Source organism: Paraburkholderia sediminicola (genome assembly GCF_046027825.1).
Taxonomy (GTDB): Bacteria; Pseudomonadota; Gammaproteobacteria; order Burkholderiales; family Burkholderiaceae; genus Paraburkholderia; species Paraburkholderia sediminicola_D.
In genome coordinates this window covers 1-57,671 of sequence record NZ_JAQQDU010000051.1, presented here as the reverse complement: position 1 = coordinate 57,671, position 57,671 = coordinate 1, and the positions used below count along the sequence as shown (strand labels likewise).

The 57,671-nt window shown below is 62.0% G+C and carries 50 protein-coding genes and 2 pseudogenes (1 of these 52 running past the window's edge); 16 read left to right on the top strand and 36 right to left on the bottom strand.

Features of this window, described 5'->3' with window-relative positions:
* From PQQ96_RS25450 to PQQ96_RS25435, 4 genes and pseudogenes are all read right to left on the bottom strand, one after another.
* Positions 1 to 203: pseudogene (locus tag PQQ96_RS25450) on the bottom strand (IS21 family transposase) (its annotated part extends 247 nt beyond the left edge of the window); the annotation flags it as partial.
* Between the two features lie 473 nt (positions 204 to 676).
* Positions 677 to 828 (bottom strand): annotated as a pseudogene (locus PQQ96_RS25445) (IS6 family transposase); the annotation flags it as partial.
* 59 nt (positions 829 to 887) lie between these two features.
* Positions 888 to 1,859 carry a magnesium and cobalt transport protein CorA gene (locus PQQ96_RS25440; protein WP_408297808.1) on the bottom strand — a complete coding sequence of 324 codons (972 nt, stop codon included), beginning with the start codon at positions 1,857 to 1,859 and terminating at the stop codon, positions 888 to 890.
* Between the two features lie 1,701 nt (positions 1,860 to 3,560).
* Positions 3,561 to 3,911 carry an LPD7 domain-containing protein gene (locus PQQ96_RS25435; RefSeq protein ID WP_408297806.1) on the bottom strand — a complete coding sequence of 117 codons (351 nt, stop codon included), beginning with the start codon at positions 3,909 to 3,911 and terminating at the stop codon, positions 3,561 to 3,563.
* 279 nt (positions 3,912 to 4,190) lie between these two features.
* Between PQQ96_RS25435 and PQQ96_RS25430 the strand changes: the two genes are divergently transcribed.
* The 3 genes from PQQ96_RS25430 (at position 4,191) to PQQ96_RS25420 (ending at position 6,199) form a co-directional block, all read left to right on the top strand.
* Positions 4,191 to 4,454, top strand: coding sequence for a hypothetical protein (locus PQQ96_RS25430; RefSeq protein WP_408297805.1), 264 nt, complete (start codon positions 4,191 to 4,193; stop codon positions 4,452 to 4,454).
* A gap of 1,195 nt (positions 4,455 to 5,649) precedes the next feature.
* Positions 5,650 to 5,895: a hypothetical protein gene (locus tag PQQ96_RS25425; RefSeq protein ID WP_408297803.1), complete on the top strand. Its 246-nt coding sequence runs from the start codon at positions 5,650 to 5,652 to the stop codon at positions 5,893 to 5,895.
* 73 nt (positions 5,896 to 5,968) lie between these two features.
* The gene (locus PQQ96_RS25420) at positions 5,969 to 6,199 is read left to right on the top strand and encodes a hypothetical protein (RefSeq protein ID WP_408297801.1); all 231 of its coding nucleotides are present in this window, start codon (positions 5,969 to 5,971) and stop codon (positions 6,197 to 6,199) included.
* Between the two features lie 732 nt (positions 6,200 to 6,931).
* Here the strand turns inward: PQQ96_RS25420 and PQQ96_RS25415 are convergent.
* The 11 genes from PQQ96_RS25415 to PQQ96_RS25365 all read right to left on the bottom strand — a co-directional run bounded on the left by PQQ96_RS25415 (position 6,932) and on the right by PQQ96_RS25365 (position 20,294).
* Positions 6,932 to 9,157, bottom strand: coding sequence for a SulP family inorganic anion transporter (locus PQQ96_RS25415; RefSeq protein ID WP_408297799.1), 2,226 nt, complete (start codon positions 9,155 to 9,157; stop codon positions 6,932 to 6,934).
* Between the two features lie 385 nt (positions 9,158 to 9,542).
* Positions 9,543 to 10,850, bottom strand: coding sequence for an MFS transporter (locus PQQ96_RS25410; protein ID WP_408297797.1), 1,308 nt, complete (start codon positions 10,848 to 10,850; stop codon positions 9,543 to 9,545).
* A 76-nt stretch (positions 10,851 to 10,926) separates the two neighbouring features.
* Positions 10,927 to 11,883, bottom strand: a complete 957-nt coding sequence (locus PQQ96_RS25405; RefSeq protein WP_408297795.1) for a fumarylacetoacetate hydrolase family protein — start codon at positions 11,881 to 11,883, stop codon at positions 10,927 to 10,929.
* A gap of 122 nt (positions 11,884 to 12,005) precedes the next feature.
* Positions 12,006 to 12,833, bottom strand: a complete 828-nt coding sequence (locus PQQ96_RS25400) for an enoyl-CoA hydratase-related protein (protein WP_408297793.1) — start codon at positions 12,831 to 12,833, stop codon at positions 12,006 to 12,008.
* Positions 12,826 to 13,641 (bottom strand): crotonase/enoyl-CoA hydratase family protein, encoded by an 816-nt coding sequence (locus PQQ96_RS25395; RefSeq protein WP_408297792.1) that lies wholly within the window; start codon positions 13,639 to 13,641, stop codon positions 12,826 to 12,828. The genes PQQ96_RS25400 and PQQ96_RS25395 overlap by 8 nt, the downstream gene beginning before the upstream one ends.
* 11 nt (positions 13,642 to 13,652) lie before the next feature.
* A complete protein-coding gene (pcaF, locus tag PQQ96_RS25390) occupies positions 13,653 to 14,861 on the bottom strand; it encodes a 3-oxoadipyl-CoA thiolase (RefSeq protein ID WP_408297790.1) in 1,209 nt (402 codons plus the stop codon).
* Positions 14,858 to 15,703, bottom strand: a complete 846-nt coding sequence (locus PQQ96_RS25385) for an amidohydrolase family protein (RefSeq protein WP_408297788.1) — start codon at positions 15,701 to 15,703, stop codon at positions 14,858 to 14,860. The genes pcaF and PQQ96_RS25385 overlap by 4 nt, the downstream gene beginning before the upstream one ends.
* Before the next feature lie 23 nt (positions 15,704 to 15,726).
* Positions 15,727 to 17,376, bottom strand: a complete 1,650-nt coding sequence (locus PQQ96_RS25380; protein WP_408297786.1) for a (2,3-dihydroxybenzoyl)adenylate synthase — start codon at positions 17,374 to 17,376, stop codon at positions 15,727 to 15,729.
* Positions 17,377 to 17,388: 12 nt separating this feature from the next.
* Positions 17,389 to 18,150: an SDR family NAD(P)-dependent oxidoreductase gene (locus PQQ96_RS25375; protein WP_408297784.1), complete on the bottom strand. Its 762-nt coding sequence runs from the start codon at positions 18,148 to 18,150 to the stop codon at positions 17,389 to 17,391.
* A 250-nt stretch (positions 18,151 to 18,400) separates the two neighbouring features.
* On the bottom strand, positions 18,401 to 19,336 hold the full coding sequence (locus PQQ96_RS25370) for a LysR family transcriptional regulator (RefSeq protein ID WP_408297782.1): 936 nt from the start codon (positions 19,334 to 19,336) through the stop codon (positions 18,401 to 18,403).
* A 46-nt stretch (positions 19,337 to 19,382) separates the two neighbouring features.
* Entirely contained in the window at positions 19,383 to 20,294 is a 912-nt protein-coding gene (locus PQQ96_RS25365) for a LysR family transcriptional regulator (RefSeq protein WP_408297780.1), read from the bottom strand.
* Positions 20,295 to 20,609: 315 nt separating this feature from the next.
* On the opposite strand from PQQ96_RS25365, the gene PQQ96_RS25360 reads away from it, so the two are divergent.
* The 4 genes from PQQ96_RS25360 to PQQ96_RS25345 all read left to right on the top strand — a co-directional run bounded on the left by PQQ96_RS25360 (position 20,610) and on the right by PQQ96_RS25345 (position 24,491).
* Positions 20,610 to 21,656 carry a CDP-6-deoxy-delta-3,4-glucoseen reductase gene (locus PQQ96_RS25360; RefSeq protein WP_408297812.1) on the top strand — a complete coding sequence of 349 codons (1,047 nt, stop codon included), beginning with the start codon at positions 20,610 to 20,612 and terminating at the stop codon, positions 21,654 to 21,656.
* A 17-nt stretch (positions 21,657 to 21,673) separates the two neighbouring features.
* Positions 21,674 to 22,177: a VOC family protein gene (locus PQQ96_RS25355; protein WP_408297778.1), complete on the top strand. Its 504-nt coding sequence runs from the start codon at positions 21,674 to 21,676 to the stop codon at positions 22,175 to 22,177.
* Positions 22,178 to 22,227: 50 nt separating this feature from the next.
* Complete coding sequence (locus PQQ96_RS25350; RefSeq protein WP_408297776.1) at positions 22,228 to 23,286, top strand: quinone oxidoreductase family protein; 1,059 nt, start codon at positions 22,228 to 22,230, stop codon at positions 23,284 to 23,286.
* A gap of 146 nt (positions 23,287 to 23,432) precedes the next feature.
* Positions 23,433 to 24,491 carry an NAD-dependent epimerase/dehydratase family protein gene (locus tag PQQ96_RS25345; RefSeq protein WP_408297774.1) on the top strand — a complete coding sequence of 353 codons (1,059 nt, stop codon included), beginning with the start codon at positions 23,433 to 23,435 and terminating at the stop codon, positions 24,489 to 24,491.
* A gap of 27 nt (positions 24,492 to 24,518) precedes the next feature.
* On the opposite strand, the gene PQQ96_RS25340 is transcribed toward PQQ96_RS25345, so the two are convergent.
* Entirely contained in the window at positions 24,519 to 25,640 is a 1,122-nt protein-coding gene (locus tag PQQ96_RS25340) for a LacI family DNA-binding transcriptional regulator (RefSeq protein ID WP_408297772.1), read from the bottom strand.
* Between the two features lie 129 nt (positions 25,641 to 25,769).
* On the opposite strand from PQQ96_RS25340, the gene PQQ96_RS25335 reads away from it, so the two are divergent.
* The 4 genes from PQQ96_RS25335 (at position 25,770) to PQQ96_RS25320 (ending at position 30,782) form a co-directional block, all read left to right on the top strand.
* On the top strand, positions 25,770 to 27,119 hold the full coding sequence (locus PQQ96_RS25335) for an LLM class flavin-dependent oxidoreductase (RefSeq protein ID WP_408297770.1): 1,350 nt from the start codon (positions 25,770 to 25,772) through the stop codon (positions 27,117 to 27,119).
* Positions 27,116 to 27,313: a hypothetical protein gene (locus tag PQQ96_RS25330; RefSeq protein ID WP_408297768.1), complete on the top strand. Its 198-nt coding sequence runs from the start codon at positions 27,116 to 27,118 to the stop codon at positions 27,311 to 27,313. Before PQQ96_RS25335 ends, PQQ96_RS25330 begins: the two co-directional genes overlap by 4 nt.
* Before the next feature lie 105 nt (positions 27,314 to 27,418).
* Entirely contained in the window at positions 27,419 to 29,722 is a 2,304-nt protein-coding gene (locus tag PQQ96_RS25325; protein WP_408297766.1) for a TonB-dependent receptor, read from the top strand.
* A gap of 79 nt (positions 29,723 to 29,801) precedes the next feature.
* Entirely contained in the window at positions 29,802 to 30,782 is a 981-nt protein-coding gene (locus tag PQQ96_RS25320) for an aliphatic sulfonate ABC transporter substrate-binding protein (protein ID WP_408297765.1), read from the top strand.
* Positions 30,783 to 30,847: 65 nt separating this feature from the next.
* Here the strand turns inward: PQQ96_RS25320 and PQQ96_RS25315 are convergent, their stop codons facing one another.
* The 13 genes from PQQ96_RS25315 to PQQ96_RS25255 form a co-directional block, all read right to left on the bottom strand.
* A complete protein-coding gene (locus PQQ96_RS25315; RefSeq protein WP_408297763.1) occupies positions 30,848 to 31,513 on the bottom strand; it encodes a TetR/AcrR family transcriptional regulator in 666 nt (221 codons plus the stop codon).
* A gap of 234 nt (positions 31,514 to 31,747) precedes the next feature.
* The gene (locus tag PQQ96_RS25310; protein ID WP_408297761.1) at positions 31,748 to 33,406 is read right to left on the bottom strand and encodes a CocE/NonD family hydrolase; all 1,659 of its coding nucleotides are present in this window, start codon (positions 33,404 to 33,406) and stop codon (positions 31,748 to 31,750) included.
* 107 nt (positions 33,407 to 33,513) lie between these two features.
* Positions 33,514 to 34,839: an MFS transporter gene (locus PQQ96_RS25305; RefSeq protein ID WP_408297759.1), complete on the bottom strand. Its 1,326-nt coding sequence runs from the start codon at positions 34,837 to 34,839 to the stop codon at positions 33,514 to 33,516.
* An 83-nt stretch (positions 34,840 to 34,922) separates the two neighbouring features.
* On the bottom strand, positions 34,923 to 35,918 hold the full coding sequence (locus tag PQQ96_RS25300; RefSeq protein WP_408297757.1) for a quinone oxidoreductase family protein: 996 nt from the start codon (positions 35,916 to 35,918) through the stop codon (positions 34,923 to 34,925).
* Positions 35,915 to 37,495, bottom strand: a complete 1,581-nt coding sequence (locus tag PQQ96_RS25295; RefSeq protein ID WP_408297755.1) for a phytoene desaturase family protein — start codon at positions 37,493 to 37,495, stop codon at positions 35,915 to 35,917. Before PQQ96_RS25295 ends, PQQ96_RS25300 begins: the two co-directional genes overlap by 4 nt.
* 170 nt (positions 37,496 to 37,665) lie before the next feature.
* Complete coding sequence (locus tag PQQ96_RS25290) at positions 37,666 to 38,817, bottom strand: porin (RefSeq protein WP_408297754.1); 1,152 nt, start codon at positions 38,815 to 38,817, stop codon at positions 37,666 to 37,668.
* Between the two features lie 89 nt (positions 38,818 to 38,906).
* Complete coding sequence (kce, locus tag PQQ96_RS25285) at positions 38,907 to 39,836, bottom strand: 3,5-dioxohexanoate:acetyl-CoA acetone transferase (protein ID WP_408297752.1); 930 nt, start codon at positions 39,834 to 39,836, stop codon at positions 38,907 to 38,909.
* A 106-nt stretch (positions 39,837 to 39,942) separates the two neighbouring features.
* On the bottom strand, positions 39,943 to 40,599 hold the full coding sequence (locus PQQ96_RS25280; RefSeq protein ID WP_408297750.1) for a TetR/AcrR family transcriptional regulator: 657 nt from the start codon (positions 40,597 to 40,599) through the stop codon (positions 39,943 to 39,945).
* Between the two features lie 61 nt (positions 40,600 to 40,660).
* Positions 40,661 to 41,662 (bottom strand): fumarylacetoacetate hydrolase family protein, encoded by a 1,002-nt coding sequence (locus PQQ96_RS25275; protein WP_408297749.1) that lies wholly within the window; start codon positions 41,660 to 41,662, stop codon positions 40,661 to 40,663.
* Between the two features lie 11 nt (positions 41,663 to 41,673).
* Positions 41,674 to 42,675 (bottom strand): VOC family protein, encoded by a 1,002-nt coding sequence (locus PQQ96_RS25270; protein ID WP_408297747.1) that lies wholly within the window; start codon positions 42,673 to 42,675, stop codon positions 41,674 to 41,676.
* A gap of 1 nt (position 42,676) precedes the next feature.
* Positions 42,677 to 43,189, bottom strand: a complete 513-nt coding sequence (locus PQQ96_RS25265; protein WP_408297745.1) for a cupin domain-containing protein — start codon at positions 43,187 to 43,189, stop codon at positions 42,677 to 42,679.
* Positions 43,179 to 43,802 (bottom strand): nuclear transport factor 2 family protein, encoded by a 624-nt coding sequence (locus tag PQQ96_RS25260; protein WP_408297744.1) that lies wholly within the window; start codon positions 43,800 to 43,802, stop codon positions 43,179 to 43,181. Before PQQ96_RS25260 ends, PQQ96_RS25265 begins: the two co-directional genes overlap by 11 nt.
* Complete coding sequence (locus tag PQQ96_RS25255; RefSeq protein WP_408297742.1) at positions 43,799 to 44,731, bottom strand: VOC family protein; 933 nt, start codon at positions 44,729 to 44,731, stop codon at positions 43,799 to 43,801. Before PQQ96_RS25255 ends, PQQ96_RS25260 begins: the two co-directional genes overlap by 4 nt.
* Positions 44,732 to 45,607: 876 nt before the next feature.
* On the opposite strand from PQQ96_RS25255, the gene PQQ96_RS25250 reads away from it, so the two are divergent.
* Both PQQ96_RS25250 and PQQ96_RS25245 read left to right on the top strand, forming a co-directional pair.
* Positions 45,608 to 46,915: an MFS transporter gene (locus PQQ96_RS25250; protein ID WP_408297740.1), complete on the top strand. Its 1,308-nt coding sequence runs from the start codon at positions 45,608 to 45,610 to the stop codon at positions 46,913 to 46,915.
* Positions 46,916 to 47,012: 97 nt separating this feature from the next.
* Positions 47,013 to 47,741 (top strand): transporter substrate-binding domain-containing protein, encoded by a 729-nt coding sequence (locus tag PQQ96_RS25245; protein ID WP_408297739.1) that lies wholly within the window; start codon positions 47,013 to 47,015, stop codon positions 47,739 to 47,741.
* An 87-nt stretch (positions 47,742 to 47,828) separates the two neighbouring features.
* On the opposite strand, the gene PQQ96_RS25240 is transcribed toward PQQ96_RS25245, so the two are convergent.
* Positions 47,829 to 48,326 carry a hypothetical protein gene (locus PQQ96_RS25240; RefSeq protein WP_408297737.1) on the bottom strand — a complete coding sequence of 166 codons (498 nt, stop codon included), beginning with the start codon at positions 48,324 to 48,326 and terminating at the stop codon, positions 47,829 to 47,831.
* A 185-nt stretch (positions 48,327 to 48,511) separates the two neighbouring features.
* Between PQQ96_RS25240 and PQQ96_RS25235 the strand changes: the two genes are divergently transcribed.
* Positions 48,512 to 49,393 carry a LysR substrate-binding domain-containing protein gene (locus tag PQQ96_RS25235; protein WP_408297735.1) on the top strand — a complete coding sequence of 294 codons (882 nt, stop codon included), beginning with the start codon at positions 48,512 to 48,514 and terminating at the stop codon, positions 49,391 to 49,393.
* A 17-nt stretch (positions 49,394 to 49,410) separates the two neighbouring features.
* On the opposite strand, the gene PQQ96_RS25230 is transcribed toward PQQ96_RS25235, so the two are convergent.
* From PQQ96_RS25230 to PQQ96_RS25205, 6 genes are all read right to left on the bottom strand, one after another.
* The gene (locus PQQ96_RS25230; RefSeq protein WP_408297733.1) at positions 49,411 to 50,793 is read right to left on the bottom strand and encodes an amidohydrolase family protein; all 1,383 of its coding nucleotides are present in this window, start codon (positions 50,791 to 50,793) and stop codon (positions 49,411 to 49,413) included.
* An 80-nt stretch (positions 50,794 to 50,873) separates the two neighbouring features.
* Positions 50,874 to 52,013, bottom strand: coding sequence for a WD40/YVTN/BNR-like repeat-containing protein (locus tag PQQ96_RS25225; protein WP_408297731.1), 1,140 nt, complete (start codon positions 52,011 to 52,013; stop codon positions 50,874 to 50,876).
* 22 nt (positions 52,014 to 52,035) lie between these two features.
* Entirely contained in the window at positions 52,036 to 53,010 is a 975-nt protein-coding gene (locus tag PQQ96_RS25220) for a fumarylacetoacetate hydrolase family protein (protein WP_408297729.1), read from the bottom strand.
* Between the two features lie 17 nt (positions 53,011 to 53,027).
* On the bottom strand, positions 53,028 to 53,501 hold the full coding sequence (locus tag PQQ96_RS25215; RefSeq protein ID WP_408297727.1) for a VOC family protein: 474 nt from the start codon (positions 53,499 to 53,501) through the stop codon (positions 53,028 to 53,030).
* 38 nt (positions 53,502 to 53,539) lie between these two features.
* Positions 53,540 to 54,589 (bottom strand): CDP-6-deoxy-delta-3,4-glucoseen reductase, encoded by a 1,050-nt coding sequence (locus PQQ96_RS25210; RefSeq protein WP_408297725.1) that lies wholly within the window; start codon positions 54,587 to 54,589, stop codon positions 53,540 to 53,542.
* 107 nt (positions 54,590 to 54,696) lie between these two features.
* Entirely contained in the window at positions 54,697 to 55,488 is a 792-nt protein-coding gene (locus PQQ96_RS25205; RefSeq protein WP_408297723.1) for a citryl-CoA lyase, read from the bottom strand.
* Between the two features lie 423 nt (positions 55,489 to 55,911).
* Between PQQ96_RS25205 and PQQ96_RS25200 the strand changes: the two genes are divergently transcribed.
* Positions 55,912 to 56,844: a dihydrodipicolinate synthase family protein gene (locus PQQ96_RS25200; protein ID WP_408297721.1), complete on the top strand. Its 933-nt coding sequence runs from the start codon at positions 55,912 to 55,914 to the stop codon at positions 56,842 to 56,844.
* 79 nt (positions 56,845 to 56,923) lie between these two features.
* On the top strand, positions 56,924 to 57,671 hold a 748-nt coding region (locus PQQ96_RS25195; protein WP_408297719.1), incomplete at its 3' end, for an aldehyde dehydrogenase family protein.

Here is a 57,671-nt window from a genome sequence, read left to right as displayed (position 1 = left end):
AGCCAGCCGGCGAATTTCGTCGCGAACCCGTCGAGCTTGCTGGGGCTGTGGCGCTCGGGATAGGGCGGCAGCACAGTATCGGCCTGTATGTAAAGCCTGACCGTGTTTCTGGACACGCCCAGCCGTTTGGCAATCTCGCGCAACGAGACATGATCGCGAAAGTGCCAGCGTCGGATGACGCTCAATATAGCCACGTCGATCACTCCGTCCCCCTGCCCGTTGCCGAGCAGGTCAGTGTTCTGCGTGGGACAATTTCGATGCAAATTACTGCGTAGGGCGGGGGTCAGGATTCCGTGCAAATCAACAAGCGATGTATCTCTGCTTAAGTTTCCATCAACGGATGAGACTAAAATCAACCGCGTTACATGGGGTGGATTCTGAAAATGAAACCATTTCCGCGTTGCGGAAGGAAAATCCCCAGGCATTTCATACGAACGAGACTCTTTCAAGCAGAGTCTTCTATCAGAAACCGTGTCAGGGCGAGCCGTGTACGATGGGGTACGTCGAGATGAGTCTGCCAAACTTCAGGAAGTAGGGCCGCGCCTTGTCAAGGCGGGAGTGATTTAATTTTGGGCGTTTCATCGGTCTGGCGTCGATGGTTTTTCGAAATATCTGGGGGCAGCAGCCTGTCGAGGCGTGCACTTAGCAGGAAATCGACCATTGCGCCGGCATCGTCCGCATGGTCGACTTTGAAATCCCGTTCAGCCCTCAATTCTTCGAGATTGCACAAGCTCAGCGAGTGGGCCGCATACTGCCGTACGAAACTGAAGGTTACGTCGCCAGATAGTGAAACCGTTTTATAACGCTTCGACGCCCGAAGATATCAATCTTTCGATCCGACGGCGGTAGTCAATATATTTATTTTATCCAGTAAACCGGGCCGCGCTTCACACCCAGCCCGAGCGCTTAAGCTTTCGATACAAGATCAGACAACCGGTGATGGTGATCAGCAAGGTCGCGGGGTAGCCCCATGTACTTTTGAGTTCTGGCATCCACTCGAAATTCATCCCATACATGCTAAAGATGACGGTCGGCACGGCGAGAATGGCCCCCCAACCAGCCAGCCGTTTTACGACTTCATTCTGTCTTACCGAAACAAGCGCCAGATTTACATGCATTGCGTTAGTCAGCATCTCGCGCATGTCATCGGTCGCGATGACCACTTGTCTGGCATGATCCTGGACGTCACGGAGATATGCACGTAGTTCTTTCGACACCACTTCTTCATGAAAACGAATCAGCTGTTTGCAAATATCGTCCACGGGTACTGCCGCATTCCTCAACGTCAATAAGTGCCGTCGGAGTTCATATAACGTGGCGATTGCTGTCTGGTCAAATTCCGACCGGAACATATCGGACTCAATGCGATCGAATCCGGCCTCAAAGTGACTGACAATCGAGCGGTAGTTGTCGACAATCGAGTCGAGGATGCAGTAGAGAGCGAAACCGGGTCCTTTTGCCAACAACTCGGGGGTTTGTTCAGCGCGTAAGCGGATAGGCGCGTAGCTCGATGAAGCACCATGCCGGACTGTAACAAGAAAATTTCTTCCAGCAAATATATGTGTCTCCCCGTACTGCACCGTGTCGGCTACTAACTGCGTGGTCTTTGCTACTATAAAGAGCGACTCGCCATATGTTTCGATCTTGGGGTGCTGATGTGCAGCGAGTGCGTCCTCGATGGCGAGATCGTGTAAGCTGAATTCTTCCTGTATTTTCCTTAGAAATGCGCTATCGGGTTGACGCAGCCCTACCCAGACGAAGGTGCCCGGCTCTTTTATCATCTCGCTGATGTCATCGACGGTAACGTCACACACACGACGTCCGGCCCGGTACGCAACGCTGTTGACAACCATGTCCATGCATTCTTCCCTAAACGTCGTCTATCCCATTTCGTTAAATTCTGCCGCATTTAGCCAGTGCAATGGCACCTGTCCCGCGTTGAATCTTGATAGTACAGGAGTTCACGTATCCGCTCTTTATATTCGCAGGAGTTGCGTGCACGCGTGTTTTCTTCCTCGCGTGTTGCGCCCTCGCAAGCTCAATCTCGAACTTGTAGTAACGCAGACCCAGGCTAGTCACGTGTCTATTCTCGAGCAAAGTGGAAGGCGAATCTTGCGGTGCCTGTGTTCCCCGTGAATGCATGGAAGTCTCTTCGTGGCGGGAATCACCGGTCACGCTTCCACGCTTCGACAGAGAGATCGTTGCAGTATTGCTCAGACGATGTCAGGTGGATTGCAAGCACGAAAGCCTCGCAAGATGAGAGTTGAAGGTGGGGCGGAGGATGTGTACATTGTTGGGCTTGTTGCGCTGATAAAACGCCGAGTTCAATCACAATCAACGTCACCTGCGTGAGTTTCGGTCGAAACGAACTCGTCGGGTTGCCGGCACAAAAAACGGGGCGGATCTCGAACCCTAACATTGCAAGGATGCGGCGTCTTGACGAAGCAGAGTGACACTTGAAAGAAGCGGCCATTCGTCTGCGGGACGATTGGACTCGTGAGTTAGCGCAAGACGACGCTCAAAGGCGGATGGCTTCTGCTGAACGGGGGTGGCTACGAGTCACCTCTGGCGCTTTATCAAAACTAGTTGCAGGCTGTATTTCTGTTGGTAATGAGGCCCATCACTACTTTTTGCTGGTAGCGGCCTCGACAGCTTTGTAGTCTTCGAACTAGACAACAGACGTTCGTCAACAACGGTCCGTTTCGAGTCATGTATGTCAGGTGCCTCCACTCGTCGTTCCGTCGCGATCCCTGGAGCATCGTAGGAGACGGTCGGCATGACATCAACTTGAGGAGCACGGCTCGCTGCAATCGGTGCCAGGTCTGCGCGCCTCGCTCACATATATGCAAGCGCTATTCCCCTTTTTTCGTCGTATGGTTGGCATCGCTAACGCTTTGCGGTCGAGATTTTGGCTCGATGAAGGGGCGAGAGCAAAGTCGTGTCGTTGGAATAGGAAATAGTAGGAGAGTCAGATGTTCGCTGGAGAAAGATCCCTGCGTTTGCTGGTGGAAAATGGCTTGCGCCAACGTTTGCGACGCCGGTTCGTGTCACCAGATTCAGCCGCACACCTTTCAATCAGAACCGCTACGTGCGCGTAGAGGTACTTCGAAGAGAAGATTCGGTTGCAATATTTTTCTTTCGACATGACGACGGCACATGGTGTGTGTTCCCGCCTGAAAATGCGCGTCTAACAATGCAAGCCTACAGGACTGCTGCGTGAGTGGTCTGCCGTCTACAGTGACTAGTAGTAAGCGCCTTTTTATCTGAGGATAGTTATGGTGGATGAGTCGGAATGCGTTGTCTCACTCGAGAATCTGCAGGAACTGGAAGTTTGGGCGCGCGCCTGGTACGACGAGGCGCTTGCGGCCGAATTCATCCGCCAACACTATCACCCGGACGATGCAACCTTGGAGCGTCTACGGAGATATTTCCACGCAGGCCTGTCACCGACAGACGCCGCCAATGCCTGTTTCGGTCAAAAACATTAGACACTTCCTTTGCCATTCCTGGATAGCGTCAAGCAGGTAGTCCGGTTTACCGACAAACACGACCGGACGAAATCATTGTCGCCCCCCACGCATGCGAGTGTCGGCTGCTTGGAACGGCTCGGGTCCGGACAGCGAGAGCGTAGAGCCGAACTTCTGCTGCGCGAAATGCAGCGCAATCTCGATCGCCTCGCGCTCACTATCCCACAGACGCAAAGTGCGGCCCTCGTCGACGAGGAACGCCATGCCGTCCTTCCGGTAGTCGACCTCGCCGCTGGCCCGCTCCTCGTAAGTGATCGCCGGGCCCGCGTAGATGTTCCCGTTGCGATCGTGGGCCGCCGGTCGCTTCACCGCATGAGGCGGCGCACTGAAAATGACCGCGCGTTCGTCGTCTACACGTTTCGTCCGCAGGCGGATCAGTTGCATCCGGCGCAACTCACGCAGCGCCCGTTCGTCGCCTGCCTGAACGCGCTCCTGCAGGAAGTCACGATACTGCTCCCAACTGGTTGCGGATTTCGAGCCTGATCGGCCGTAGGATGGTTGTGAGAGCCTGCCAGCAATGATGAATGGCGATGATCAGACGTGAGGTGCGAAGAGATGAGTCGTTTTGCAAATTCGTCGGCATGCCGCAAACTAGCGCAACCACGGTACGATGCGCCGCGAGAAAACACGGGCGTCTGGTGCGCGAGCTTTACTGCGGCAGTAGTGCCGCAGATTGACCAGTGTGTAGGCAAGCGTCTTGAACGCATAGTGAACCTGACTAATCCGCTCAAAGCGAAGCAGCAGACGCCGAAACTTGTCTTCCGAGGCGAACACGCGCTCGATCGTGCGAAAGCGCTCCTCGAAGATCGCTGCGTCGAAGTGCCGCTTGCGGCCTCGCTTGGCTGTTTTACGGCCACGCAGGTTCTCTGGAATATTGGGATGTATGTTCCAGTTGAAGATGGCCCGACGATTGGCCCGCAGTCGTAGACGCCGTCCAGGCTCACCGTTGAACCGCGTAGGTCGATGCCGATGGCGCGTGCCATCTTACTGAGTTTGGGCAACACCTCACGCAGCAAGGGCGATTCGTTGCGGTTGCCCGAAGCGGCAATGAATGGCGAGATGATGTTGCAGTCCCGATCGCAAAAGGGCACGACCCTGTCGCCCTTGAGATGTTTGTGTCCGCTGTATCCCAGGTTGTCGCCGCCTTTCTTCGCCGCCGTGGTGGTGCCGTCGCCGTGAATGACACTCAGGTCAAGCCGTCCGTCCACATGGAGCTTGCGCACTGAGCCGGCAAATATTCAGTCAATGCAACCATCGGCCTGCCAGCGTCGCAGTGCCTGATAGATGCGCGTGTAATGAATCTCGGGACGGCCTCGGGCGTTCATCTTGATCGTCAGGGCTTCCCACTGACATCCGGTGTAAAGCAGCTGCAGGATGTAACTGAAAGTCGTGTGCAACGCGAGCGTCGGAGCGGGTCCGCGCCTGCCTCGGCTCCGATGCGGCACGACAAACTGTTCAATCTGCTCAAGGCTTAATTTCGTTGGAATCGCTTGCCGACGTTGACTTCCGATCATTCGTTACAACCGCAAATCTGGACTATAACCGGTTCGATTACGCAAAGCGTCCAGCCAGTCCCAACGAGACTCGCAGACAAATTACGCCCTATCGGAAAACCCGCAACCAATTGCTGATGAAAATTGACGGGCATCGAGGGCTCCGCGCATTCTCGGGGGCGCGTCGCGGCAGGCGACGATGGAGCAATTTCGGGCAGCCTCAATCCTTAACCGTCCAGGTTCGTCAGCCGGCCGTCCGATCCCAGGTCTTTTTCCGCTGCATCAATCAATGTGAAGCGGTTTCGCGGGAATCCGCATTACCGCATATAGGAAATTTAAAATATTGCGAATCAAGTCCCACAGATAGCGCTTTGCCCTGCATTGCCCGGCACCGGTTATTGATTCTCATTGACAGCAACGCGATAAGTTCTGCGCCGAGAAATCAAGATAATCAATCAGCAAGGATGGTCGATAGCGTTGATGTCGCGACAGAAAAATCCCCTGCTTTTTCCCGCCACAATATCGACAGTTCAGGCCGATTCAAAAATCCTTGATGCCGAATCCATGTAATCATTCTGTAAAACGTGCCAAACGCAAAAACACCAATAAGGACTGGAGGCAAACGGACCATGGCGGATATTCACGACCAGGAAGAATTTTTTCATATCCGGAAAATGGTGATTGAACTCGACCGATTAATCGAGAATGGTGATATTCAGGATCGGAAGAATCCAATAGCGCAACCCGACTACTGGCGAAAACGGATCGATGCATTGATGGCTACGCCGGCGCTTTCCGAATCCATCGCCGCGCGGGCTGCGGCGTTACTGGTGCAACTAGACCGGATTGCGGATACGCTGAAGAAAAGCGGGTGATTTATACGTTGCAGGATAGTCAGCGCCTACATTGAAATTCCAATAGGCAGTCGAAGCCGGCAGGGAGGTTGCCATGATCGAATCCTGGACCGGCGTGATCATTGGGTTGTTCGCGCTTGTAATCGCGGCTACGCTGGTCGTGGGGCACTATCGGCGCGAACATCTGCGGGAACGCCTGCTCAGGCCGATGGAACATCCGTCACCGGTGGGACGTGACGCGGCATCGGCATTGACACCTCTATTCGTCTCGCGCCCGTTCGTGTCCGGCAGCCACGTTGAGCTGCGTTTTCCACAGGCACGTTGACGGTTCCCGTCGAGCCAGTAACGATTGCAATGACCTCTCAAGACCAGGCTCCAATCAGGACCGCCCCGTCGAACCTCACGGTGCGGGCCGCGACAGGTCAGCTAATAACCATTCCGATCTGGCAGGCTCTGGGGCTGCAAGCCGCGCACGCGAAACGGATCCGGGTTCATTGCAGCAGGAAGCACGATTTCGACGAAATGACGGTCACGCTCGAGCCCGCGTCGCCGGCCACCGTCGGCTTGCATAAAACTGTTCCCGCTTCTTGCAGAAATTTGTTCCTAGCCTCTAGACGTGAAACAGGCGCCGCGTGATACCGCGAGCCCAGCCTTCCCGTTACCGCACGGGGCACCCTCAAACGAGAGCGCTTTCATCGGTATTCAGCCTGCCGGAAAGGCCACATAATCGCCTCAAGCGTTGGTCTGGGGAACAACTTTCTGCAAAGCCTCTTGAAGCAAACTTGTTCCAGACATGTCTGCCAGCCGCAATTCGACTGACAACGCCCGGGAACAAAACTAGGTAAACCGACGATAACGCTCGGGGCGATTGGAGAGATCGGGGGTAAGGCTATTTGCAACTTGCTCTTGGCGGAACCGAAGCGGTGCGGACGACAAGCCCTAGCGGGCTGCCACTGCCTCATCGCAGCAAACCAGCCTAGGGAGTGGCGCGATGTCTAGGCGTTCGAAAGGCGTTGTCACGGTAACGGGTCGAGGCACAGTAGCGAAAGTCCGCCGCTCAATCGCTCTCCATGTCTCTTACCGTTTCGAGCAGGTCACAGAGGCGATCGCTGATTTCGATACTCAAATTCCGCATCAGTTTCGCGTCCAGGCCCGGCATCGTGGTGCGCAGATGTTCGAGCGTGTCCTGCGATAGCTCCAGCAAGACAGCGGGCGTATCTGCGACAAGGTTTAACAGGCGCTGCCGCTCCAACATCAACGGTATTTCGCCGAGCGTCATGCCCGCCCGGTAACTGGCCATGCGCAACGCCTTCCCTTCTTTCTCCCATAGAACGCTGAGCCGCCCTCGCATCAGCAGTAACAGGCCGCCACGCGGGTCCTCGCGTCCGAGCACGACACCGCCGGCAGCAAATGATCTGCGCGTCGCCAGGCTCGTCAGCAGCGCTCGCTCGTCATCGCTCATGTCCTGAGTCAACGGAAAGGCGGAAAAGTCGATTTCCTCATCGCTTTCCTGCGCGACCAACTTGCCGAGCAGTTCGTCTTCGGCTTGCGACAGCGCGGCATCAGTGCTGTCGAATACGCGCAACTCCGCTTCCGGCTTCGTCAGTCCCCATTCCATCAGAAACCTCCGGCGGCGCCCCCCGGCGAGAAGCGGTGCAAGAAACAGACGTCGCCCGGACCTGAGCAGCAATTCATCGAGGCGCTTTAACATCAATACGCCGCTGCTGTCGAAATGGCTGATGCGCTTCAGGTCGAGCAACACCCAGTCGCTACCGGATAATTCATCTCCGACCACTCGCTCCACCCGCTCCGCCGAGCCGAAAAAGAGCGGGCCATCAAGTTCGACGATAGCAATCCGGCGGCCATGCTGGCCAAGCGCCTCAAGCGCGGCGTCCGATCTTTCCGTTCTGGAGCGAAGCTGCGGTGCATGTTGTATGCGGCGAATCATTTGCGCATTCGAGCGATAGATGAACGCGATTAACGCGGCGGCGAAACCCACACCGAGCGCAATCAGTACACTCGTGAAGACGACTAACGCGGTCACGACGAACACCAGCGCAAGGTTAAGGAAAATCTCCCAGCGGGTCGAAGAATGGGAGTGGGCGCCATAACCAACACCGAGCAGCAGCTGATGCGTCCACTTGTCCATCGCCTCCGCGCTGGTCACGATCACGACACCGGCCATGACCGAGAGCGGAATCTGGCCGACTAGCCGGTTCAACCCATATGACAGCGCCAGTAGCGTGCATGCGTACACAAAGTTGGCAAGCCCGGTACGCCCGCCGCTCGCATGGACGATTCGTGTGATGTTTGGCGATCCGCCGCTGGGCGCACCGCCAAACAACGCCGACACGATATTGGAGGCGCCCTGCACGACCAGTTCGCGATTACTGTTGTGGCGAGCCCCGAAGAGTTGTTCGGTGCTCGAGATGCTCAGCAGGGATTGTATTGACGACACCAGTGCGATCGTGACGCCGGTCGCCAGTATCACAGCGGCGTGATTGCGAAAACCCGCGGAGGTAACGAAGTTCAGGATGTCGGTGAAACGCAGGATCAGCGGTATGCCCGGCGGCAGCGCTCCTATCGTGGCACCCAGATGCTCTTGCGGAACAAGCCGCAAGCACAGCATCTGGAGTGCCGTTCCGCCAAAGAGACCGATCAATGCCGCGGGAACAGGCCCGCTTCGCTTCTTCGCCAGGATCACCAGTCCGCCCGACCCAAGGGCAAATCCCAAAGCCCACCAGTTGACCGGCACCGTGCCGTTCAAGGCCCGTAGTAGCTCCTCTGGCCCATCGATCGCCAAGGCTCGGGGTAGTTGATTCAGGATGATCTGGATCGCGAACCCATTGATGAAGCCCGCGAGAACCGGATACGGAACGAACTTGACGAGCAAACCGAGGCGCGACGCACCCAGAATCGACTGAACAATGCCAGAAACGAGTAGTGCGGTGGACGCTACAACCATGAGCGCGGCGCCCCCGCTGCTGCTTCCAGAGCCGAATGACGGATCCGTCGCCATGCTCGCAATCAGGCCAGACAAAATGGCGGCATGCGTCGTTTTCGGTGAATTCATGTGCAACGGCTTCCCGCCCACCAGCGCCGTAACGATGGCAGCCGCCACCGCCGCGACAAAGGCAGCGGATATGCCTGCCGTCACCCATGCAGCACCCATGCTTTCATACAGCACGGCGCCGCAACTGAGGATGATGGGAACGACGGTCAATGCACCGGCAAGGGCGCCGGTAGTGTCGCGGGCTATCGATCGGAGACGAGCTGATTTCATATTCGCCGACCCTCCTAGCCCATTGAAGTCGTTTTCCGCCTTTTTGAGACGCGACCGAGACGCAATTTTTGTCATCAAGCGCATTCTGCGCTCTCGATGTCTCTACAGCGCCATCATGCAGGTTCATGCTCTCAATTGTCGGCGATTCAGGCTGCAATGCGAAGAAACAAACTGGCCGCCCGCAGCCTGTCTGTCGTCGGCATCGAGCGCCCCGGAAACGGAGCATCTGAAGCAAGAGATCGAACGACCGATACGGGCACAGGTGCAGCGGTAGCCCGCGTGAATACGGTCCACGGTACGTAGGGACGCAGCACCTTCACGAAGTCGTTGGCCGCCCGACCCGGTTGGGTGCGGCCTCGCCCTGTCATTCCTGCGTAACGCATGGCTAAAGCCGAACAGGAAGGCCTTCCGGCGTGGCACGATCGTCGCGTGCAGTCCTCGGTAGCGGCCCGAGCGATGCCAGTAAGCCGATCACGATTGCCACGAAACCGGCCATCAACGCGAGCATCGGTGCATAGCCGCCGAAATAGGCGGTGCCCGCGGCGACCGCCGCCGAGCCGACGCCGGAACCAAACTGGAAGCTCGCGAATATGCTGCCGTAAAGTTTGCCGTAGGCGAGCGTGCCGAAATAGCGACGCACATAGAAGCCCAGCAGGTCGAACTCAGCGCCGATGCCGACGCCGATCAGAAACGCAAACACATACATCGAATGCGAGCCGACACCGAAGACGGCGTATCCGCCGCAGCCAAACAGCGGACCCAGCAGCGATCCCGTAGAGACACGCACAGCAGGAAAACGGTCAAGACAATAGCCCGCCGTTAGCCGTCCGAGAATCAGCCCGACGCCCAGCAGCGATTGCCCGAGCGCCGCGTGTTGGCCGTCAATGCCCGCGTTCATCAGCATCGGGACGAGATGCGTGGCAACGCCCGTCGTCACGAAGCCGAGCAGCGCGAAGCCGGCTATGAGAAACCAGAAAGTGCGCGACCCGAACGCCTGCGACAACCGGTACGCCGGTTGTCGCGCGCCCGTCTTTACGGCAGCCGACACGTCGGCAAGTCCGCGCGAAGCCGGCGCGTCGTACAGATTGAAATACACGACCGGCAACGCAATGCCAACGCTCAGGGCGCCGATCCAGACGTAAGTCAGACGCCAGCCGTAAAGCGACAGCAAAGTATGTGTCAAAGGCGGCATCAGCGCGGACCCGAGTCCGACGCCGATCGAGGCGATGCCGAGGGCGACGCCTAGTCTGCGGTCGAACCACGCCGCGATGACTTTCGCATATGAACCGGTCCAGGTGCCCACGCCCAGTAGCGGGATCAGCATCCACGCGAGATAAAACAGCCGAAGATCGTTTGGCAGGAAATACATCGAGGCGAAGCAGAGTCCCAGCAACGGCACGGATATCAGGACGATCCGACGCGGCCCGAAGCGATCGATCAGGATGCCTTGCGCGATCGACGACACGACGCAACTGAGCGACACGATCGTGTTCGCGAGCGATATCTGCGTCAGGGACCAACCGAACTCCGTTTGCAGAGGCTTCACGAACATGCCGAGGCCAAAAATCGTCAGCGTGCTCGCGCCACACAACAGCGCGATCATCGAAGCGAAAACGATCCGCCATTGCATGAGCACCGCCCGGCGGGAGCGCGGCGCCGGGTCTGTAGCTGGCGCGTCTACATCGTTATACATGGTGTCTCCGTGGCGCGATGGCCTTTCTATTATTTGTCGGGCGAGCCGTTTTTCGCCGCGTTCAAGCGCCGCTCTACTACCGGCGAATCGTGTTACTCAGCGTGCCGATGCCGCTAACCGTGATATCGACTACGTCGCCGGCGCGCATAAAAACAGGCGGCTTCCGGCCAACGCCGACGCCGGCCGGGGTGCCCGTCAGTAGAACGTCACCCGGCTCGAATGTGTACCAGCGCGAAAAGTGTGCAATGGTGGTGCCGAGATCGAAAATCAGGTCGCTCAGCGGCGCCGACTGCATGACTTCACCATTGAGCCGCGTCGTCAAGTGCAGCGCCGCCGGATCGGGGACTTCGTCGGCCGTCAGCAGCGCCGGTCCGAGCGGTGTGAAACTGCTGAACTGCTTGCCCATGATGTTGACTTCCCACGAAAGCCGCGCCTCCCACGGCGCCTTCGCTTCCCACACCGCGCGCACCCAGTCGCGCGCGGAGATATCGTTCGCGATCGTGTAGCCGGCAACGTGATCGAGCGCGCGCTCGCGCGGCACCGCGTGACAGGTGCTGCCGAACACCACGGCGAGTTCGCCTTCGTAATCGACATGACCGTCTGCGTCCAGCGGCAAATGGATATCGGCATCGGGCGCCGCGATCGAGTTCGGGCTTTTCATGAAGCCGGTCGGGTGAGAAGGCGCGGGCGTGCCGGCCATTTCGGCCAGATGCGAGCGATAGGCAAGCCCCGCGGCGACCACCAGACGCGGCCGCGGAACCGGCGCGAGCAAACGCGTGCCCTCGCCGGTCAGCGTGCCGGCGGCGCGCAACCGCTGTCGCGACGCCTCGCTCATCCCCTCGACCCGCTCGACGATTTGCCGGACGACCGTCAATCCCGCCTTGCCCGCTGAGAGAATGCCGACCGTCGAATCCGGCAGCCACGCTTCCACGGTGCCGGCCTGCGCGGCCCGCGGCAAATGCAGCACCTCGCCGGAGCGAAGGATGGCGCCGGGCATTCCACCCGCGCAGACATCAATTGTCACTAGCTTCATTGGACCCCTTCGGCAATTACCGTCTCTTCACGTGCTGGTCGAAGACTACAAAGCTGGGCGCTTGCGCACCAACAAAAACGTATGATGTTCGTCATCACGAACGGAAATGCTGCGACGCCGCGTCAAGGCGGAACGATCGTGTGCCCGGCATCGGCCACATCCGTACGCGCGACCGGGTCCATCGAAAAGCGGGCGGCCCGCTTTTCCAGGCGCGCCTTGATCCCTTCACGCTTATCCTCAGTCGCAAACAGCAACTGGAAGGATTTGCGCTCGAACTGCAGCCCCTGATCGAGCGTGCCGTTCATGCTTTGCAACACGGCTTCCTTGATGAACCGCACTGCCAGCACCGGCATGGCCGCGAGCCGCTGCGCCAGCGCCAGGGCGCGGCGCTCGACTTGCGCATCGTCGACCACTTCGCTGACCAGACCGATGCGCAGCCCTTCAGCTGCGTCGATCGGGTCGCCGGTCAGCAACAGCTTCATCGCCGCGAATTTGCCGACTGCGCGCGTCAAACGCTGCGTCGCGCCGCCGCCCGGCATCAGCCCGATCAGCACTTCCGGCTGCCCGAAACGCGCCGACGCACCCGCGACGATCAGATCCGCGTGCATCGCCAGCTCACAGCCGCCCCCGAGCGCATGACCGCGCACCGCCGCGATAACCGGCTTGCGGCACGCGCCGATGGCGCCCCACAGCCGATCCATGTCGCGCCCGATGATCTCGAGCGGGTCGGCGTCGACGTATTCGGTCAGATCGGCGCCGGCGCAGAATGCACGCTCGCTGCCGGCCAGCACGATCACGCGCACGGCCGTATCGCGGTCGAGTTGCTCGAACGCTGCGGCGATGCGTTGCCGCAAGGCAAGGTTCAAGGCGTTCAGAACGGCCGGACGGTTCAGCCGCAACCACGCGACGCCGGGTTCAGGCGAGGACAACTCGATGAGCTCGTCATTCATGACGCGGCTCCGCTGCCACGAAACGTGGCGCCCGTTTGTCGAAGAAGGCCTGCACCGCCTCGGCGTGCTCCGCCGTGTGATGGGCCTGCCCTTGCAAGACGCCGGCCGCGTCGAGCGATTCGTCGAGCGTGCTGTGCCGCGCGTGACGCAACAGGCGCTTGGTCCAGCGCAATGCCTGTGGCGAATTGACGGCAATCCGCTGCGCCAGTAGAAGCGCCTCGGGCAGCAAGTCATCGGCTTGCGTGACGCGTGAAACGAGGCCGATGCGCAGCGCCTCGTCGGCGGATAGCGTCTCGCCGGTGAAGGCCATTTCGGCGGCACGCGACTCGCCGACGATGCGGGGTAGCAGCCAGCACCCACCGTCGCCCGGCACGATGCCGACCTTGACGAAACTCTCCGCGAAGCGCGCCTCGCGCGAGGCGATCCGGATATCGCACATGCAGGCCAGATCGCATCCCGCCCCCATCGCCGCGCCGTTGACGGCAGCGATGATCGGCACCTCGAGACGCAGGAACGCGCGCGGAATGCGCTGAATGCCGAGCCGGTAGTGTTCGGTGATCTGCTCGGGCGAACCGGCGAACATGCCCGAACGCTCGCGCATCTCCGCAACATTGCCGCCTGAGCAAAACGCGCTGCCGGCGCCGGTGAGAATCGCCGCGTGAATCGCGTTATTGCGATTCAAGGCGTCGAAGAGGGTCTCGAACGCGTTGAACATGTCCGCGCCGGACAGCGCGTTGCGCGTGTCCGGCCGGTTCAGTGTCAACACGGCAACAGGCCCGTCGATACTCAGGAGAATAGGATCGCTCATGCCGTGTCCCCTCAGACGCACTCGAGCGCGACAGCGATGCCTTGCCCGACGCCGATGCACATCGTACAAAGCGCGCGCCGCCCGCCCGTGCGATGCAATTGACGCACCGCCGCGATCACCAGCCGGATGCCGGACATCCCCAATGGATGCCCTAGCGCGATCGCGCCGCCATTTGGGTTGATGTGTTCGCCGTCATCAGGTAGCTTGAGGCCGCGCAGCACGGCCAGCGCCTGGGCGGCGAACGCCTCGTTGAGTTCGATCACGTCGAAATCGCCGATCCGCAAGCCGGTTTGCGCGAGCAGTTTGCCGACCGCCGGCAGCGGACCGATTCCCATGACCCGAGGCGCCACGCCTGCGGTCGCGATACCGATCACACGCGCGAGCGGTTGCAGGCCCGCTGCCGCGGCCCCAGCCTCGCTTGCCAACAGCAGCGCGGCGGCGCCGTCATTCACGCCGGATGCATTGCCCGCTGTGACCGTGCCGTCGCGCCGGAACGCGGGCTTGAGCGCGGCGAGACTCGCGGCGCTCGTCGAAGCGCGCGGGTGCTCGTCCTGGGTGATGTGCCGGATCTCACCGCGCGCACCGCCGCTCACCGGCACCGCGACGATTTCTTCGGCCAGCAGGCCCTCTTGCATGGCGCGCGCGGCGCGTTGCTGACTACGCAACGCAAACGCATCCTGATCGGCCCGCGTGATGCCGTGCTCGGTCGCGACGTTCTCCGCGGTCTCGCCCATCGAGTCGAGCCCATACAACGCGTCCATGCGCGGATTGCAAAAGCGCCAGCCGATCGTGGAATCGTAGATCTCGGCGTGCCGCGAAAATCCGCTGGACGCTTTCGGCATCACGAACGGCGCGCGGCTCATGCTTTCTACGCCGCCGGCAATCGCCAGATCCAGTTGCCCGGCAGCAATCCCGCGCGCGGCGCTAGCGAGCGCTTCCAGCCCCGACCCGCAGAGCCGGTTGACGGTGGCCGAGGGAACGCTCGCCGGCAACCCGGCGAGCAGCGCGGACATGCGGGCGACATTGCGATTATCCTCGCCGGCCTGATTGACGCAGCCGTAATAGACCTCGTCGAGCCGTGCCCAGTCGAGTTCGCGATGACGCGCCATCAACGCGGCGAGCGGCACTGCGCCGAGATCGTCGGTGCGCACCGACGACAACGCGCCGCCATAGCGGCCAATCGGTGTGCGCACGCCGTCGCATACGAAGGCCGTGGTCATGCCAGCCCCAGTACGCGCTCGGCGTTCTGATGAAAGATCTTCTCGAGGATCGGCTCGCTGTAGCCAAGCTCGCGCCATTCACGCAGGATCCGCTCGTACGGCAGGCTGGGATAATCACTGCCGAACATGATCTTGTCCTGCAGACGGCCGCGAATGTCCACTTTCAGATTGCCCGGAAAGTACTTCGGCGCCCACCCCGACATTTCCCAGTACACGTTGCCTTTGTGCAAGGCCACCGCGGTGGTCTCGTCGACCCACGGCCAGCCCGGATGCGCCATCACGATCTTTAGATTCGGGAAATCGGCAGCCAGGTCGTCGATCGCGCCCGGATGGGCATGCCGGATCCGGGCGCCCATGCCGCCCGCCATGCCCGCGCCCATGCCGGTGGTGCCGACGTCGATCATGACCGCGGCGCCCAGATGGGCGATCTCTTCGAACAGCGGGTAGTAGCGCCGGTCGTTGACGGCGAAATGCTGCATGATCGGATGGAAGTGAAAACCCATGAAACCGAGTTCCGTCACCGCCTTTTTTACCTGGCGGATCGCCACTTCGCCTTTGGCCGGCTCGACCGCCCCCCAGCACTGGATGATGCGATCGGGATGGCGCTGCCACATGCCGTGCACATATTCGTTGGTGCACGGCGGCGTCGCCACCGTCGTTTCGAGATCCAGCGCGACCAGACAGGCATCGACCCCCGCCTCGGTGAACTCGGCGACGACGTCGTCCTCGCTTTTCGCGACCCAGTTACGCTTCCAGTAAGTAGCCAGCGCTTCCACATACGGGCCTTGGGCGTCGATCCAGGTCTGCGTGCCTGGATAGCAGTGCAAATCGATAATACGCATTGCGGTTTTCTCTTTTCAATGAGTCAGACGGCAGGGCCGGCAAGCCTGGTCGCGACGTGTTCGCCGAGGGCTTTCTTCGACACTTTCCCGAAGGTCGATACCGGAAACTCCGGCAGCACTTCGAGCCGCTCGGGCAGCTTGAACCTGGCGATTTCGTGACCGGTCAGAAACGCCACCAGTTCGGCCAACTCCAACGTATGCCCCGGCTTAAGCACGACGCATGCACACATTTTTTCGCCAAGGCCCGGATCGAGCATCGGCACACAGGCAACGTTCTGTATCGCCGGATGCATCAGGATCAGGTTCTCGACTTCCTCCGCGCTGATCTTTTCGCCGCCCCGATTGATCAGATCCTTCTTGCGCCCCTCGACGACGTAGTTGCCCGATGGATGCAATCGCATCAGATCGCCTGAGCGATAGAAACCGTCCGGCGTAAACTGCCGCGCGTTGTACTCGGGCACGCCGTAGTAGCCGCGCAGCGTGTAAGGGCCGCGACAGGCCAGTTCGCCGACTTCGCCCGGCGGCACTTCACGGCCTTCGTCGTCGAGCAGAAGCACTTCGTCGTCAGGGCACACTGGGCGGCCGCAGGTTTCCAGCAGTACTTCGTCGGGGTCGCCGGCGCGCACGAACATCAGCAACCCTTCGGACATGCCGAAGTTCTCCTGGACGAACGCCGAAGGAATCAGCTCACGTGTGCGCAGACGGACCTCCGGCTGCATGCGCTGCCCGCCGCTCTGGATCTGGCGCAGCGACGACAGGTCGTAATCGCCGATCGCCGGATCGTTGATCAACCGGATCAACAGCGCGGGCACGACCTTCAGGTGGGTGACGCGATGTTTTTCGATCAGCGCGAACATCTCCGCGGGGCGGGTGTTCTGATGCACGATGACCTTTGCACCGTTGAACAGAAACCCCTGGATGCCCGGACACGCCAGCGGCAGATTGTGTGCAATCGGCAATACCAGCAACAGGACCGATTCCGCATCGACCCCAGCGACTTGCGCCGCGACGCGCGAGTTATAGGCATAGTCGTTGCCCGTGCGCGGAATGAGTTTCGGCACGCCCGTCGTTCCCCCCGACAACTGGAAAATGCAGGGATCCAACGGATCGATGGGAAGCGTTTGCAGCAGGCTGGCGTCGAGCGTCGCCGGCCGCTCGATCAGTTCGGTCAGCGAGTGTTCGCCGGGACGATTGACCTGACCCAGCACGAGGCGCCATTTCAGACAGGGATGTTCCTGCTGGATGCGCGTCACCACCTGCGCGAATTCGAATTCCCCCTGGCGATCCGGATACACACAGCAACGCGCCTGCGCGAGGCCGACGAACTGGTTCAGTTCGAGATAGCGATGCGTGACGAGCGCCGCGATCGGAATGCAACCCAGCTTCTGCAGTGCGAAATAGAGCAGGACGAACTCGGCCACATTAGGCAGCGCCGGAACGACCCGATCGAGCGGCCGCAAGCCGAGCGCATACAGATTGAGCGCGAGATTGGTGGAGAGCCGGTCGATGTCGGCGTACGTATAAACTCGCACCCCGTCGACAACTGCCACGCGCTGCGCGAATCGCTCGAACACCTCGCCGAACTCCGCTGCGAGCGAACGATCGCGCCAATAGCCCCGCTCACGATAGCGTTCGGCCAGTTCAGCAGGAAACGGCACAAAACCTTCTAGCATGGCGTTCTCCTGTCAGGTCGAGCTGGCAAAGCCGCCGTCGATCACTACCACCTCGCCGGTCACGAAGCGGTTGCCCTGCAACAGGGAGAGCATGGTCTCGGCAACGTCGTCGGCCGTGACGCACCGGCGCAGCGGCGTCGAGCGCGCGCGCTTACCCATCAGGTCGTCGTATTTGTCGCCGAGCATGCGTTCCATCCAGTCGCCCTCCATCCAGCCAGGCGCCACGGCGTTCACGCGGATGTCCGGGCCGAGATTCCACGCCAGCGTCTTCGTCAGATTGACCACGGCAGCCTTGCTCGCGGCATACGGCAGCGGCTGCGGGCCCGGGCGCAAGCCGACGATGCTGGCCGTGTTGACGATCGCTGGGAGAGTGCCCTTGCGCAACAGCGGCACCGCGGCGCGCGTCACCTGAAACGTGCCGCGTACGTTCACTGCGAAGGTGCGATCCCATTCGGCGAGATCGAGGCTTTCCAGGTCTTTCACCTTCCAGTTCGCCGTGGTACCGGCGTTGTTGACGAGCGCGTCGAGGCCACCGAACGCTTCGTCGACGGTGCGCGTCATCGCGCGTACCGCCGTATCGTCGCTGACATCGCATTGCAGTACCAAGGCTCGCGCGCCGAGTGCTTCTGCTTCGGCCGCTGTCGCTTGCGCGCCGGCCGCGCTCGATGCGTAAATCAGTGCAACGTCATAGCCGGCGCCGGCAAGCGCAAGCACCGCGCTTCGGCCGATGCCTGTGGCGGCGCCCGTGACGAGCGCCCTCTTACGGTGGGTCATGTTGGTGTCTCCAGACAAAAATGGTTGTTTGTCGGAGCTCACTATAAAAGGCGGCCGGGATTCGCATAAGATATCGAAACACATTGCCCGATACGGTTCTGGCATCCCCACCGGCGAGCGTTATCGGCTGTTTCGATCCGCCTGCCGATGGCAGGTCGGCCCGGACAGATCAGCCTTGGCGAGCGCGAATTGTGGGAACGGGGTGAAGCAGAAAGGCGCAATGAAGCATGGCTGTCACGCTGCGCGACAGCTAGTTCAGGTCTGGCGTCGACAACCCCTCGAAAACGGTCCGAATCAGTTGCCGCAGCCAGCGATTACCACTCTCCGAATCGAATCGCTGATGCCACTGCATCCACACCTGAAAGGGGCCGACCTGAAACGGCAGTTCGACCACGCGCACGTCGGCGCGCGCCTGCGCCATGACTCGAGCGAGACGGGCAGGCACCGTCAGCAACAGACGCGAACTCGCCACGACATGTTCGAGACCCAGTGAATGCGCCGCGGTGAGCACTACTTTGCGTTGAGCCAGCACACCGTGTTTGAACAATGTAGCCTGCAACGCCGCGTCGCTCGCGCCGCTAGGGCGGTACGCGAGATGAGCCGCCTCGAGATATTGCTCGAGCGTCAAACGCGCCGACTGGATAGGATGCTCGCGGCTGAGCAGCGCAACAAAAGTTTCGTCGCACAGTTTTTCATGGTGAAAGCCTCGCCCCATCGGCGGCCAACTACCGATGGCGACATCGATCTTGCCCTCCAGCAAGAGGTTTCTCGCCTCTTCCCCAGACGAGGCGCCGATGGTTTCGAAGCGGATCAAAGGCGCTGCGTCATGTGCCGCGCTCAGCACGCCGGGCATCAGCACCAGTTGACCAATATCATTGATCGCGATGCGAAAGCGCCGGTCCGAATGCGAGGGTTCGAAGCGTTGCACCTGATCGATCGCCTGAGTGAATTTCGCCAGCCCCTCTTCGACCAGGCCGATCAGTTCATCGCCCATCGGCGTCGGTTCCATGCCCGACGGAGTGCGCACAAAAAGCTGATCGTCGAAGCGTTCGCGCAGGCGTTTAAGCGCATTGCTAACGGCCGACTGCGTCATATTTAGCGAATCGCCTGCCTGGGTCACACTGCGTGTCACGTAGATCGCGCGGAACACCAGAAACAGATTGAGATCGACGGTGTTGATGTTCATGTTGAACGACGACGGCACAAAAAAAGGGGGAGCATGCGCGACCGGGTCATGTACTCCGCGCGGCGCGCGGCTGCGGTGCGCAGCGGCGCATCAGGTCGCAGAAGAATTCGGCGGCGGGCGTAAGCGGTAGATCAGGACGCTGGATCAATACGATCGGCGGTCCCGGCAGCGTTTCCTTGATCGGAATAAGTGTGAGCGTATCGCGTGTCAGCGGAAATTCGCCCCATTGGATCGGCAGCAAGGCCAGCAGATCGCTGTGAGCAAGAGCGACCATGAGCGACAACGCGGAACGGGTCTTCAGCATGATGCGGGGTTCGCCCATCCGGTAACGCGCGAACAGGTTCTGCAAATCCTCTTCCGCGTTGTAATCGATCGAGGTGGTCGCCCATTCGGCGGCGGCGAGATCCTTGATGCGCCCCGCCGCCGCCAGCGGATGCCCGCGCCGGGCGACCACCGCCCGGGTGTTCTCGAACAGCAGTTCCGAAATCAGGCCCGGTGCGGGCGGCACGCGTGGCGCGGCGCCCAGGTAGAAATCAATCTGGCCGTTGCGCAGCGGCATTTCCAGATCGGGGAACAGACCCTCGATCAGTTGCAAACGGATCGACGGATAGCGCTGCCTGAAACGCGACAGCGCATACGGCAGCATGCCGACGTGCGGCATGATCGACAGGCCGGCCACCAGCGTGCCGGAATCGTCGCCCTGATGCTGCGCCAGCTCGTCGCGCGCGCGCTGAACTTCGTTGACCACCGCGCTGGCGCGTTGATAGAACAGCTTGCCTAGCGCGGTCAGCGTCATGCCGCGCGCCTCGCGCTCGAACAGCACCACGCCGAGATCGCGCTCAAGCGTGCGGATGCTGCGGGTCAGCACCGGTTGCGCCATGCCCAGATGCCGCGCCGCCGCACGCAGACTGCCGTGTTCGACGATTGCCACCATGTCGCGGAAATGATTCAGTTTCATTGTCAGCCGATGTCGAATTGCGATCACGTCGGCGACCTTGCAACAGATCGGGTATCAGCACAATCCGGAAATTTCCCTGGGACCCTGCTATCCGCCTGTCGAACCCGCGCCAGACATCGCGTATTCGCTTCAGTGATCCACCTCATCATGCGTTTTTGTTGGCCTGCGCCCGCGTCGCTTTGTACATTGCACTCCAACGACCCATCAGGCTCAGCCGGCCGCGCAACTTCGCAACTTCGCAACTTCATCAAGCAGCGGCGTCGAAAAAACGGCTAGCGGATGAGCCTCCCGCTCACAGCAAAGGTCTGGCGCACGATGAACTTCAGCATTACCTTGCAGCCCAGCGGCACGCGTTTTACCTGCGACGCGAATACCCCGATCCTGCGCGCCGGTCTCGATGCCGGCAGCCGCCTGCCGTTCAGTTGCCGCTCCGGCGTGTGTCGGACCTGCCGCGGCAAAATCGTCGAAGGCGAGGTCGATCCCGGCTTGGTGCATCCGAATTATCTGAGCGATGCCGACAAGGCCGCGGGGTTCACGCATCTTTGCCAGGCGAAACCGCGTTCGAACTGTGTGATCGAAATCGATGAGCTCGACCCGGCGCTCTCGTTCCCTGTGCGTGAAGTACCCGCGCGCGTGCTGCGCCTCGAACGTCTGGCGCCGGACGTCATGTGCGTCCAGCTCGGTCTGCCACCCAACGAACCGCTGCGCTTCAACGCGGGCCAGTACGTCAGCATCAATATTGGCGACGGCTTGCGCCGCTCGTACTCGATTGCGAGCGCGGCGCATGTCGACGGCCTGCGGCAGTTTGAACTGCACATCCGTCATATGCCGGGGGGTGTATTCACCGACCGGCTGTTCACCACCACCAAGGTCCGCGACGTGCTCAGGATCGAGGCGCCACTCGGCAACTTCTATCTGCGCGAGGAATCGCTGCGGCCGGCCATCCTGATTGCTTCCGGCACCGGCTTCGCGCCGATCAAATCGATTGTCGAAGCCGAGCTGGCGGGCTCGCAAAGTCGCCCTCTGCATCTGTATTGGGGCGGCCGGCGCCGGGTCGATCTTTACCTCGACAGCCTCGCCACTGACTGGGCGGAGCACCACAAACACGTCCGCTACACCCCAGTGCTCAGCGACGCATCCGCGCAATGCACGTGGAGCGGCCGCGAGGGCTTCGTTCACGAAGCCGTGCTGCAAGACCACGCTGACCTCGCCGGATTCGACGTCTACGCATGTGGCGCCCCTCTCATGGTCGAGGCCGCGCGGCGCGATTTCTGTGCGCTGCGCGGCTTGCCGGCCGAGCGCTTCTTCGCCGACGCCTTTGTCTCCCAGGCGGATATCGCCGACCTCACGCCCACTTCCTGAAAAAAAGCGACCCCACCATGAATGCGCCCCAAACCACTCCGCTCCCCGACAACTGTCGCGTCGACCCGCCTGCGCGGGCGTCGATATTGAAGCCCTATTGCCTCGGCCACGGTACGCTCGAATGCGCCGACCTTTCGGCTTCGCGCACATTCTATGAGGAATTTCTCGGCCTCGAAGTCGTTCAGCACGCCATCACCGCGCTGTCATTGCGGCTGGCGATGCGCTTTCACATCGTGTGCGTCGAAGTGGGCGATCAGGTTCACCCGTGCAACGTACTCAACCATTGGGGGCTCGATGTCGCGAGTCGCGAAGCGGTGAACGAAGCGCATGCGCTCGCGCTCGAGCACAAAGACCAATACGGCATCCGCCAGGTGCTGGACGTCCAGGACATGCACGGCGTCTACTCGTTCTATATGGAAGACCTCGACCATAACTGGTGGGAAATCCAGTACTACGAAAACGGTTTTTGCCACGACGATTACTTCGATTTCGGCGATCGCTTTACACGGGCAACTGCGTAAATGCTGCCCAGAACGGCACAAGCCGTTTTGCCTAACAGAGAGAAAACATCATGAAAGCAGTTCGCATATTCGAACATGGCGGGACCGACCGTCTGGTCTACGACGATTTCCCGATGCCCGAGGTCGGCGAACACGACGTACTGGTACGGGTGACCGCGACCACAGTCTCGCGCTGGGATATCAAGTACCGTATCGGTGAAATGAAAGGCGCCTTGCCCGGACGCAGAATGTTTCCGCTGCCGATGCAGCCGGGCCGGGACGCGGCCGGCGTGGTCGAGGCCGTGGGTACGTCGGTGCGCCTGTTCCGTCCGGGCGACCGTGTGGTCGGCCTCGTGCATCCGGCCAACCCGATGTCGCCGATGACGATTCGCGGGCTCAGCAACCTCTCTACCGAAATCGATTATCCGGGCCATACGATGTTCGGCGGCAACGCTCAGTATGTGGCCCGTCCAGAGTCTTACTGGCTGCCCCTGCCCGACGGGGTGCCAGAGCCGCTGGCGGCGGCCGCCATGTGGTCGTACGCGACCTCGCATCGAATTCTGAATGAGCGGTTGCAAGCGCGCATCGGCGACACCGTGCTCGTGGTCGGCGGCTCGGGCGGGATGGGTTCGGCCACGCTCGATCTCGCGAGAGTGATGGGTGTGCGTACGGTTGCCGTGACCCGATCCGAACGCAAGAGAGGGTTTCTGAAGTCCCTGGGTGCTTCGCACGTCCTGATCGTGCCGGGCGACAACGTGGTTACCGAGATTCGCGCGGCAGGCGATACGTTAGGACTCGATGGTGCAGTGGACTACAGCGGCGACCCCGTCATGCAACGCCTCTGTGTAGACGTGCTGCGTCCGGGCGGCACGCTGGTGCCGGTTGCCGGCGAAGGCTCGGCCAGTCCGTTGCCGATCACCGCCGCCGACTGCGTACGCCTAGAATTGAATATCCGCGGCGCACGGGCTTCGACGCTGCACGATCAGCGCACAGTGCTGAAGCTGCTGGCGCAAGGCGCGATCCGCCCGGCCATTCACGCAACCATGTCCTTGTCCGAAGTGCGCGCCGCGCAGTCGTTGCTCGACAGCGGCGACGTATCGGGACGCATCGTGCTGGACCCATGGGCGTAAGCACGTCGAAGTGCGAGACGCGAGTCGCGATTCAGCAAGCGCGGCGGCGTAAATACAACGGAGTGCCAACTGAAGCGCTTTCCTGGTGACATCGCGCGCTTCGACTGCCATCATGCCTGCCATTGTTTCTAACCGGGTTGGCAAACATGAACATCGACAAAGGCATTCCGATTCTGGTCACGGGCGCGACGGGCTACGTCGCCGGATGGCTGGTGAAGCGGCTTGTGGAAGAAGGCTTGACCGTCCACGCGCCCGTGAGAGACCCCGGCGACGCGGGCAAACTGCAGTACCTCAACGAGATCGCCGCCAGCGCGCCGGGGAAGATCCGCTACTTCAAGGCCGACCTGTTGCAGCCCGGCTCTTATGAGCAGGCCATGACCGGATGCCAGACGGTGTTCCATACCGCGTCGCCATTCAGGATCGACGTCAAGGACGCGCAGAAGGAACTGATCGAACCCGCCCAACTTGGCACCCGCAACGTGCTGGAAACGGCCAACCGGACTCCCTCGGTCACGCGCGTCGTGCTGACCAGCAGTTGTGCGGCGATTGCCGGGGACAATGCCGATCTGGACAACACGCCCGGCCGGATATTTACAGAAGAGGTCTGGAACACCAGTTCGTCCCTCGTGCATCAACCGTATTCCTATTCCAAGACGCTGGCCGAACGGGAAGCCTGGAAAATCGCCGGCTCGCAGAATCGCTGGCGTCTGGTGACGATCAATCCATCGCTCGTGATCGGCCCGGGCATCAATCCGAACGGCACCTCCGAGAGCTTCAACATCATTCGGCAGTTCGGCGACGGTACGATGAAGATCGGCGTGCCGAATCTCGGCCTGGGTGTGGTGGATGTACGCGACGTGGCCGAAGCGCATTTCCGCGCGGCCTTCAACCCAGAGGCCAACGGTCGCAATATCACCTCGGGCCACAACACCAGCTTGCCGGAGTTGGCCGCCGCCCTGCTGGAGCGCTACGGCAAGGACTACCCCATTCCCCGGCGCACGCTCCCCAAATGGTTGGTGTGGTGGGTTGGGCCGATCGCCAACAAGGCGCTGACCCGGAAGATGGTTTCGCTGAACATCGGCCGTCCTTGGATAGCCGACAATAGCCGCAGTCGCAATGAGTTGGGGATCCACTACCGGCCACTCGCCGACTCGATGAACGAGTTCTTCCAGCAACTCGTGGAGACCGGCCAATTCGCGAAGTGAACCGCGTCGCGATCAGGGGGCTGAGTGTCAGGGCGTTAGCTTGCCTCTCGCCCACCCGGTACTTTCTCGCTCGACCAGTTCACACGCCAGCTTGTTGAGCCTTCGATCCCGCGCGATAGGCTGGCGGGGCGTTTCGCTCTCCACCACTTCGAAGATCCGCTCGGCGGCCAGCAAGCCGATGGTGCCGGCCGGCGGTCGAATGGAGGTGAGCCCCGGCGTCATCATTTCCGACAGGGCGAAGCCGCCGAAGCCGATCATCGCACAGTCGCCCGGCACGCTGATATTCATGCCCGGCGCTGCCAGCAACGCACCGGCGGCGAGGTTGTCATTGGCGAAGATGATTGCGTCGGCAGGCTGCTCACACTTCGCGAGCGCTTCGAGCGCCTGCTTGCCGGCGTGGAACGGCGATGTTGCGTTAGGCGTGAACGTCAACGGCTCGCGCCCGAGTTCCCGCATCACCTCGATATAGCCGTCGCGACGGTCAAGCGTGTGAAGATCCCCCGCCACGCTGGTCAGCGCGTAGGCGATGCGCCGATACCCTCTCTCGACCAGATGGCGCGCGGCAAGACGCCCGACGTCGGCCTGCGAGAAACCGATCTGGATAGGCTCGCGGTCTGCCTGAAAACTCCACGCCTCGATAATCGGAATATGGGCGCGCGCGATCATTTCTTCCGTCGCCGCCGAATGATGGGCCGAGGTCAGCACCAGTGCCGCTGGCGACCAGCCAAGGAAGGCCCGCACGGCATTCTCCTCGAGCGTTTCCGAAAAATAGCTCGACGCGAGCAGCAGTTGATAGCCGCGCGCCGTCACCGCATCGCTAAAGGTCTGAATCGTCTCCGCGAAAATCGGCCCGGAGATGTTCGGAATCACCATGCCGATGACGCTGCTGGTTGCAGAAGCCAGCCCGCCTGCGACCAGGTTGGGCACATAGCCCAACTCGTCGACCGCTTGCCCGATGCGCTCGCGTAAATCGCCCGACAAGCGCTCCGGCTTCTGGAAATAGCGCGACACGCTGATCTGCGAGATGCCTAGGTGCTCAGCCACATCGCGCAGCGTCATCCGGCCCGTGTTGCGCCGGTGCCGCACACGCTCGTCTTCGCGCGCCTGGGTTTGCTTAGGCAAATCCAGCATATCGTCCGCTTTTTTCATTCGTTGACCAAGCTCAATAGTTTGGAGAGACTTCGCGTATGTTAGCGCTAACCATTCATCCGCGTCCATCGCGGACCGAGGTGGTTGCTGCGCAGGGTAGCGGATTCAAATGAACTCGTCAGGATCACCATGAAGAAAGCTGTTCGTAAGATGCACCTGAATTTGTTTCTGGCAGAAACCGGTCATCATGTCGCGGCGTGGCGTCACCCGTCGGTTCAGGCGGATGCAGGCACGGACCTGCGCGCATTCGTCGAACTGACGCGAATCGCGGAACGGGCGTGCCTCGACGCGATCTTTCTGGCCGACAGCGTCGCCGCCAATGTCGCGCCGGGCGCCAGCCGCGCGGCGCGCTCTGACCGGCTGGACCCGCTCACGCTACTGCCCGCGCTTGCCGCGGTCAGCGAGCGCATCGGCCTGATCGCCACGGCGACGACGAGCTACAACGAGCCGTATCACATCGCCCGCAAGTTCGCTTCGCTCGATCATCTGAGCGCAGGCCGCGCGGGCTGGAACCTGGTCACCTCGGACAACGCGGCCGAAGCGCAGAACTTCGGCCGTAGCGAACACATTGGCCATGAGGAACGCTACGAACGTGCCTATGAGTTCCATCAGGTCGTCAGCGGGCTATGGGACAGTTGGGACGACCACAGCTTCGTGCGCGACAAGGCAAGCGGCCTCTACTATGACGAAGCGACGCTGCGCGTGCTCGATCACCGCGGCAAGCACTTCACCGTCAAGGGCCCGCTGAACGTTCCGCGCTCGCCCCAAGGCCGGCCCGTGGTCGTGCAAGCCGGATCGTCGGAGGCGGGCCGCGTGCTGGCCGCCCGCACGGCGGACGTGGTCTTCACCGCGCAACTGGAACTGGCGGCCGCCCAGGCGTTCTATCGCGACATGAAAGCGCGCGCGGCCGCCCATGGACGGGCGCCCGATGAACTGAAAATTCTGCCCGGCCTGTCGGTCGTCGTCGGCCAAAGCGACGCCGAAGCGCAGGATCGCTTCGACGAACTGCAGTCGCTCGTGCCGCCCGAGGCGGGCGTCGCGGCGCTGTCGCGAATGATCGGCAACTTCGATCTGTCCGGCTATCCGCTCGACGGCCCGCTGCCGGAGCTACCGCAAACGGAAACGGGTCAACAGAGCCGCCAGGCGCTGCTCACGCGCCTCGCGGGCAGCGAAAACCTGACGATACGCGAGTTGTACCTGCGCATCGCCGCGGGACGCGGGCATCTGCAGATCGTCGGCAGCGCGCGGACGGTAGCCGACGCCATGCAGGCCTGGTTCGAAGCCGGCGCCGCCGACGGCTTCAACGTGATGCCCGCCGAACTGGCCGGTGGCTTGACGCAGTTCTGCGAGCGGGTGGTGCCAGAACTGCAACGGCGTGGACTGTTCCGCACGCACTATGCGGGCACCACGCTGCGCGAGCATCTCGGTCTGCGCAGACCGGTTCGTGTGTCGCATGGTCCTGATCAGAGGGCAGCGTGAGTGCCCTACCGTCCGGCGCCAGCGGGGCAGTGAAGAACTGGCTGTTCGTCCCGGCGAAACGCGGCGCGACCGCGATCGACGGCTGGGGCAGCGAAATCAGCATCACGCCACTTGTCGACGTAATGCTGGTCCTGGTGGTCGCATTCATCGTGCCCGGGCGCCACAGGCAGACGCAGAACCGCTCCACCCACTGACAGGCAATGCCCTGGCCCGATAACCTCATCATCCACTCAATATAATTAGGCATGCGTAGCAAATACTTAAAACCACAAAACAGCCGCCTCGACGGACGACGGAAAATGATCGTCGCCGCGACATTGTCAACCGTCGCGACACTCGCGCATGCGCAGGCCGAGCCGGCCAATCCGGCCAACCCCCTCAATCCCGTCAGTCCGGCCGCAAGCGCGTCGGTCAGCAAGCCGGCCAAACCTGCCGGGAGCAGCGCGGCCGACGCCACGCTTGCCACCGTCACGGTCACCGCAACACGCCGCAGCGAGCCACTGCAGAAAGTGCCCGTCGCGGTCAGCGTCGTGACCAGCAAGCAACTCGAACTGTCGGGCAGCAACAACATCCAGTCGCTCGAAACCCAGGTTCCGGAACTCGCGTTCAAGCCTTCGCTGTCCGGCAAGGACACGATCATCACGATTCGCGGCATCGGCACCAATTCGACCTCGCAGGGCGTCGAACCGGCCGTGTCGACAGTCGTCGACGGGGTGGTCTACGAACGCCCCGGTCAGGCCACGCTCGACCTGCTCGACGTGGACCACGTCGAGGTGCTGCGCGGCCCGCAGGGCACCCTGTTCGGCAAGAACTCGACCTCGGGCGTGATCAACGTCGTCACGCAGGATCCCTCGAAGACGCCGACTGGCTACATCGACACGCAGGTCTATCAGGGCGGTGAACAGCGGGTGCGTGCGGGTGTTAGCGGCACCATCATTCCGGGTCTGCTGACCGGCTCGTTCACTGCGCTGTATGGCCGTTACGACGGCAACGTAAAGAACGTCTATAACGGCGAAGAGATCAACGGCTACAACCACAAAGGCTTTCGCGCCAAGTTCGTGCTGACCCCGACCCCCGACGTCAAGGCGACCTTCATTGCCGACTACCTGTATTCACACGATTCGTTCGCGGCCGGCGTGATCGGCAGCGCCAATCCGCTCTACACCGCCGCGCTGGCGCCGGTCGTGCCGAGCCTGCAGAACCGCGACGTCAATTATCGCAACGGCCCGGCGGAACTGGACACCAACTGGGGCCTGTCCGCCCAGGTGGACTGGAACATCGGCCGCGGCTATACGTTGTCGTCGATCTCCGCGTACCGGCAGTGGCTCAATGAACAGATCACCGACGAAGCATGGGTGCCGACTGCCTACACGCAGATTCCAGCCGTCAACGACGTCGGCACGCTCGGCTTCACCCAGCTCTCGCAGGAGCTGCGGCTCACGTCGCCGAAGGGTGGCTTCTTCGACTACGTCGCGGGTCTGTACGCACTGCACGGCCAGACCGACGAAGCCTACACCCGCAACGTCGGCACCTGCATCAGCTCGACGTTGCCCAGCGTCGCGCCAGGCCTGACGCCCTGCTCCAGCGTGACCGCGAACAAAGGCACCGCGCAGTTCGACACGATGACGAACAACCTGTCGGCGTATGGCGAGGGCACGTTCCACTTCACCCCGAGGCTGCGCGCGATTCTCGGCGCGCGCGTGACGCACGACGAAATCAGCTACGATTTCTCGCGCGTGTCGACCGCGCCGATTGCCATACCGGGTGTGAATCCGACCTTCGGATCGTCGGGCTCGACCTCGGACAACGGACTGTCGGGACGCACCGGCCTGCAGTTCGACCTGACGGAAAACGTGTTGCTCTATGCAACGTACGCGCACGGCTACAAAGGCCCGGCGATCAACACGTTCTTCAACATGCAGCAACGCGATACCACCGCGCTGAAGCCCGAGGAATCGAACTCGTATGAGATCGGCGTGAAGGCGCAGACGCCGGATCGCCGCTGGACCGCGAATCTTGCGCTGTACGACGTGCACTACCAGAACTACCAGGCGAACTTCTTCGACACGGTAGCCGGGCAGGTCGTCACACGGCTGATCAACGCGGGGACGGTGTCGACCAAAGGCATCGAACTCGATCTGGGTGCGCGGCCCATCACAGGCCTTACGCTAAACGGCGGACTTGCGTTCACCGACGCGCGCGTCGGTACCTTCCAGTGCCCATCCGGCGCGCAGGCGAGCTGCAATGTCGACGGCACGCGGCTGCCGTACGCCCCCGCGTTCAAAGCCAACGTGTCCGCAGACTACCGCCACCCGCTCGTGATCGGACCCGAACTCGAACTGTACGCAAACTACTTCTGGCAAACGAGCGAGCAATACTCGCTGCCTCAATCGCCGAGCACGGTCCAGGGCGCCTACGGCATCCTCAATGCAAGCGTCGGCCTGAACTTCGACAACGGCTGGCGTGTCGCGCTGATCGGCAAGAACCTGCTCGACAAATCGTACGTCTCGGCGATGGCAACCGGCACGGGCTTCGTGGCAATTGCCGTGCCGCGCGACGCGGATCGCTACTTCGGCGTGCAATTGCGCAAGGACTTCTTCTAGCCGCGCGATTCCTCCGCCGTTCATCTATTCCCGCCGCGACGGCGGCGTGGTTTCAACTCCTACACTACGGATACCCACCATGATTTCATTGACCCGATTCTGGTCGCCCGTCTGGCGCTCGCTCGCCGCCGCCACGCTCGTGGCAGGTGCGCTGAGCGCAGGCTCTCTCGCGCGCGCCGCCGACACGCACGTGCTTCACATCGGCTATCAGAAAGGCACGCCGTTGACGTTGCTGAAAGCGCAGGGCGTGCTCGACAAGGCGCTCGCGGCGAAGAACTACACCGTGAGCTGGATCGAATTTCCTGCCGGCCCACCGCTGCTGGAAGCGATGAATGCCGGCGCGATCGACCTCGGCTTCACCGGCGCACCACCGCCGATCTTCGCGCAGTCCTCAGGCAGCCGCGTCGCCTATCTCGCCGCCGAACCCGCCGGCCCGCACAACGAGGCAATCATCGTGCGCGCGGATTCACCGCTGAAGACCATTGCCGATTTGCGCGGCCATACGGTTGCTGTCACGCGCGGCTCCGGCTCGCATTACCTGCTCGTCGCCGCACTCGAAAAAGTCGGACTGACGGCCGCCGACGTGCGGCCGATCTTTCTGAACCCGGCCGATGCGCGCGCCGCATTCGAGAACGGCAAGGTCGACGCTTGGGTCATCTGGGATCCGTATCTGGCCGTGGTCCAGCAGGCTATCGGCACCCGCACGATCGCCGATTACGCGGACGGCATCGAGCAGCCGTACTCATTCTTCCTCGGCTCTCCGGATTTCCTCGACGCGCATCCGGATATCGTGCAGACAGTATTCCGCGAGGTGCTGAAGAACGACGCGTGGGTGACGCAGCACATGGACGAGACGGTCAAACTGATTTCGGGGGAAACCGGTGTGCCTCAATCGACAGTGAGGTTCTTCTTCGCCCGTTCGAAGTTCGGCCTGCTGGCGCTCACGCCTGCGGTTGTCGCTTCGCAGCAGCGCGTCGCCGACGTGTTCTATCAGGCGAAGCTCATCCCGCGTCCGGTGCGGATCGCGGACGCGGCCCGCCCGCTGGCTTTCGAGCACTGACGAACCGTAGCTTGCGCCGCAGTGAATGTCCTGAGCCACTCGACTCTACTGCGCCGCGCGCCCCGCTACGCGGGGCCCTTCTTTTCGGCAGGCTCACAGCCATACAGCCGCATGAAAAGCGCGACGCCACGCGCAGCCCGCTCGCGAATCTCGTCGATTCCTGGCGGCGGCCGGTAACGAAACGTCGTCTCCAGACGCAGGAACCCCTGCCACAGTCCGACCAGATCAGATGCCGCTTCGACCGGATCGTCAACGGCAACGCGGCCGTGAGCAACGCCGCTTCTGATCAACTCGACCAGAATGTCGCGATTGCGGCCCGGCCCGACTTCGAAAAAACGGCGCGCCATGGCGGGATGACTTTCGGCTGCGACGGCAATCAGACGCTCCAGGCCGACCATTTGCGGATTCGCCAGAAACCCGAGAATCCTCTCGCCAGCACCGAGCAGGGCCGCTTCGAAGTCCTTGCCGCGCGCTTCGGCAAGGTAATCGTTGGAAACGATGCGCTCCGATTCCTGCGCAATCACGGCCTCGATCAACGCATCGCGGTCGGTGAAATTGGCATAGAGCGTGACCTTCGACACGCCAGCCTGCGCCGCGATTTCGTCCACCGTCACGCCATCGGGCCCGAATCGCAGGAACAGGTCACGGGCGGCATTGAGCAGCGCCGCGCGCTTGGCGGGGTCTTTAGGGCGGCCGCGCGGCGCCGTTTGCGTAGCTGGCGCGCGCTTCATCGGCGGGTCCGCCGTACGGCTTCGCGGCCGCGCGACATGCAGAAAGTCAAAAGATTTCTAAGTGGCATAGTTCAGTGTCGTTAAGCGCAACGCGGCCGCTCGACTGACCGGCGCTGTCGCAGACGTACTTTACGTCAGCAGACAGGGCATGGGGCAACTTGCCATGCCGCGCGGCAAGTTGCCCCGTGAAAAACGGCCGAGAGCGACCGCTTTCGTCAACCGGCTACGCCGCGCTCAAGCGCTGTCGGCGAGCGAGACGGACTGTCCACCGACCACCGGCAACAATAGCCGCGACAGATGAGCCGGGCCGTGGTGCAGCGTGTCGGTGCCGACCATGTCCGGCGTGAACGCATGCGTGAACTGCTGGTCGGTCAGCGTCGAATCACCACATGCGATCTCCAGCCGGATCCGCGAGCCGCGCCGGAAGCGATGCGCGCACGGCATCAAGGCGACGCGCAATTCGACCGGCACGCCCGGCGTCAACGGCTGCGCTTCGCGGTGCTGATGGAACGGCGCGCCTTCCGTGCTGCGGCGCTCGTCGAGCGCGCGATGCGAGGCGCGCAGCCAGCCCTTGGTCACCAGCCGTGCATTCGGCTGACGGCCGCTTGCCCGCTCGGACTCCACTTGCGGCAGTTGCTCGGCGAGCCGGGCGATCACGTTCATGTCGGTCCGCGACGACGAAGCATGCAGCACCAGCTCCATCGGCCCGGCAATCGCCAAGTCTTCTTCGAGCGGTGCGGACGTAAACGTCAGAATGCCACGCACCGGATCGAGGCCATGTTCCGTCATCACGACCGGGCCGCCCATCCAGTTGGGCGCAGGATACGCATATGACGACGAAGCCGCCCGCTGCGCGGGCGCTATGTCAAGGCCGCCGTCGTTGACCGATGCGACGCTGCCGCTCGGCCCGTCGTTCAGATACAGCGTGGCATATTTCATGTCGACAGGCGGCCAGCACGATGAACCGTCCGTGATATCGGTGCCGTTATAGGTGAATTCGACATCGGGACGATTCACATACTCTGTGTCCACTCCCTTGAGCCAATGATCGTAGAACGGCAGCAGCACGTCGCGGTGGAATTCCTCCGACGCATACAGTCCGAGCGTCGCCGCGCCGTTCGCCGCACTCATCAGCTTGAGCTTTTTCGGCCCCTTGACGAGGTGATAGCCGCGGATATTGCCGTGCAGGTGGATGTCGCGCTTGGCCCAGATCCCGACCGAATAGACCGGCGTCTGTACTTCTTCGAGCAGGGGCGCAACGATGCGCTGCTCCCAGAAGGAATCGAGCAGCGGATGCTGCATCACGATCGCGGGCACGTCTGTCGGAATGTCGCGCGGACCTGAACCGTTGGCCGGGAATTTATTGGCTTGCCGCACCGAGCCGTTCCACCAGGCGGAGATGAAGTTCGACGCCACGCCGCCTTGATAGGCCCAGCCGCGATACGGATCGATGTTGCCGTCGAACGGCGCGATGCATGCCAGATGCGGCGGACGTACGGAGGCCATGCCCCATTGCGTGACTGCGTAATACGACTGGCCGATGCCGCCGATCTTGCCATTCGACCACGGCTGACGCGCGATCCATTCGATCACCTCATACAGATCCTGACGTTCGCGGGCATCGAGAAATCCGTACTCGCCGCCTGATTTTCCGCTACCGCGAACGTCGAGGTGCACATACGCGTAGCCTTGCTCCAGATACCAGTGAATCGGTCCGGTTTCATGCCAGAAGAACACCATGCTCGGCGGCAGATCGTCGTTATCGTAACGATACGGCGAGGCCGCGAACAGCGTCGGGAATACGCCGAGCGAGTCCGGCCGGAAAATCCGTACGGCGACCTCGACGCCGTCGCTCATGCTGATGGTGACATCCGATTGATCGACGATGCTCATAGTGTTTCAACTCCGGTTAAAAAGAATGTTGGGTTACGCGCCACGCGCACGCCTAGGGGGTGTCGACTCCGGACTCCGGGCTTCGGTCCGCGTGGCGCGCGTCGAAATCAGGCTGACGCGCTCTGCGCTTCGATCGGCGCAGGGGGGCGGCGGTCGAGAAAGCGATACCGGCCGAGCGTGCACATCAGCACCGCCGTCAGCGCGGTGACGGCCGCGAGAAAATAGAGACTCGTTTGATAGGAGCCGGTGTGGCCGCGCGCATAGCCAACCAGACCTGTCGCGATCGCACCGCCCAGTTGGAACACCGCGAATGCCGTGCCGAACAGCGTGCCCAGCACGCGCGGGCCAAAGTAGCGGCGCAATGCGTAGCCGAGCACGTTGAACTCGGCACCGGTCATGATGCCGATCAGCACCGCGCACAGCGCCGCAGTCATCCCTGTCGCGCCGCTAGCGTAAAGCAGCATCGCGGCCGCGCCGCTCAGCGAGAGGATCGGCATCACGCGTTTGACCGCGACCCGATCGAGCAGCCAACCCACGAACAGACGCGCGCACAGCGTCGACACGCCGATCACGGATTGCATGACGACTGCCGACGGCACCGGCATCCCGTTGTCGACGAGGATCGCGACCTGGTTCACCAGCAAGGTGGTGCTGCCTGCGCCGAGCAGCAGAAACGAGATCAGGATTTTCCAGAACGAGGCATCGGCCCACGCCTCACGGACACTGACTCCCACCATCGCTCCGCTGCGCTGAGCCGGTGCCGGTTCGCCGGGCGAGTCGCCCTGCACGCGCGCCGGACGATTCCGTTCGAACACGAAACAGTAGGCGCACGGCCACGCGATCACGACCGACAGCACGCCGACCGCCACGTAGGCCATCCGCCAGCCGTAGGCGTTAGCGACCGCACCGATCATCGCCGGCAGCACGACCGAGCCGATGCCGATGCCGATGTTCGCGACACCGATCGCAAGACCGAGCCGCTGGTCGAACCAACCGGTAACGACCTTGATGTAACTCGACGGCCACACGCCGAAACCCAGCAGCGGCACCAGCACCCACATCAGGTAGAACTGGTTGATGTCACCGGAAAGCTGCGACATCGCGGCATAGCCGAGCCCGAACAGCGGGATCGAAATCATGATGATGCGACGCGCGCCGAAGCGGTCCACCAGCGCGCCCTGGATGGGCGAGATCACCATGATCGAAATCGAAAGTAGCGTAGCGGCCAGCGCGATCGCACCGATACCCCAGCCGAACGCCCGGTGCAGATAAGGCACGAATACGCCGAAGCACATGATCGTGCTCGTGCTCGCACCAACGGAAAGCGCGGCGGTGGCGCCAAACGTGCTTCGCCATCCCGCGTATACACGGCCGTCGGCATCGATGAGATGTTCCCGCGGCGCGGCCTCGGCGCCTATGTCAGCTAGTGTCACGATGTCTCCTCCTGTCATTGTCCGGTCGCGCCGGCCTGCCGCATTTGCGCGGCGCGACCTACCCGCGCAACCGTCGAGCCGGTCTACGGAATCAGCACGATCTTGCCGAAATTGCTGCCGCTTTCGAGCGCCTCGTGCGCGAGCTGCACGTCGGCGAGCGGAAACCGCACCACCCGGTCCGCGTGCGACGGCGCCTGCAGTTGCTCGCTGACGTAGTTGCACGCCACGTCGTCCTCCGGGCGGCCGAAATGGATGTAGCTCGCGAAGTGCTTGTACGTCAGCGACTTCGAGAAGCGGGCCGGCTCGATCGAGCCGAGGCCGGCCGCCTTGCCGGTGATCAGCAATTCGCCTTCAGGCAACAGAATCGCCGCATCCTTCGAAAACGTGTCCGCGCCGATGCTGTTGATCGACAGATGAACGCCTTTGCCGCCGGTCAGTTCGAGCACCGCTTCGGCATAGTCGCGCTCCTTGTAGAGCACGACATGATGGGCGCCGTTGTCCTTGCAGTAGCCGGCCTTTTCCGCCGAACCCGCCAGCGCGATGATCTCCATGCCGTGGGCCCGCGCGAGCCGCGTCAGATGTGCGCCGACGCCACCAGACGCGGCATGCAACAACACGCGTTGGCCGCTTTTCGCATTGGCACGGCCGTGTAGGATCAGATGCGCGATGCGCAGGTTCGAACCATGCGAGACGGCCTGCTCGGCGGACACACCGTTACCGATCGGGAAAATCACACGGCCGAGCTTGAGTCCCTCGGGCGTGCCGACGTTCGCGATATCCGCGGCCACGTACTCCGAATAGCCGCCCCCCATCATGAACGCGACCACCCGGTCGCCCACCTTGTGTGTGGTGACGCCGTCACCCACTTCCACGATGCGACCCGCCACTTCGCGGCCCGGCACATAGGGGAACGCCGGACGATAGACATACGTGCCGCGCCGCAACAGCGTGTCGGCGAAAATCACTCCCGCCGCCTCGACCTGGATCAGGACCTGGTTGCTGACCGGCCGTGGTATGGGCAAATCGACCACCTGCAAGTTGGACGCGTCGCCAAGCCCCTTCAGATGCACCGCTTTCATAGTCCGACTCCTTTCGCCGACGCAACCACTTTCTCGAGACTCGTGCCGAGATCTTCAAGCACGACGCGCGCGGCGTTGCGTCCCGGATGACCTGAAATCGCACCACCCGGATGAGTCGTCGCACCGGTTTGATACAGGCCCTTGATCGGCATCCGGTGATGGGCCCAGCCCGGCACCGGCCTCATATGCCCGTTCTGCGACGGCAGCGACGAGCCACCGTGACATGAGCCTTCGATGTTGTGGAGATTGCGGCGTTCGAGGTCGAGCGGCGTCTTGATGCTGCGATGGACGATCTTGTCGTCGGTCAGATTCGGGGCGACCTTGCGCACTTCCGCGAGGATCGCATCGGCGTACTCGAGGCCGAGTGTGTCCCAGCCGGCTGCGCCAACCCCGGCGAGCTTGTAGGGTTGCGGACCGACGATCTTGATCGTGTGACAGCCTTGCGGCGCGCGCCCGTCGTCGACGACGCTGCCCGTATGCACGACGATGCCGGTACGCGGATTGAATTTGCCGAGCACGTGATCGGCCATGCCGCGCACCATTTCTTCGGCCGAGAACGGCAGTTCGCCGGCAATCGCAATGCGCTCGCCGTCGCGGCACTGGAAGCGCGGCGGCTCGGTGGTCGCGAGATATTGCGCGAACAGCGTGAAGCCGGGCTTGAAGGTCTCGGCGCCGAACAGGAATTCGTCGCCCCACAGTTTGGCCGGCGCCATCTCCACCAGATGCTTCACATGAATGGTCGAGATCACAGCTTTGCTGCCGAAGAAGCGCTCGCCGGACACGGTTTCGATGCCGATGCAACGATCGCCTTCGAGCAGCAGCGAGGCGACTTGCTGACTGCAGAAAATTTCCGCGCCGCGTGCTTCGAGAAGCCGTCGCAATGCCTGCGTCAACTGACCCGCGCCACCCTTCGGCGTGGCCCACCCGCCGAGGTGATTGGAAACGATGCCGGTCAGCAGCGGACGCGCGGACCCCGGATAGTTGACCGGATAAATGGTCAACGATGCCTTGAACAACAAGCTCGCCTGCACGACAGGATGTTCGAAGCGTTCCTTGACGATGTCATACGCGGACAACGACAGGAAGCGCGACAGCTTCATCAGACCCGGGTCCTGGGTCTGCGGCGGCACACCGCCTGGCGTGGTCGCGTCGACCTGGAAGAAATCGCGAAACCCCGTGATTTCCTGGAGCAGCTTCCGGTACGCCGCGCCGTCCGCCTTCGAATACGCTTCGATCTGCGCCACCGTTGCGTCGACATCCTTCATGAACGCGATCGAGTCGCCGCCTTCGAACACCGATACGGATTTCACCTCCGGGTAGATGTATTCCAGCCCGAAGTCGAGCAGACCGAGTTCGTTGCGGCTGATCAGCGGATTCGACTGGATCTGGCTATGCGCCGACGAGCAGGTGTCGAAGAAATAACCCGGAAACAACTCGTCGGTCACGCAATTGCCGCCCACTTCCGCCATCGCCTCGACGAGCCCGACCTTGTAGCCCGCGGTGGCCAGATACGCCGCCGCGATGAGGCTGTTGTGCCCCCCTCCCGCGACGACTACGTCATAGTGCCTGTCTGTCACTTTCTCTCCTCCTCAGGATCTTCTCCTGACTGCCTCTTGAACGATCCGGCCGCGCCGACGCGCCGCCGGACCACACTGCAGCGTGCAATCGATGACCTCTATTTACAATACTAAACCGTACAGTACATTAAATAACTTCACCGATGCATTGCTGATTTCCCCTACGCCGCCTAAAAATCGTGGCGAATGCCGACCATCGTGCCGAATTGCCCCATGCCTTTGCCGGGTGTTGCGGGTCCGCCGCTGGTTACAACATAGGCGGCCTTAGCGCTGTTCTGCAGCCAGCCACACTGCACATAGACCGAACTGCGTACGGATAGCAGGTAAGTTGCGCGCAGCACCTCCATCGTGGCGCGCGTATCTTGCTGACTATTGATGATTCTCTGAACAAGCCCGTCTACGACAAAATCGGGCGCTACCTGATAGGCCGCTTCGAACACGTACTGATTCGACGTCACGCCCGCACCCTGGCCCGACGCGAAGTCGACATGCCGGCCGACCCACAGCGCGGCGAGCTTGAGGTTGCCGAACTTCGCGTAGCCGTCAAGGATGAAGCGGTTGTCGTGATCCGAACTCGAGGTGAGCGGCACCGGTATATCGCCGTTGAACAGGTTGGCCGCGGCGCCTGGGCCACCGTTCTGCTGGTCATACACGAAACTCGCGCCCCAAGCCGGGGTGCCGTACTTGACCATCGCGGACCACTCGCGGCAAGCCTGCGCATTCCCGGGAATACTGCCCGCGCACGTCCCCTCGCCGGGCGCGTTGGTACCGCCCGTAGGCGAGTTGTCCCGGCCGAACGAATACGATGCGCCCACCGAAAAGTTGCCGAAACTGCCGCGGTACACCACCGCGTTGTCGCTACGCGCGTTGGCAATATAAGGATCGAGAGAGGTCAAACCGTACATGCTTGGACCCACCAGATCGCTGTCGATCAAGGTCCAAAGCAGTATGTTGTATTGCCGGCCGAACGTCAGCGTTCCCGGCGCCCCCGAGACGCCGACAAACGCCTGGCGCCCGAAGAGCCGGCCGCCCTGGCTCAGGACACCGTTGCCGACGGAAAAACCCTCCTCGAGGGTGAAGACCGCCTTGTAGCCGCCGCCGAGCGGCTCATTACCCTGCAAGCCGACACGCGACGGAAACTCGCCGGTGTACGACGGCATTCGAAACACGGAACCGCCGGTCGCATTCGCGTGCGTGACGTATTCGACACCGGTGTCCACGGTGCCGTAAAGCGTCACACTTTGCGCATGCGCAGCGCTGCAACAGCCGGCTGACGCCAGCAGCAAGACAAGCGTTTTGACTAAAAGCTTCCTTCTCATCATCGTCTCCTCCATATTTTCGTCGTACTAATTTATTTCATAACACCTTCTTCGCTTATTTCCGTTGCTCGATACAGCGCAAATGCCGCCGCTCAGCGCGGTATTCTGGTTGCTGCGTGACCCTTCAGTTTGAGCATCTCGCGCGTTTCGTCCGGCGTCGCGATCTCCATGGAAAGGGCTTCGAGAATCGTGCGGATCCGCCGCACATGTTCCGCGTTGCTGTGCGCGAGCCTGCCGGGTTCGCCCCATAGCGAATCTTCGAGGCCCACGCGCACATTGCCGCCGAACGCGGCTGCCATTGTCGCCACCGACATTTGCGAGCGCCCTGTGCCGAGCACGGACCAGACGTAGTCGCTGCCGAACAGCCGGTCTGCCGTGCGCCGCATCATCAGCACATCTTCGGGATGCGTGCCGATTCCGCCGCGAATGCCGAACGCGCTCTGAATAAACAACGGCGCCTTCAGCAAGCCACGATCGAGAAAATGCGCCGCGGTATACAGATGGCCGATGTCGTAGCATTCGATCTCGAAGCGCGTGCCGCTTTCACTGCAGGATTGCAGGATATGCGCGATATCGCGAAAGGTATTGCGGAACACGAGGTCGTCGCTGTTCTCGAGGTAAGGTCTTTCCCAATCGTGTTCGAACGACTTGAATCGACCCAGCATTTCGTACATGCCGAAGTTCATCGACCCCATATTCAGCGAAGCGATTTCCGGCTGGAATTCGAGTGTCGGACTCAGACGCTCTTCCAGCGTCAGCGTAGGCGCACCGCCGGTGGTGATGTTGATAATCGCGTCACATGACCCGGCAATGACGGGCAGAAACTCGCGGTAGATGTCGGGATTCTGGGTAGGCCGTCCGCTGTCGGGCATCCGTGCGTGCAGGTGTACGATCGCGGCACCCGCGCGTGCAGCCTCGATCGCGGAGGCAGCGATCTGCGCCGGCGTCACCGGCAAATTCGCTGACATCGATGGGGTGTGGATCGAGCCCGTTACCGCGCATGTCACGATTACTTTCCTCAAAGCCGTCTCCTGGGCAATCAGTTTAATATTTCGTTATACGAATCAAATCAAACAGATGACGGGCTTAAAACCCATCGTCGCAATCGTCGGCTTCGCCGCGCTGTACTTATCGTGCCGCGATGCCGTCGAACAGCAACGTCAGCGAATCGCGCAGCTCGCGCAAGCCGGTTTCCAGCGGTTCGACCGGCTCGCGCAGCCACTCCCTCACGTGCGCCGCATAAATCGCGAAGATCAGATCGCCAATCTTGCGATGCCCTCTGCTGCCGGAAAAGGTGCGCAGTTCACCGCGCTTTTGCGCGTCTTTCACCATCCGGCCAAACTTCTCCAGCATGAACGCGCGATCGTTTTGCACGCGGGTGGCGTGCGGGCCTTCCGAGAAGAACACCATCTCGCGCAGGACCAGTCGCGACAGTTGAGGCTCCGCGCCGAAGAACTCGTAAAAGCCGCGGAACACGAACAGTAACTGGTCCAGCAGCGGTTTATCCGCGGGGATCGCCTCGAACACGTCGGCGTTCTTGCGTTCGAGCGCGTCCGTTACGACCAGAAACAGCAGGTCCCGCTTGTCGTGCGCGTACGAGAAGAGCGTGCCGAGACTGACGCCTGCGGTGTCGGCCACCTCACGCATCGTCGTTTCGTCATAGCCTTTTTCGCCGAACAAGGACCGGGCCGCGTCCTGAATCCGGGCAAATTTCTCGAGCTTGTTGCGCTCGCGCAGGCCAAGCGGCTTGGCCTCTGTGGTGGAACGGGTCGTTACGCTGTTCATGGATGTTTGACGTCGAAGTTGTGCATTGAGCGGCGGCATGCGCAGCGGCGCTGCCGGCCGCCTAGCCGGGAGCGGCCCGGTAAGGCGCCACGCGCTGAACAATAGCACCAAAAATCGAGCCGCCGTTCTCATCTGACATGTCGATCGTCACCTGGTCGCCGAACCGCAAATGCGATGTGCGCGGCTCGCCGTGGGCAATCTTCTCGAGCATCCGCTTCTCCTGCAGGCACGAGCTGCCGAAACTGGCATCCCGATTCGACACGGTTCCCGAGCCGATAATCGTGCCGGCCTCCAGCTCGCGTGTCCTGGCGGCGTGCACGATCAGATCCGCGAAATCGAAGTCGAGGTCCACGCCGGCGTTCGGGGCGCCAAGCTTGACGTCGTTGACATAGCTACGAATCGGCAGGCTGAGCTTGACGCCGTCCCATGCCTTGCCCAGCTCGTCTGGCGTGACGGCAACCGGCGAAAACGCGGTCGCCGGTTTCGACGTCAGAAAGCCAAAGCCCTTGGAAAGCTCCTCCGGCATCAGATTGCGCAAGCTGACGTCGTTGACCAGCATCAGCAGCTTGATGTGACGGCGCGCCTCGGTCTTGTCGACGCCCATCGGCACGTCGTCGCAGATCACGGCGACTTCGGCTTCGAGATCGATGCCGGCCGCTTCGTCGGCCACCAGAATCGGATCGCGCGGGCCGATAAAACTGTCGGATGCGCCCTGATAGATCATCGGTTCGCGATACAGCAATTCGGGCATGTCTGCGTTGCGCGCGCGGCGTACCAACTCTGCGTGGTTCAGATACGCAGAGCCGTCGAGCCATTGAAAGCTGCGCGGCAACGGCGACATGCAGTGTGCCGGGTCGAACGAAAAACTGTCGGCGACCGGCGAATCGCGGTCGCAGAGCGACTGGTAGACCGCATCCAGTTGCGGCGCAACGCTATCCCACCGCTCGATCGCGTCGCGCAGGGTCGACGCGATGTGTTGCACGGCCACCGCACGGGTCAGATTCCGGTCGACGGCAATCAACATGCCGTCGCGGCAGTCATTTTTCAGCGAAGCCAACTTCATCGAACCACTCCTTAGGGAATCTCGGTAAAAAAGCCGTCACGCACCTGCAATGGCGCCTTGAGCCCGTCGGCGGCCGCCTGCAAACGCATGTGCTCGGCATCGCGGCGCGTGCGCTCGGGCAACCAGGTGCGCTCGTGCCCCCACAGACTCGGCCCGCAGGTCAGCACCTCGGGCGTCCAGTTGTCCATGTCCACCAGGCGGCCGCCCCAACCGATCTCGAGCATGAAGCGCGAGGGCGTCATCACGTAGAACGAAGTCATGTAGTCGTTGCTATGGCGGCCCAGACTGGCGCCGATCTGCACTTTGCGGTTGTGCACCAGGTCGTAGGCCTGACCAACGTCGTCGAACGACAGCATTTCGACCATCAGGTGATGCAGCGCGTCGCGCTCGCCACGGATGATCGCGAGACTGTGATGACGCGGGTTGACATGCATGAACGCGGCTTCAAAAGGCCGTTCCGCGGTATCGCTCAAGCGGAATCCCAGCACGCGTTGATAAAAGCGGATCGCAGCGTCCGGCTGTCGCGCGAGCAGCACCACGTGGCCGAGACCGAGGTCGTCGGTCTTGAAGCCGGCCAGCGGACGCGTGAAAACCGGCGCGTCTGCGGCGTCGCGATGTCCGGTGCAACACTCGACACGGTTGCCCAGCGGATCGGTGAACCAGATCATCCGTTCGACCGCACGGCGTGCGCACTCCTGCGGCGTGCCGGTCCGGCATGCGACGCCAAGCTGTTCGAGGCGCGCCGCCGCCGTGTCGATCTCGACACCCGGCGCCAGCGACCAGCCGATATACCGGCAGCCGTTGTTGATCCCGGCCGGTCCCCGCTCAATGAGCAAGCGCGTCTGCTTGGTGTCGATCCGCAGCACCAGCGACTGATCGTCGGGCTCATCCGGCTGCACACCGAGAATCGCGGTGGCAAATCGCCGCCACGCGTCCAGATCGTCGGCAGCCACGCCGAGATACGCAAGTCCCGCGAGCGGGACGGCGGAGGAAGACATATCAGAGTCGCTCATCTCAGGTCGCCATCTGGTTTCCGTGCACCGCGTCGGCGCGCTTGGGCCCGGCGTCGACCAGCACCACGGCCAACACGGCCGGCTCGTCGCCGCTGTTGTACCAGCCGTGCATCGTGCCGCGCTGAATCGCGACATCGCCGGCGCACAGCGTCGTGCTGCCCATCTCCAGCAGCAAATCGATGCGGCCCTTCACACAGATCACGTAGTCGATGCTATCGGTCCGATGCAAGCCCGCGACGCGATTGCCCGGCGCGATCTGCAGCATTGAGAAGCGGCTGCCGCCCGGCGGCGGCGCGATGCCGCTCTGCCGGTCGCCAGCATCTTCGGTGCCGGCGTAGTCCGGCGCTTCGTCGGTGATCCACATCAGGGTGGTGCGCAGCCGGTCCGCCGGTTCGCGCTGATTGACGGCGTGGGCGTCCAGCCACACGACGCTGCGACCCGCCTCGTCATGGCCCGTCACGACGCGCCGCAGTGGCGGAAAAATCAAGGTATCCTGCGTAGCTTCATTTGGCACGATAGTCTCCCTTATCGGCGACGATGTCGAGCCAGACGCGCCCTTCTTCGTACAGGGCTTCGACGCGCGGGCCGCGCAACTCCGGCAAATCCCGCTGGACGTTAAAGCCATTCTTCGACTGCAGGTAGGCGAGATGCCGGTAAGCGTGCGGAAACGCGTTCAGCAACGCTTCGTCCAGCACCAGCGTCGCGCCCGGCATCACAGTGTCGAGCCGGTCGACTTCATAGATCGGTTGACGGCGCACGATCGCCCAACGCCCCGCGCGACGCTCGAAGAAATCGAAGAAACGGCCCGTGCAGGTCGCATCCACCTCCACGCCGTCGACGCGGGCGCGCTGCCTGATCTGCATACGCACTTGTGAAATCGCACGATGCCCGGCGATATCGCACTGAAAGCCGCACTGGAAATGCTGAACGTTCGCGCCACGCTCGAAGGCCGCACGGGTTTCGACGACAAAGTCGGCGGCGCTGCCGCTAAAGCGCGTCGAGCTCATCGTGCCGTCCGGATGCCAGCAAGCGGCCAGCCTGGCCCAGTCGCCGGTGTCGCGCCACAGGATCCAGGCGTCGACGACGGCGCGTATTGCGAGAAAGTCTTCGCTGATCGGCGTCATCATGATGATTCCGCCCCGGGCTTGGCCAACGGTCCGAGCTTCGGTCCTTCCGCACCGAAGTGCCATTCGGAGAACATCTCGGGCGTTGGCGTGAATACGCTCGACTGCCAGGCCTCAGTCAGGATGTCTTCGTCGGCGACATATTCGAGCGCGCCGCCGAAGGGGCTCTTGAAGTACCAGAAGCAACCCGACGACGCGTAGTGGCGCCCAGGACCAATGTGCGTTTGCCAGCCGAGCGCCTGGAATTGCTGCCCCGCGCCGATCACTTCGTGGATGTCGCGTACCTTGAATGCAAGGTGATTGAAGCTGTTCTTGCCGTCATCGAGCAGGAACAGATTGTGGTGATTTCCGCGCGGTGCGCCGCGCAGAAATACGCCGCGCCCCTGATAGCGGTCGGATACGGTGAAGCCGAGACGCTCGCGGTAGAACGACTCCGCTTGCGAAAAATTCGCCACGCCGATCACGATATGGCTCAGCTCCTGCGGCTCCGCCGATTTATAGAAACGCGACGGACTATTGATGCGCTGCGGCGCGCCCGGCGTGTTGAAACCGAGCGGATCCACCTTGAGCGACTGCTTGTGCGACACGCGAAAGGCGATCGCGAGACCCGAGTCGTCGACGGTATGCAACGCGCCTTCTTCGTCCACCTCGACCGGGCGGTCGCTCGCGAGTTCATGATGCAAACGCTCGATGTCGGCTGGCGATTCCACGCCCCACATGACTTCACGCACCGTTGGCCCGGGCTGGACCCCCGCCGGCAGGAAATCCGACGACGACGGCGCGAAACGCACCGCCGAACCGTCCGCACATTCGTATCGCGAGCCGAACCGCGGGTCCGCCACGCGCTTCAGTCCCCACTGCATCAGGAACCGGTCTGCGGCCGACGCGTCGTCAACCGAGAAGGTCACCAGGTCAAGTCCCTTTATCGCCATGCTTTAGCCCCAACGAACTTTTGAATTACGCAAAAACGCTGCACGTACCGCAGGTTCGGTAAACAAACGCTGCGAACTTCGTAACCGGAACCGGTATAAATGAAGTCTACTATATTTTTAGACTGCGATCTATTTTTCTGACTCGGTGATAGCCCTGATAGGTGCGGGGCGTTCCGAGCGCCGCCCCTTCCGCCGGCAATGTGCAGCCGGCATGCGGACGTTTACGTCATTCAAGGCGTGAGGTGTCGATGGTCAGAGTGAGGCAGCGAACGAGCGAACCATGCGTCGTCATGGCGCGCGGCCGGCCGTGGTCACGTTACGCGCAACGGCGCGCGCGGACACGATCCACGGTGAGTCGTCGCGCTTCCTGTGCTGATGCTTCGGCATTACAGGCCACTATAGGGATCTGGCCGAGTCGTTGCCAGATAGCAGAAGTGGCCAGACGATACTCAAAACGCATCGGATCCCGGCCGTGCGGCGGCTCGCTGTGAGGCGCTCGTAGCGTGTTAGCTAGCGGCATTGCTCGCGCTCGCAGCAACAACCAGAACCGCAGGTCAAACACTTTCCTGCACAACGGAAATCTGGCACGCAGTCGTTGGGGACTGAGCGGCGCTATCTGCCGCGCCATACCACCACGCAGAATGTCTCTGCGAGTCAGCCCGCCGTTTCATCGACTCAGTCGATTTTAACCATGCGAATAAGCCATTTCCCCAGCCGAATTCGCTTTCGTAGAATCGGAGTGCAATCCCGAAGCGCACACCACTGCATGACTTCGCAAGCGCGCTTCTTCGTGGCTCGAAAAGTCCATACGAGGCCAGCGCCGATGAAATCCGAGCGCCATATCAACGCTATAACGTAGAAGATCAAGGAGAGCCAATGCACGAACCACGTGTGGCGGTGATCGCGGTTAAAGAATCGTTGCGAAACACCAGCGGTTCCGTCTATGCCGGCTGGCTGACGGTGATGGCGAGCATTATTGGCCTTGCGCTGGGCCCAAGCACTTTGCTCGTGTTCTGCTTCGGCACCTTCGTGACGCCCCTCAGTCACGCGTTCGGTTGGAGCGTTGCATCGATTTCGGTTGGCGCGACCATCCTGACGATCATGAGTACCGTCACCTCAGTTCTCCAGGGGCAGCTAGTCGATCGCTTCGGGGGACGCCGGCTTGCGCTGATTTCGATCCCGGCGATGTCCTTGGGCGTGGCCGCATTGTCCCTCCTGCCCGCCAGTCTGGCGATGTTTTACGCGGCTTGCGTCATCATTCCACTCGCCGCAGTGGGGACGTGGCCGATTTCATACCTGCAAATAACGGCCTCCTGGTTCAAGCAGCGCCTGGGTCTGGCGATGGGACTGGCCAACACCGGAATCGGCATCGGTGCAGCATGTTTGCCGCCGCTGGCCACCTACCTGATATCTCATGCTGGTTGGCGAAGCACCTATGCATGGCTGGGCGCTGGTGCGTTTGTGCTGACGTGGCCGGTAGCGATTCGATTCCTGCGCGAAAACCGTCGGGCGCAGGTGTCAGCCGGCGAGAAAGGATATCGTCCCGAAAGGCGAGAACTCTCCCGAACCGCGTTTCTCCCGGCGTGCCGAACACGCGCATTCGGCCTCCTCCTGCTGGCTTTCCTGTTACTGGGGCCCGCCAGTGCCACAGCAATCGTTCACCAGTCGCGCGTGCTGCTGGATCTCGGCATGTCCGCTGCGCGGGTGGGGTGGGTACAGGGTTTGATGGGGGGCGCGTTGATCATCGGGCGTCTTGCGACTGGATGGCTGCTCGATCGTGTCTCGCCGTCAGTCGTCATGACCGCCTGCTGTCTGGCGGCGAGCGCCGCGTTCGCCCTGCTGGCCTTGGGAGCGCCATACGGTACGGCCTACGCATCCGCAGTGGTGATCGGCTTCGTGGTCGGCGCCGAGTTCGACGTGCTCAGCGTTGTCGTGGCGCGCTATTTTGGCACCGCTGCTTTCGGAACAATCTACGGGACGATCTTCGCGGCGTTCCAGGTGTCGAGCGCCGTATCGATGACGCTGGTGGGCATGGCTCGCGTGCATTCTGGTTCGTACGCGCCCGCACTATGGGTCGTAACGGCCACGACCATGGCCTGCGCGCTGTGCTTCGTGATGCTTCATCACGCCCGATTTCCGTCCGCCGAAGTCCAACGCGGCCAGACAAAGGCGGCGATTCAGTGAGCGACGGCATCTGCCACACCTCCCTCTTCCAAAGATCGCTGGACGTTACGCGCGCCGCCATGCAGGAATTCCGGCGCGCTATTCTAACCAAGGGCCTATGAATTCAATTTTGCTCGATCAACTCGCCCCACGCGGCGTGCTGCGTGCTGCCATCAATCTCAGCAATCCCCTGCTCGTCACCGGACGTGATGCAACTGGCGACCCCGCTGGCATCGCGCCCGACCTCGCCCGCGAGATTGCACAACGGCTCGGCGTAGCCTGCGAACTGGTCTCCTTTAACGCGCCCCATGAGATCGCCGACTCGGCGGAGGCAGATAGCTGGGATATCGGCCTGATTGGGGCAGACCCGGTGCGCGCGCAGCAAATTGCTTTCACGGCGGGTTACGTTGAAATAGAAGCCGGCTATCTCGTGGCTAAAGACACCGAACTGACCGACGTGTCCGCCGTCGATCGTAGCGGCGTGCGTCTTGCGGTTGCAGCCGGCACAGCCTATGACCTATGGCTCACGCGCCAGATTGAACATGCGACGCTGATCCGATTCCACACCCATGCCGACGCACGCGAAGCGTTCGTCGAGCAGCGACTTGAAGTACTGGCGGGTTTAAAGGCGCAGTTGCTCGCCGACACACCAACTCTGGCCGGCTCACGCGTACTCGACGGACGTTTCGTTGCTGTCGAACAGGCAGTCGGCTTGCGTCGAATTCATCGGGAAGGCCATGCATTCCTCAGTGCATACATCGAGGAGGCAAAATCAGGCGGCTTGATCAAACGACTGATCGAACGGCACAACGGTCTCGGCTTGCGTGTTGCATCGGCCGCCGTCTGATGGACATCCCCCGTTGAGTCATGCCACACAGGTTCGGGTCCGTCGGATAATCGCTATCCGATCGCGACTCGAGGTCGGGCGCCGCCATTACCGTGAGATTTCCACTAAAAGAATCCACCCGTTAATCAGACCGACGACCAGGGTGAGCATTAACCCGCCTGCAAGCCAGTAATCCCCGTCCGAATGATGTGCCATTAGCAGAACGCCGGCAATCATGGTCGGCACGACGGCCAGCTGGTGAAGCGCGACTCTGACCCAGAAGTACCAGCGACGCTTGACCTCGCGCAGGCGAACCGTGTGCAACTGAAATACCACCGGTATTGTCCAGGGAATAATAGCAACGGCCAGGATTTCGGCGCCGAACACGATCAACGGCTGTCCCGGGATCAACGCAGCCAATGCTGCGACGAGCCCGCTTGCCAGCAGGATGAGCGTTTCACCCGCCCGGGACCTCAAACTGAACGACGGCACGATTCTGCTCTGGTTGATCGATATCGCCACGAACACAAGGCCCGCCAAGGCAGCGCTCGCACCGACCAGGCCGCCAAAGAAGCTATTCCATTGGGTGCCAAGAACTTCATTCATTTATATGCCCCCCAGCAGCGCAATTCTTCGTTATCTTGACGATTCTTTAAGTCAACAAAAAGACCAACCGGCTGGTAAAATTCGCGCATCGTGCCCGCGCACGGTGATTGCCGATCGTGCCGATGGCAGAAAGCGGCGCCGGCAGCACGAGAGCTGACACATTTTAAAAGAGACATGGCGCCCAGATGGAGCTCAGACACCTTCGTTATTTCGTTGCGCTCGCGGAGCATCTCAGCTTCACGAGCGCGGCTGAGCGTGTGCATGTCGCGCAGTCCACGCTGTCCCATCAGATCAAGCAGCTTGAAGAAGAAGTGGGCGTTCTGCTGTTCGAGCGCATCGGCAAACGCGTTCATCTGACGCCCGCCGGCGAGACGTTCCTCGCCCACGCGCAGAGCGCGTTGCGCGAGGTCGACGCCGGGCTATGGTCGCTGAAAGAAGCGAGCGCCGATCTGCACGGAGAGATTACCATCGGCGCAACGCATACCTTCAACATGCGCATCATTCCCGCATGCGTATCGACGTTTATGGAACGGCATCCGTCCGTTAAGGTGACCGTCTTCGAATATGCCCAGGACGAGCTGGCCGATGCGCTTGAAGCCGAAAGACTCGACCTTGCCATCGGCTACAAGCCGCACAGTCCGAATCTGCGTTTCGAGCCGCTCTACGACGAAGAACTGGTACTCGTCGTTTCGCCCTCGCATCCGCTCGCACACCGTCGCTCGGTGCGCATGGTGGAACTGCATCTTCAACGTCTCGCGCTTTTGCATTCCTCATCGGCCACAAGGCAGTTGCTCGACAGGTGTTTCTCGATGGCGCGTGCCGAACCGGCAGTGGTCGTCGAGATGAATGCGATCGCGCCAATGATCGAACTGGCCAGCCGCACCGATATTGGTACGATCGTCTCGGAACACGCGGTGCTACGCGACGACGTACGCGTGATCCCCATCGAAAGCCCGACGCCCATCCGCACGCCCGGCCTGCTTTGGCACCGCGCGCGCGAACTGCGCGACGCGCCGCGGCAATTCGCCTCGATCGTTCAGGCAGCCGTGCGCGACGCAACACACTGAGACATGCCGCGCGCCTTTCAGACGAACCCGCCGGCGTGCTGCTTGCAAAAACAGCGCATGCCGGTTTTGCCGAAGATCCTGTCGCGCGCTTCGTACACGGTCGTGCGCAACTTCTCCATGTTCACCCCGAGCAGACGGCCGTCACGTTTGACGATGCGCCCCGCCACCATGACCGTGTCTACGTTCGAGAGGTCCATACCCAGCACGACTGCGCCCACCAGGTCGTTCACCGGCATCGTATTGATCGTATCAGCACGCAGCAGCACAATGTCGGCCTGCAAACCCCGCGCGATTCGTCCGACGCGGCCGGAAAGACCGTTCGTGTGCGCGCCGGCAACGGTCGCATAACGCAGGACATCGCGCACGGTCATCCGCTCGGGCGCGGCCTCGCCCGCATGCTCACGGGCGAACGAGAGTCCGCGCTGCAACGTCAGGGTCGCGCGCATCTGCGTGAAGAAGTCACCGGGCATCGACGTTTCCACGTCCACGCTCAGGCTCGGCTCAATGCCGGCGTCGAGCGCCTGCTGCAGAGGCGGCATGCCGTGTCCCATCAACAGTTCGATGGGCGTCGAGATCGAGATTGTCGTGCCGGTGTCGGCGACGATTTTCCATTCGGTTTCGCTCAGTGTCGCGCAGTGAATGAGGGTGACGTCGGGACCCAGCAATCCGGCTCGGCCGAAGCGCTCGATCTCGTCCGGGGAACCTTTGCCCGCAATTCCCGCATGCGTACTGATGCGCACACCTGCTTCGCGCGCCTTGCTCCAGTTCCGCTTTGCGACTTCCGGTGCAATGTGCTCGGGGCTGACCGCCGCGAGCGCGAGCGTGAGCAACTGATCGTCAGAAGCGAAATGGTCGCGGCGCAACCGGAGGATATCCTCCGGATAGCGGTGGCCGATCGATTCGTTCGTCGGCGGTCCGAAGGCGAACACGGCGCGACCGCCCGCTTCGTGCAGCGCGGCGAGCGAGGCCTCGGTATGGTCAGGAGAATTCTGGACGTGCGCCCAGTCGAGCACCGTCGTGACGCCCGCATCGAGCGCGCCGAGCGCACTCAACAGCGTGCCGGCGTAGACGTCGTCGGGCGTATAGATCGGCCCAAAGGCGCCGTTAGCCACGTGGAAGTAGTCGCCAAGCGTGCCGTCCGGCAGCGTATTGCGGATCAAACCCTCCCACAGATGCCGATGCGTATCGACAAAGCCCGGGATAGCGATAAAGTCACGTGCATCGATTACCGGCACGTCGGGGCAATCGATGACGGGCGCGACGTCGACGATCACGCCTTCGCGCACCAGAATGTCCGCCGTCGCCAGTTCTCCGAGCGCGGGGTCCATGGTGATCACGCTGGCGCCCTTGATCAACCAGTTCTGATTTCTGTCGTCGCACGCGACGATTTGGGTATTCATTTCTCACCTCTTGGCGCAGAGGCAGCGATGTTGCAGCCGCACTCCACTCGATCAATTATTGTGTCGCCGCTACAGACGGCTCAGGCAGCCCCAAAGGCCGACATCCGGCTATTACCTGCCTCGGTCGGCTTGAGCGCATCCACGCCCATCAGATACGGCCGGTTCTTCGCAAGCCCCCGATACTGATCGCCTTTCGAAACGGGCCCCGCTTCCCCGATGATCTGCCAGGTGTCGCCGCCGTCGCGGCTCTCGAAGATCTGGCCGTCGGTGTCCGCCGCATATACCGCGAAACCGTCCGGCCAGGCGTCGATGGCCAGCGCGCCGTAGGTGGGACGCTGGCCGTCCGGCAAGCCGCCCAGCAGGCGCTCCCAGGTGCGTCCGCCGTCACGGCTGCGCGCGATCCGGGCTCGCGAACGCCCGAGGGCGTACCAGTTCGGCGGCCAGCCCTCGCCACCCGCAACGAACAGCAGATCCGGGTCACGCGGGTGCATCACGAGCGGGACCGGGTAGTCGATTCGCGGCAGCGGAATGCCTTTCTGCCAGGTGGCGCCGTCGTCTTCGCTGATGATGATGCCCCACCCCGTGGCCGCCACGATCCGGCCGGGGCGCTGTGCATGGACCACGATCTTGTGAATGTCGACGTCGCCGACGTCCGGATCGACGGGCAACTCGGAGAAGCTTTGTCCGTCGTTGTCCGAACGCAGCAGCGCGCCGACCTCGATGCCAACGTAAAGCCGGTCGCCGAGCGCTTCGATATCCTTGACATGCCCCATGTGGGGCGGCGGAGGGAACAGCCACTGCGCCGCGCTCGGCACCTCGCGCAGCGCGGGCAGTTCACGCCACGAGTCGCCGCCGTCTTCGCTGACAAACAGATACGCCGGCAGGCTCCCGGCAAAGAGCCACTCCCGGCCGTGCAGCCGCTCACGCTTGACGACCCAGATATCGACATGCGAGAGGCCGCGGTTGCACAGGCGCCACGTATAGCCCCCATCATCGCTGCGGGCGACGCCCATGCCGTGCGTCCCCGCGATCAGTGCGCCATCGTCGAGCCGGGTCAGCGAGCTGACGAAGACGCCTTCCAGTCCCCGCTTCGCGAGACACCAGCCGATGCGCGCATCCCGCTCGAACAGGAACACGCCCTCAACGGTGCCCACCAGCAAGCTGTCGGCGGGTCCGTCACCCTCGCGGGTGACGGACCCACCTGGTGATAGCAGAATCATCTGTAGCCCTCCTGCAATGTGTCTAACGCGCGGTCTCTGTTGCCGCGAAGGTGGTCTTCAGCTTACCGATGTGTTCGATCCAGATTTCGATCTCGTCGCCCGGTTCGATGAACTGGTTGTGCGGTATGCCGACACCGGCTGGCGTCCCCGATAGAATCACGTCGCCCGGATTGAGCGTCACACGCGTGCTGAGGAAGGCGATCTGTTCGGCCACGCCGAAAATCATCTCGGCCGTGGTCGAGTTCTGCCGCAGCTCGCCATTGCGCCACAGGCGAATGGCTACGGACTGGACGTCCGGTATATGTTCCGCGGGCGTGATCCACGGACCCAGCGGACAGCTCCCTTCCCAGCACTTCTGCGTGATCCAGTCATAGCGGAACGGCGAGTGCTGACCGATGTACTGGCGCAGAAACGCATCCCGCACGGAGAGATCGTTGGCAATCGTATAGCCCGCGACGTACGAGAGCGCCTCTTCGACGATCACGTTGCGCGCTGCGCGACCGATCACGACCGCCAGTTCCGCCTCCCAGTCGACAGCCTGACTATAGGGCGGCAAGCTGACGCGATCGCCGGTCCCGACGACGACCGACGAGGAGGGTGCCTTGATGAAATGCCACGGCGCCGACCCGGCAATCTTTCGCACGTCGGGCGAAGGCGGCATGTTGAAGGCGAGGTCCATCTCCGCGACGTGATCGCTGTAATTCGCACCCGCCCCGTAGATGGTGCCGGGCATCAGCGGCGCCAGCAGCTGGACCTGGTCGAGCGGCAGACCCGTCAACGCGGTCCCGGACGTACCGGCGAGGCGCACTGCCTCGCGCAATTGCGCGCCCTGAACGTCCCATTCGCCAATCAGTTCCGTCACCGAACGCTCCGGTGCGTCGATCCCCAACACGTCCCGAAGGAACGGCGCATAGGGATAAACCTGGTCGCCCACGAGCACGCCGGCGCGCGCCCGGCCTTCGTCGCTGTAGCTCAGCAAGTGATACCGGTCAGTCATGTTGAAAAGTCCTTTATTCAGAATCGATCGCCGAAATCGAATACATCGTCATCCTGAAAACCCTCGTAGTACTGGAATTCCCACCAGTTGTAGTCGAGGTCCTGCAGATAGAACGAGTAAACGCCGTGCTGCAGGTTCAGCTCGGTAATCTGGCGAATCTTGTAGTGGTCCTTGTACTCGTGCGCCGAACGCCAGGCCGCATCCACCTCGTCGCGACTTCGCACATCGAGGCCCCAATGGGTGAGGAAAGAGACGTCGTGAATCTTGTCGCCCACTTCCACGCAGAACACGTGGAATTTCAGGCCAAGGCGGAACGCAAAGGCGGGGGCCGCATGGCGGACGGTTTCGAGGCCGAGAAACTCCTCGTAAAAACGCCGCGTTTCGGCAATATCGCGGCACTCCAGCGTGCCGTGACCGAGCACGTAAGGGCGGTTGATCGCGCCGCTGTTTTTCACCGGCGCAACGGCTTCTGTTGGAATTTCGAGCGTCATGAGCGTGTCTCCTGAATATTGAAAAGCAAACGGGTGTTTCAGTCGGCGGCGACCTCGGCACCCGCCGTTTCGGCCTGGGTGAGAAAGGCGTCAGCGAAGAAAGCTTGCGGAGGCAGCCCGCCTACGCGCGTAAAGTCAGCACGTGCCGCATCGACCATGATGGGTGCGCCACAGGCATAGACTTCGTAGGCAGACAGGTCAGGGAAATCCTCGAGCACGGCCTCGTGGACCCAGCCTGTGCGCCCGGTCCAGTCAGCGTCGATGTCCGGTCCGGATAGCACCGGCACGAAGTGGACGTTTGAATGTTTCGCAGCCCACTGGCGCGGCAGATCGGCAAGATAGAGGTCGCGCAGCCGGCGGCCGCCCCAATAGACGTGAAACTGCCGCGTCACATTGCGCCGCATCGCGTATTCGATGATCGACTTGACAGGCGCGAAGCCCGTACCGCCGGCCAGCAGAATCACCGGTTTGTCGGTGTCCTCACGAAGGAAGAACGAGCCGAACGGCCCTTCGAAGCGCAGCACATCGCGCTCGGCGAGCGCCGCAAACACGTGGTCGGTGAAACGGCCGCCAGGATGATGACGAATGTGCAGCTCGATGTGCGTGAGCGACACCTGATCGGGCGGCACCGCGATCGAATAGCTTCGACGGGCGCCGTCAGGCAGCAGCATGTCGACGTACTGCCCCGCGCGGAAGAAAAAGTTCTCGTTGAGCGGCAGCCGCAGGCGCAGCACCGCTACGTCGGGCGCAGGCTTGCTCATGGAAACCACCCGGCACGGATACGTCGACGCCTTGACGATGTCGAGGCCGGTCAACTCCGCGACCTCGACTGTCACGTCGGAGCGCGGCTTCGCCGAACACAGCAGCGCGTAACCGAGCTCTCGCTCCTCGTGCGGCAAGGCCTTCTCAAAGACGTGGCCGTAGTCGACCTCGCCCTCGATGACGCGCCCCTTGCACGCACTGCACGCGCCCGAACGGCAGCTGTAGGGAAGGAACAGGCCCGCTTTCATTGCGGCGCCGAGTATCGTGTCGCCGTCCTCGACGACGAATGTGCTCTCACTCGGCTTTAGTACCACCTGGTAACTCATTGTCTCTCTCCGTACTACGTCGATGCTTACTGTCGTTATCGTGCTGCTGCGGGTCAAAGCCGACCCGATTGCTGTCCTGAGCACGCCGGGCCGTTCCGGCGGCCGGCTCAGTTGCGTTTCGCGCCGTCGTACGTAATCGCCTCGGCGGCGTGATGCGAAAGGATGAAGCCGATAGGCCGCTCACGCTCTTCCGCCAGATGTCCGATGAGGGCGGCCGTGCGCGCGAGAATCGGCAGTCCTTTCAGCGCCGACACGGGAAAACCGACGTCCAGCATGACGGCCGGTATCGCTCCCGATACGTTGATCGGCAAAGCACGTCCGAATGCCGTCGGGGCCTGGCGCTCGAGTGCGAAGAGGAGCGCGACGGCCGGTCCCGCGACGTTGCGTTCGTGCGCGAGCCCGAGAAGCCGCTCCGCGCGCGGGTCGCCTTCCGAGTGCTGCGGATGTCCGAATCCCGGTAAGGGCCGCTTTTGTTCACGCAAGGCCTTGACGTGCCGCTCGGCGACAGCGTCGGCCGATTCGCCAGACTCACGCATCACGGCGAGCAGTTCGGCCAGCATCAGACCGCACGCCTCTGCGCTGCCCAGCACGACCGACCCACAGCCCAGGATTCCCGCGGCCACCGCGCCTTGCAGCGCATCCGGCGCCGCGGCGAGCGTCATGCGCGCGGCCTGCACACTCGGCACCAGGCCGTGTTCCGCGATCGATACAAGCACCGCGTTTGTGAAGAAGCGCTGCGCTGCGTCCGGCGTCTCGCCGGTGACAAGAAAGTAGAAATAGTCGGTGAAGTCGATCTGTCCGATGAGGTCCTCGCATAGATCCTTTCCGCGTACGACGACTGAGTGCGCGTCGGACGTCGCGATCGCGCTAAACGGCGCAGTTTGTTTCCCGATCCTCACGTTGGCTCCTCTTTTTTGCGTTGACTGCAGCTCATCATACGATCGATGAAACGAGGGGTTAAATGGTTTATGCGCATGAAAATAATCGACGTCATCGATTGATGGCCAACTAGCGTATCACTGCCCGATAGATAACAAATAGATCATGATCAATTTATATGTCAGATAAAATTATCTACAGCCCCTAACATCTAGACTTTGCGACGCACATTTTCGATCATAATCGATTTTGTGTGGAAAGCTAGGTGCTCAGTGGCCTGAGAAAACGCACATGTACTGCCGCAACGACGAGGGGGAGTCGGCCTGGGAATCACGTCATGGAAACTATTCATTAGCGGCGCTCGCCACAGGCGACCTATAGTTGCGCGGACACGGGCCTCAACGGCACCGTACTGCACCCTTCTTGAGTGAGCTCCCCTGCCCATGAACACACCCTCTTCAACCGCCGCCTATCGCGGCGTATTCCCTGTCGCGCCCACGATCTTCGACGAAACGGGTCAACTCGATCTCGAAGGACAGAAGCGTTGCATTGACTTCATGATCGACGCGGGTTCAAACGGCATCTGCATCCTCGCAAACTTCTCGGAACAGTTTTCGCTTAGCGACGAGGAGCGCGACACGTTGAGCCGCGTCGTCCTCGAACACGTCGCGGGACGCGTACCGGTGATCGTGACGACCACGCACTTCAGCTCACGCGTCTGTGCGAGGCGCAGCCGCCTCGCACAGGACATGGGCGCGGCGATGGTCATGGTGATGCCGCCGTATCACGGCGCAACCATCCGGGTCGGCGAAGCGGGTATTCACGCGTTCTTTGGCGCGGTCTCCAGAGCGATCGATATCCCCGTCATGATTCAGGACGCACCCGTCAGCGGCACGGCGCTTTCCGCGCCGTTTCTTGCGCGTCTGGCCCATGACTGGCACAACGTCTCCTACTTCAAGATCGAGGTCCCGCAGGCGGCACTGAAGCTGCGCGAGCTGATCACACTTGGCGGCGACGCCGTGGCCGGCCCGTGGGACGGCGAGGAAGCCATCACGCTGATGGCCGACCTTGACGCCGGCGCAACGGGAGCCATGACGGGTGGCGGCTATCCCGATGGCATCCGGCAGATAGTCGACGCGTACTTCGCGGGCGACGCCGAAGGGGCCGCGCAGCACTACGAGCGCTGGCTGCCGCTGATCAACTACGAGAATCGCCAGGGCGGCATCGCGACGGCCAAGGCGCTCATGAAGGAAGGCGGCGTGATTGCCTCCGACGCGGTCCGCCATCCGTTGCCCGCTCTGCACCCCGCAACCCGCGCCGGGCTCCTGACCGTTGCCCGGCGGCTCGACCCGCTGGTTCTCAGCTGGGCATGCTGATCACACAGCCCGACCGACGACTGAACCACGCGCTCGCCACCGCGGGCGCGCGCTTCCTCAACACAAGCAAGGTAATCCTATGGAAATTCACGGCCACCTTCTGATCGGCCCGGACGCCGTGCCCGGCGAAAGCGGCGAACTGCGCGGCCTTGATGCCGCCACCGGCACGCCGCTCACCCCCCTGTTTCGGGGCGCCTCCGCAGCTCAACTCGAGACCGCCTGCGCGCTCGCTGCGCGGGCGTTCTCCGCCTATCGCGCCACGTCTCCCGACACGCGCGCGAGGTTTCTCGAAGCGATCGCGGACGAGATCGTCGAGCTCGGCGATGCGCTCGTCGAGCGCTGCATGGCCGAGACCGGCCTACCGCGCGGGCGCATCGAAGGCGAGCGAGCGCGCACGGCGACGCAGCTCAGAATGTTCGCGTCGGTCTTACGCGAGGGGAGTTTCCTCGGCGTACGGATCGATCCCGCGCTGCCCGAGCGCCAACCGTTGGCGCGCCCCGATCTGCGCCTGCTGCACGTTCCGCTCGGCCCCGTAGCGGTATTCGGCGCAAGCAATTTCCCGCTGGCGTTCTCGGTCGCGGGCGGCGACACCGCAGCGGCGTTCGCCGCCGGCTGCCCCGTCATCGTGAAGGCGCATTCCGCACATCCGGGCACGTCCGAGCTGGTCGGCCGCGCCGTTCAACGCGCAGTGAGGCGCTGCCGCCTACCGGCGGGCATCTTCTCGCTGCTGTTCGACCGTGGCTACGAAGTCGGTGCCGCGCTGGTCCAGGATCCCCGCATCATGGCCGTCGGCTTCACCGGCTCGCAGCGGGGGGGGCCCCCCCGCC

Coding starts and splice junctions, on each gene's coding strand:
- PQQ96_RS25440 (WP_408297808.1), bottom strand. CDS start 1,859: ATGGACATGGTTGTCAACAGCGTTGCGTACCGGGCCGGACGTCGTGTG.
- PQQ96_RS25435 (WP_408297806.1), bottom strand. CDS start 3,911: ATGCAACTGATCCGCCTGCGGACGAAACGTGTAGACGACGAACGCGCG.
- PQQ96_RS25425 (WP_408297803.1), top strand. CDS start 5,650: ATGGCGGATATTCACGACCAGGAAGAATTTTTTCATATCCGGAAAATG.
- PQQ96_RS25420 (WP_408297801.1), top strand. CDS start 5,969: ATGATCGAATCCTGGACCGGCGTGATCATTGGGTTGTTCGCGCTTGTA.
- PQQ96_RS25415 (WP_408297799.1), bottom strand. CDS start 9,157: ATGAAATCAGCTCGTCTCCGATCGATAGCCCGCGACACTACCGGCGCC.
- PQQ96_RS25410 (WP_408297797.1), bottom strand. CDS start 10,850: ATGTATAACGATGTAGACGCGCCAGCTACAGACCCGGCGCCGCGCTCC.
- PQQ96_RS25405 (WP_408297795.1), bottom strand. CDS start 11,883: ATGAAGCTAGTGACAATTGATGTCTGCGCGGGTGGAATGCCCGGCGCC.
- PQQ96_RS25400 (WP_408297793.1), bottom strand. CDS start 12,833: ATGAATGACGAGCTCATCGAGTTGTCCTCGCCTGAACCCGGCGTCGCG.
- PQQ96_RS25395 (WP_408297792.1), bottom strand. CDS start 13,641: ATGAGCGATCCTATTCTCCTGAGTATCGACGGGCCTGTTGCCGTGTTG.
- pcaF (WP_408297790.1), bottom strand. CDS start 14,861: ATGACCACGGCCTTCGTATGCGACGGCGTGCGCACACCGATTGGCCGC.
- PQQ96_RS25385 (WP_408297788.1), bottom strand. CDS start 15,703: ATGCGTATTATCGATTTGCACTGCTATCCAGGCACGCAGACCTGGATC.
- PQQ96_RS25380 (WP_408297786.1), bottom strand. CDS start 17,376: ATGCTAGAAGGTTTTGTGCCGTTTCCTGCTGAACTGGCCGAACGCTAT.
- PQQ96_RS25375 (WP_408297784.1), bottom strand. CDS start 18,150: ATGACCCACCGTAAGAGGGCGCTCGTCACGGGCGCCGCCACAGGCATC.
- PQQ96_RS25370 (WP_408297782.1), bottom strand. CDS start 19,336: ATGAACATCAACACCGTCGATCTCAATCTGTTTCTGGTGTTCCGCGCG.
- PQQ96_RS25365 (WP_408297780.1), bottom strand. CDS start 20,294: ATGAAACTGAATCATTTCCGCGACATGGTGGCAATCGTCGAACACGGC.
- PQQ96_RS25360 (WP_408297812.1), top strand. CDS start 20,610: ATGAACTTCAGCATTACCTTGCAGCCCAGCGGCACGCGTTTTACCTGC.
- PQQ96_RS25355 (WP_408297778.1), top strand. CDS start 21,674: ATGAATGCGCCCCAAACCACTCCGCTCCCCGACAACTGTCGCGTCGAC.
- PQQ96_RS25350 (WP_408297776.1), top strand. CDS start 22,228: ATGAAAGCAGTTCGCATATTCGAACATGGCGGGACCGACCGTCTGGTC.
- PQQ96_RS25345 (WP_408297774.1), top strand. CDS start 23,433: ATGAACATCGACAAAGGCATTCCGATTCTGGTCACGGGCGCGACGGGC.
- PQQ96_RS25340 (WP_408297772.1), bottom strand. CDS start 25,640: ATGAAAAAAGCGGACGATATGCTGGATTTGCCTAAGCAAACCCAGGCG.
- PQQ96_RS25335 (WP_408297770.1), top strand. CDS start 25,770: ATGAAGAAAGCTGTTCGTAAGATGCACCTGAATTTGTTTCTGGCAGAA.
- PQQ96_RS25325 (WP_408297766.1), top strand. CDS start 27,419: ATGATCGTCGCCGCGACATTGTCAACCGTCGCGACACTCGCGCATGCG.
- PQQ96_RS25320 (WP_408297765.1), top strand. CDS start 29,802: ATGATTTCATTGACCCGATTCTGGTCGCCCGTCTGGCGCTCGCTCGCC.
- PQQ96_RS25315 (WP_408297763.1), bottom strand. CDS start 31,513: ATGAAGCGCGCGCCAGCTACGCAAACGGCGCCGCGCGGCCGCCCTAAA.
- PQQ96_RS25310 (WP_408297761.1), bottom strand. CDS start 33,406: ATGAGCATCGTCGATCAATCGGATGTCACCATCAGCATGAGCGACGGC.
- PQQ96_RS25300 (WP_408297757.1), bottom strand. CDS start 35,918: ATGAAAGCGGTGCATCTGAAGGGGCTTGGCGACGCGTCCAACTTGCAG.
- PQQ96_RS25290 (WP_408297754.1), bottom strand. CDS start 38,817: ATGATGAGAAGGAAGCTTTTAGTCAAAACGCTTGTCTTGCTGCTGGCG.
- PQQ96_RS25280 (WP_408297750.1), bottom strand. CDS start 40,599: ATGAACAGCGTAACGACCCGTTCCACCACAGAGGCCAAGCCGCTTGGC.
- PQQ96_RS25275 (WP_408297749.1), bottom strand. CDS start 41,662: ATGAAGTTGGCTTCGCTGAAAAATGACTGCCGCGACGGCATGTTGATT.
- PQQ96_RS25270 (WP_408297747.1), bottom strand. CDS start 42,675: ATGAGCGACTCTGATATGTCTTCCTCCGCCGTCCCGCTCGCGGGACTT.
- PQQ96_RS25260 (WP_408297744.1), bottom strand. CDS start 43,802: ATGATGACGCCGATCAGCGAAGACTTTCTCGCAATACGCGCCGTCGTC.
- PQQ96_RS25255 (WP_408297742.1), bottom strand. CDS start 44,731: ATGGCGATAAAGGGACTTGACCTGGTGACCTTCTCGGTTGACGACGCG.
- PQQ96_RS25250 (WP_408297740.1), top strand. CDS start 45,608: ATGCACGAACCACGTGTGGCGGTGATCGCGGTTAAAGAATCGTTGCGA.
- PQQ96_RS25245 (WP_408297739.1), top strand. CDS start 47,013: ATGAATTCAATTTTGCTCGATCAACTCGCCCCACGCGGCGTGCTGCGT.
- PQQ96_RS25240 (WP_408297737.1), bottom strand. CDS start 48,326: ATGAATGAAGTTCTTGGCACCCAATGGAATAGCTTCTTTGGCGGCCTG.
- PQQ96_RS25235 (WP_408297735.1), top strand. CDS start 48,512: ATGGAGCTCAGACACCTTCGTTATTTCGTTGCGCTCGCGGAGCATCTC.
- PQQ96_RS25230 (WP_408297733.1), bottom strand. CDS start 50,793: ATGAATACCCAAATCGTCGCGTGCGACGACAGAAATCAGAACTGGTTG.
- PQQ96_RS25225 (WP_408297731.1), bottom strand. CDS start 52,013: ATGATTCTGCTATCACCAGGTGGGTCCGTCACCCGCGAGGGTGACGGA.
- PQQ96_RS25220 (WP_408297729.1), bottom strand. CDS start 53,010: ATGACTGACCGGTATCACTTGCTGAGCTACAGCGACGAAGGCCGGGCG.
- PQQ96_RS25215 (WP_408297727.1), bottom strand. CDS start 53,501: ATGACGCTCGAAATTCCAACAGAAGCCGTTGCGCCGGTGAAAAACAGC.
- PQQ96_RS25210 (WP_408297725.1), bottom strand. CDS start 54,589: ATGAGTTACCAGGTGGTACTAAAGCCGAGTGAGAGCACATTCGTCGTC.
- PQQ96_RS25200 (WP_408297721.1), top strand. CDS start 55,912: ATGAACACACCCTCTTCAACCGCCGCCTATCGCGGCGTATTCCCTGTC.